This window comes from Verrucomicrobiota bacterium (genome assembly GCA_021294815.2).
Classification (GTDB): domain Bacteria; phylum Verrucomicrobiota; class Verrucomicrobiia; order Opitutales; family LL51; genus LL51.
Genome location: CP095464.1, coordinates 804,345 through 862,015, shown reverse-complemented (window position 1 = coordinate 862,015; position 57,671 = coordinate 804,345). Strand labels below are relative to the sequence as shown.

Below are 57,671 nucleotides of genomic sequence, written 5' to 3'. Positions count from 1 at the left end.
GAATGCAGACCACGAGGGCCTTTATAAGCTCGCCATTGAGGTTTGGAAGGATCTCGATGAATACGCTATGAGCCCGGCCTCTGACATCCTCAGCGATCAATTTGAAATTTTTCACTACTTTAAGGGCAACGCTCCGACACCCGAAACACAAAAGAGTTAAGCTTGAAAAATTTCTAGAGATTTTATCGTCGAGCGCCTGAAGTTATGATTTCATCCCTTGGAAGGATTCTACAAAAACGATGGCTATTTGGCCTTCTTCTCGTCGCCGTCGTCGTTAGTTTCGTTTTTACGGTTGGTTCGTCGCCCGGTATCGGTCGTGGGCGACAATGGCACCAAAAATTTTGCGGCATTGACCTCGGATCTCGGCAAACGCTTGCGCAGTGGCAACGTGAAACAGAGTTAAGTACACAGCTGCGACAGATTTTTCTTTGGCTTCCTCAGATGCGCGAATTTGCGCTATTTACACGGTTGGTTGAGCTAAAACTCGCGGATCAACTCGGCATCCCGGAGCCCAACAAAACCCAGATTGAGCAATTTGTTGAGCATTACCCCGCATTTCAAGACGCTCAGGGGAAATTTGACGTCAACCGGTACAACGACTGCATCGAAGAGTTTAGTCACGATGCATTTCAACAAGGAATTTTAGAACAAACTGTTCGCAACGATTACCGATGTGCTGCCGTCGAAAATCTCCTCCTGGGTCGTGGTGTTGCACTACCGGCAGAGGCGCGGTATCTATTATCGATCGAAGACCAACGCTACGACGGTGCTGTCGCATGTTTTCAGATTCCCGAAAATTTAGAAACCATTGCTGTCGACGAAGCGAAACTCAAGGAATACTTCGAACAACACCGTGAAGATTACAAACTCAGCGAACAGATTGTTTTGGATTATGTTGTGTTTTCTAACGAGCAGTTCCTAGCCGATTTGCCAACACCTTCAAAAGAAACGTTAAAGGCATTTTATCAGGAACACGCTTCAGAATTTACGGGCATGGAAGAGGGATCTGAGGAGCTCAAGCAGGCAATCGTCAGGTCTTACCAAAACCAAGAAACGCGTCAGCGGGCCATGCATGCGGCCGATCAATTCGTCTATGAGCTTTACGAGAAAAATATCGCGCCTCACTCACTCGAATTTACGCAATTGCTTGAACAAAATGGATTGAAAATACACAATCTCGAGCCCGTTGCGTTAGATCAACTCGGCAACCATAAACAATTTTCCGCAGCGGTCTTATCACAGTGTTCTCAGCTCAATGCTGACGATCGTTATTACTCCGATCCAGTATTGGATAACCAACAACAAGTATGCGTCCTCTTTTCCCGTGACATCATTCCGTCATTGTATTCGCCGCTCGAAAGTGTCCGTGATCGTGTCATTGACGATTATCGCTACTCAGAGGCAAAGGCACAATTATCTGAAAAAATTGAATCGCTGCACCAGTCATGGGTTGCTAACGATCTTTCGTTGGAAAAATTCCGAAACGACATTAAGGAAAACGATGGAACAATCGAAGTTTTTGAACAAAAAAAGCGTTCTGAGTTAAAGCTCTCACCGGAAGAACAAGAGGCGCTACAGTCGCTCCATAATGGCGAAGTCTCATCTATACTCAAGACTGACGATGGTGCTTATGAGGTGCTCTTTCTAGCGCAAAAATTGACACCACCGCCTGCCGATGCTAAGGCAGTTGCTGCAAAATTAACAGAACTCGAAGAAGTCGACGGTGAAAGTTATAGTGAGTGTCTTTTGGAAATCATCCTCCAAGAACTTGGTGTCAAAGGTGCTCCGTCAGTTGACGCACAGTATCGTATGATCGCCTCTCTCTACTTTTCTCAAGCGCTTCGAAAACACAACGCGCCATTCTCTTTTTAAGAGCGCTTTCAATGCCCAATTGGCGTTGACAACAAATTGATACTTCTTCAGAATCGCCGGGGTTCTGTAAAGATGAGATCAGTAAGTAGATTGGGGAAGTTGGGTGGCTGTGTGGGCGCGCTATTGCTACTTGGTGGCTGTGAATCGGTTGGTCCTAAGGTGATTCAGGAGGTCAAACCGAGTTATAACGAGAGTATCGTTAAAACCGATAACGAGCAGCTATTATTAAATCTCGTACGCTTAAAATATCGCGAGACGACCTGTTTCCTCGAGGTGAGCAACATTGTTGAAAATCGCAAATTCACGACGCGTGTCGGTCCTCAGGGCTCTAAAATTAGTAAGCACGGCAATTTCGACGTCTCGCTCGGCGTCGCCTACATGGAAAATTTCCAAAATCCCAGTATCACATTCTCTCCACTAAAAGGGGAAAAATTCACCAAAGCGATTGCGACACCCATTCCGATCCCACTCGTTCTAGGACTCATTCAAACCGGTTGGTCGCCTAAGCGCGTGTTTAACATTTGTGTCGAGCGACTTAATCGGCTCGATAATGCTTCGGAGGCCTCCGGGCCCACCCCCAAACGCCCTCCGGAATACGAGTCCTTTGAGCAATGCGTTAAATTATTGAACCATCTCTATAAAGAAGATCTGCTCATTTTCGGTGTTGGTCGTAAGGATCTTGAGGAAACTCTGGGCCCTGTCCCCGGTAATGCGTTTCTTCGGCAGTGTTCACAAATCTGGGACTATTTCGTCCATGGAGTGAGGAAAATGGTTAGTCAGGAAATTACTGGTTTGCCATCTCTATCATCCCAACAGGACACCCCTTTGGCACAGTATGTTAAAGAGTTGAAACGTCTGTATAAGGGCATAAAACTTGTTTTGGGACCGGATAAAGACCTGATTATGAGGTTTAATTCCAATGACCCCAAGCAATCCGATATCCTCGAATTAAAGAAATCTCTCGAGCTAAATCCCGAAAAATCTGAGTTTAAGCTTACTTCGAATTTTTCTCATCTCGGAAGTGGAAAAGACCTTCTTGTGCGAACACGCTCCCTCATGGAGATTTTATTCTTCCTCTCCCATGCAGTCCAAGTACCGGAGGAAGATGTCGTCAACGGTTTAGTTAGCCAAACAATCGCCAAAGATGGTAGTATTTTCGACTGGGAACATCAACTTTCTGGAAAATGGCTCCATGTACTCTGTTCGACAGAACGCCAAGCACCCAAAAATTCAGCGGTTTGTGTCCGGCATCGCGGTAAGTGGTTCTATATCGCCGATAATGATCTCGATTCAAAGACCACATTTATGCTTCTTAAGCACCTATTTGACCTTCTCTCTGGAGATCCCAATACGGCTGTTCCAAGCCTCGTGATCGCAAACTAAAGGCCCCACATTTTAAACGACGAAACGCCAATGTTAATTTGGCGTTTTTTTATTGCGAAAATTGTAAAAATCAATTTTATCTCCGTCAGGGCACAGGGAAGATGGGAAACGCGGAGGACAAAACGGAAGTCAATGGTTTACTGAGGCAACTGGGGAAAGTGCTCGATTTACCCCTTGAACTAGACGCGAATAACCGATGTTTAATCCTCTTAGATGAAAAAATTGTACTCAATCTAGAGCTCGATGAGGAGCGCCATGAACTCATCGTGTATGCGTACATCAGCGTCGTCCCATTTGCGGCTAAAGAGTTAGTTTTAGGGATTTTACTGGAAGCAAACTTCTTCTGGCGGATTTCAAACGGTTCTACCTTTGCACTCGACAAACAGACACAAACTCTGGTATTGCAGCGCAAATTTGAGTTACCGTTGCGCGAAGTCGAAAATTTCGAAGACGACATCGCGGTTTTTGTCGATGTTGCTGAGGCCTGGATGAAGCGAATTGACGACATCTGCAGCGAAGCGGAACTACTACTCGAAGAAGATTCCAAGCCTAAAACGGAAGAAAAAGAGTACGGTTCATGGAAATATTAAGGAGGACATGATGGGAAGAAGAAAAAAGATTGTCGATGAAACTAATGAATTCGAAGATGAATTTATCGTCAGGAAAAGACCCAAAATTCCGAGTGACAGTTGGCAGGTCGTTCCTCATCGCAAACTACAGCACCGTAAAGCGGCCATCTACCGCGATCGCAAAAATTCCAAGGAAACAAAAATCCCCCCGTTAACCTCGCTCCACAGTCTTTCAAAAACCGTTCCGGTTCCCAATGTACCGAAAACACAGCTTAAAAAGCGGATTGGAAAGCAGGTCAATAGCGTCGAATTGAGCGTTTCTCAACTCGTTAAAATCACGCTCGTCGATTACAACTCCGTCAGCTACTTCCAGCGCGCATCCTAATTCATTACCGAGCGAACTGATCCAGAAAGCGAAGATCGTTTTGGTAAAACAGGCGTACGTCATCAATACCGTAACGTAACATAGCGAGGCGTTCAATGCCAAATCCCGCTGCGAAACCGGTATAGCGAGTTGGATCAATCCCGACGGCCTCAAAAACATTGGGATCGACAAGGCCACATCCCAAAACTTCGATCCACTGATCACTGAGCTTACCGATATTTTGTGCGCGAAAATCCATTTCAAAACTCGGCTCGGTAAACGGGAAAAAGCTCGGACGTAACCGTGTTCGGGTATTTTTCCCAAAAAATCGCTTCAGGGCATAGTCAAGAGTTGCGTAAAGATCGCATACGGAAACGTGTTCGTCGACATAGAGGGCCTCAAACTGGTGGAAGTTTGCGCTGTGCGTGGCATCTACCGTATCGCGTCGAAAAGTCCGTCCGGGAGAAACAACACGTAACGGAGGTTTTTCTTTAAGCATCGTCCGAATCTGGACCGTTGAGGTGTGGGAACGTAAAATATAGCGCTCGTCAGCGTGCTTACTCGTCGTACGCATCGTCACATCTTCGGGTAAAAAAAAGGTATCCATGGCATCGCGGGCTGGGTGCGACGGCGGCGTATTGAGCGCATCAAAGCAAAACCACTCCGTTTCGACCTCCGGACCATCAACGGTTACAAACCCAATGTGATGAAAAATCGTCTCTAACTCTTCGCGAACCTGGGTTAATGGATGAATACTTCCACGCCACGAATCTCGCGCGTTGAGTGTGATATCAAGTGATTGCGGCAGCTGACTTAAGAGATTTCGATCGGAGAGTTCTTGCGCCTTGGAAACAAAGAGCGACTCAATCGCGTCTTTTAATGTGTTTAACTGACGTCCAAATGCTGGTCGTTCTGAGGGCGACAGCTCCCGCACAGCCTGACTCGCTTTTCGAATCACTCCATTCGGACCTAAAAACTCCGCCTTTAACGACTCCAGCGTCGATAGCGAATCAACTATGGCAATTTTTTCGCGCGCCTTCTTAACGAGATCACTCCGCAACAACTCCATGCGCTCAGCTATAGAATTTTCCCAAAAAGTTCAAGTATGTGTCGCGAAAATTTCTGTGAAACAAGCGCATGTATTGACAATTTCCTCATCCCTCCTACCCTACAGGCCAACCCATGGGAATCTCTCGATTCGGTTTTTTTTATGCAGTAGCATGCGGCTCAGTTTCACCGTTAATGGCGAGCTCCGCGGTTGTTACGGAAGACTTCGAGGTTCCCAAAGAGCTTTTACCCGAGATTCCCCCTTTGCCGATTGGAGATTATCGTGTCCCTATTTTGACAACGCTGGGTATCTTATTGGGATTATTTTTACTCGGAATATTATGGCGTTGGTACCGTCGTTCTACCGCGCGTCCTACCCTACCGCTTACCTCGTATCAACAGCTTCTGAGCGACCTCAAAAAATCTCGCCAACTGCTTGGAAAAGCGCCTCATTTTTGTAGCGCTCTGTGTTTCGCTCTAAAGTCATATCTTCAGCGCGAATATCACCTTTCTCTGACCTGCCGGACGACGGAAGAATTTCTCAACCTTTTCAGTAAATCAACACAGTTTTCATGGCAACAGGTCGCCCTACTGTCCGACGTTTTACAGTCCTCCGACGTCGCGAAATTTGCCCGAGAGGCGCTGACTGAGGATATCCAAAAGGAACTTTTTGTTAAAACCTGTCGCTTTGCGCGCTTTGTACGGATCCACCACAGCAAACCTAAATCGACTCCCGCGACATGACCCAAAGCTTTACATTTCATGACCCATATTTTTTGTGGCTGCTGTTGCTACTGCCACTGTTTTTCGCATTGAAGCGAAAATATGTCCGTTATGCCACGTTCAAATTTTCGTCGATTGATGGCATAAAAAGATGCTTTACCAAAAAACCAAAACAACGCCCGATTCTTTCTATGCTTCGCTTCGGAGCGCTTTCGGCCATTGTTATCGCTCTGGCGCGCCCTCAGTGGGTATCGAAATTCACGGAAGTTAATTCAAGCGGCGTCGATATCATGCTCGCGATCGATGTTTCGGGATCGATGATGGGTCTCGATTTTAGCGATCGGGAAAAGACGATCACGCGCCTCGACATTGCCAAAGAGGTCACAAAGGTGTTTATCGAAAATCGCCCTAATGACCGCCTCGGAATGTGTGCTTTTGCCGGAGAACCGTACCTCGTGAGCCCTCTCACACTCAACCACACCTGGCTCAAAGACAATCTACGACGGCTTCACGTGAAGTTGATCGAGGATGGCACAGCAATCGGCGACACAATCTGCATGTGTGCCAATCGTCTCAAAAATAGCCAGGCTAAAAGCAAAATTATCGTACTTGTTACCGACGGCGACAACAACTGTGGTACGCTATCGCCGGTTGTCGCGGCCGAAGCAGCGGCAGCACTTGGAATTAAAATTTATACGATTGGCGTCGGGAAATCTGGCCTCGTCCCCTTCGCTGTTACCGATGAGCAAGGACACATACAGACGGATTACGACGGGAAATACATCGCAGTTCAGTACATGACAGAGCTCGATGAAGCCCCGTTGCGCGCAATCGCCGAACAAACCCAGGGCCAGTTCTTTCGGGCCGAAAATCGCGAGGAATTTTCCCAAATTTACGAAACCATCGATCAACTTGAAAAAACAGACGTAAAATTACAGCAGTACGCGATCGTCGATGAATGGTTCCCGTGGCTTGTTGCCGTCGCGATGTTATTACTGCTCCTCGAATTTCTCCTTCGAGCGACAAAACTACAACGCATCCCATGAGCTTGAACCGTGACATTGCGCTTATCTTTTTACCACTGCTGATCTTGTTTCTCTTCTTCGGTAGCACTTACGCCGCGGCACGCCGAAAACGTCGGCTCGCTCGTTTTGCTACAGAACGGCTGGCACCAATCCTGATGGCCAACGATAGCCCTGTACGTCGAAAGTGGAAGCACTTTTTATTTGTCGCCGCGGCTTTATTGGTGGGTGTCGCGCTTTGTCGCCCTCAGTTCGGAGAGGAAGAACGCGCAACGAAACCGAGAGGCGTCGATCTGCTATTCGCTGTTGACGTTTCCAAAAGCATGTTGGCCGAGGATATGAACCCCAATCGTCTCGAACGCACGAAACTCCTGATTCTTGATTTTTTACGCCAAGTTCCTGGCCATCGCGTGGGGCTCATCGCCTTTGCCGGAGAGGCCTTTTTGCAGTGCCCGCTAACTTTAGATTATGCCACGTTTGCGCACAGTCTACAGATGCTCGACACCGATATTATTCCTGTTCTTGGAACGTCGTTGAGTACGATGTTACGTATCGCAGAAACGGTCTACGAATCCTCTCCTAATCAAAAGGTGCTTTTTGTCTTTTCCGACGGTGAAGATCTAGTCGAAGGGCAAAGTTTGAGCATCAACCTCCCCAAAGACGTTTATGTCTACAGCGTCGGTATCGGTTCAACGGAAGAAACAACCATTCCCATTACGCTAGATGACGGAAGGGTTCAAGATCTTCAGGATCGCTATGGCAATGTCGTCAAGACGGTACTCGATGAGGCGACATTAAAAAAGTTAGCCGATGAAACAGGAGGACATTATCACCCATTCACCGCCGACTTGGGTTCATTATTGCTCCAGGAACTAAAAAAACAATTTCCGCTCAACCTTACCCAAGAGGCCGATATGTCAGTTGAACACATTCCCTGCGAACGCTATCTGTGGTTCTTACTGCCAGCATTCGTGCTGTTATTAATGGAAATGCTCATTGGGACTGCTCGGCGCCCCCCCCGCTACGGAATCTCAGCCTATTATAAACTTTCGATTTTCTTGGTTTCTGGGCTTCTCTGGACATTGTCTATTTCGCAAACCTTAGCACGCGAAAGTATTGGAGAAAAGCTTTTCCAGCGGGGACAATACGAGGATGCGCTCCATTTTTATGAGCAAACTAGTACGGATACTAAAGAAAAAACCTTTAACCAGGCCACGACACTTACCGCATTACAGAGATATCCTGAGGCTATTGAAACGTTTCAGAAAGCGCTCCAAGAAGCTCCCATTAATCTTCAGGAAAAAATTTATTACAACCTCGGGAACGCGCTCTTCAAGTACGGAGAAACTCTTCCAACTGCCCAAGAAAAGCGCGCACAATGGGAGGCAAGCCGCGACGCATTTTCTAATGCTATCGGATTAAATCAAAACTTTGATGACGCGAAAAAGAATTGGAAATACGTTGACGATTGCATCAAAAAATTAGAGGACCTGACGCCCCCAAAGGATCCCGACCAGAACGACCAGAACGACCAGAACGACCAGAACGACCAGAACGACCAGAACGACCAGAACGACCAGAACGACCAGAACGACCAGAACGACCAGAATCCGTCAGAATCTGACGAGAATAACAAAGACTCCGAACAAAAGGAAGATCCAGAAAATAACGCTGACAAAGAGGCAAATTCGGATAAGGAGGCACCGGAGGACAAGGACAAGGACAAGGACAAGGACAAGGACAAGGACAAGGACAAGGACAAGGACAAGGACAAGGACAAGGACAAGGACAAGGACAAGGACAAGGACAAGGACAAGGACAAGGACAAGGACAAGGACAAGGACAAGGACAAGGACAAGGACAAGGACAAGGACAAGGACAAGGACAAGGACAAGGACAAGGACAAGGACAAGGACAAGGACAAGGACAAGGACAAGGACAAGGACAAGGACAAGGACAAGGACAAGGACAAGGACAAGGACAAGGACCAAGGACAGCCTAAAAATCCTGACCCACAACAAGGAGAGCCCCAGCAAAATCCCGCTCAACCACAACCTTCTCCTTCAGGTTTATCCGCGGCGGAAGCGAAACAACTTCTCGATGGCCTTGAGGGCGATGAAAAAATTCTACCGCTTTATGCAGCACCGGAACAAATTACCACTCGCCAAATCGAAAAATTTTGGTAATAATATAGAAAATTAAGAGAGATGAGGTGTTTGTCGTCATTGATCGTTTTTTTGTGGACATGGCTTGTAATCAGCACTTCGGCCATAGCAGGGGCATCTAAAACATTAGCCGAAGGTAGCGTCGAAGCACGTTTTGAACCTAATCGGATCACACTCTCCGATGAAGCCCGTTATGTTATCGCGTTTACCAATATCGTTCCCTCGTCTTTCCGCTTACCCAACGTTCCTGGACTCCAACAGTTTGGCGAAAATACACAACAATCGGTCTTTAGTGCCAATGGCCGCGTAGTGCGTAAAACGCATATCATCTATTCCTTCGTCGCCGAACATACCGGAACGTTTACAATGCCCGCTTTCGATATCGCAGCCGAGGACGAGGTTATCACCATTCCGCCTTCCACATTGACGGTTACGGAGGATGCTCATGGGCACCAGACACGTCAAGAAATGGCCGGTGGTATCGAAGCAACGTTGAATGTCGCAACCACAGAAGCGTATGTTGGTCAACGCATTCCGATACAGATTGCACTTCGGATAACGGGAGATGACACCCAACTTCTACGTTGCATTCCTCCAGAAACCGTTAATGGCCATTGTATTTTGGGGCCTTTAGGCAAAGAACCTAAGGAAGGGTATCAAAACGGTGCGGAAGTCTTTACCTGGACGACTTGGGTTACTCCGATTAAGAGTGGGGATCTTTCTCTCGCCTTCAAAACAACCTGTTTATGCAAGGTTGTACAACCTCTCGGCTTATTTGCGATGGCCAGCCAGGTGCAGCGTGAGCTCGAGACCAACATCATTCCTCTAAAAGTTGCTGCATTGCCATCACCAGCACCCGAATCTTTTAGCGGCGCTATCGGTGATTTTTCATTCCAAAATTTCCATCTATCGTCAGATCGTACGCTCGCAGGTGAGCCGATTACCCTTTCGATTGATCTTTGCGGAGAAGGCAACTTTGATCGCATTCAAGCGCCCGCACTTCTTGCCGACGAGACTTGGAAATGCTTCGAACCTAAAACGAAGTTTAAAGAAATGGGACCGTCGAATGGTCAAAAAACATTCGAATACGTCATTATTCCGCAAAAGACCGGTGAGCTCGTACTGCCGACAATCAAGTTTGGCTACTTCTCCCCAACCGAACATGCCTACCGTGAGTTGGAGGTTGCCGATACCACGAAAATTCTCGTCTCACGCTCAACTAACGCATTGGTCGCACCACCGGCTCCGGTTGCGGGTTCTGTGTCGTCTTCCTCTGCCGCTCCGGCGCTCCATTTACTCACGCAAGATACATGGCCCTATCGCTCACTCTCCCCTTGGATCTTGCAATCTTGCATCCAACGTTGGTTGATAGCGATCATTGCCGCATTCCTACTCATCACAACGCTGAGCCTTTGGAAAAAGCATTCACAAGTAGCGCCTCAGAAATCTAAAAAATTGCCTCGACTCAATTTAAAGAAGGAACGCCAACAGTTGGTTAAAATGCTCCATAACAATGATGTCGATAGCGGTTACAAAGCGGCGCTCCAATTGCTCAATCGCACCGTCACGGGCAATGACTTCGAAAAAGAAATTTCGCGTGCGAAAATCCTCGATCGATGCCAAGCGGTCGCACCAGAGCAGCGTAAGTGGCTTGAAGAATTTTTAAACGAGGCAGACGACGTCGTTTTTGGCCAAAAACACGTACTCAAGTTATACGCGACGCGGCAAATCGATACCCTTCTTCGCATCATCCCACTCCTTAAAAAATCCTCATGAAACGTCTCATTTTTAGTCTTTTTCTGTCGCTTTCATCACTCTACGGCGACGATTTTTTCGATGCCAATGACGCGATTGAGCGCCAGGAGTATGCAGAGGCGATTGAGCATCTCAACGCCATCCCGACGCATTCATTCGCGAAATATTTTAACTTGGGCAGCGCGTATCTGCAGCAGGGAGATGAAGTCAACGCCCGGATTTCATTTGAGCGGGCACGCGATCTCGCGCCTTATCGCTCGGCCCTCGACGCCGCATATCAGGCCCTTCCTAGGGCTTCGGAACAGGGCCCACTAACGCCCCTTCTGGCTACCAAGTTTTATGCCGATGTGGCAGTTGGCGTTTTACTAATCCTGTTTGTTTTGCTTGGTTTCCTTGTCCTTCGGCGTCGATCAAAGTTTTATTACGTATTGTTGTGGCTGCTAAGTACTTCTTTTATCAGCTACGGTTACTATCTCAAACAGGCTCAACGCCAATGCGTTATCATTCGTAATGAGGCGCCGTTGCGTGTATCGCCGACATCGCAGGCAAGTGTTCTTATGTTTCTTGAACGAGGGAAACCCATTACGGCTTTAGAGCGCCATGGCGATTTTTTACTAGCGAAATTGCCGCAAGGGAAAAATGGCTGGATCGCTGTTAACGACGTCGCTTTTATTCTGCCTCCCCAGGAGTAAGACGTGATCCGGGCGTTTTACGATGGAGAATTGGAAGTTGGAAAATGTTGCCACTTGGAACGTAACGAGGCGCATCATGTATTTCGAGTTTTGCGGGCTCAACCGTCAGAAACCATTCAGCTTCTAGATGGCCATGGCACCATTGCAACAGGCTTAGTGGAGCCGGACCAAACGGTTCACATTCAAAAAATTCAGCACGCAACGGCATCACGCATCAACTTTTATCCTGCGCTGCTCAAAAGTAAGGCGATGGATTTTCTGATCCGAGAGGCGACAGCAATTGGTGTCCGAAAAATTTCCCCACTCATTACCGATCACAGCGAGGTCAAAATTCACGATTTGGAGAATAAACTACGGCATTGGAACGACATTGCTCGCGAGGCCTGCAAACAGTCGGGGAATGCTTTCCTTCCCGCGATTGAACCACCTCAAAAATCGTCAAAAATTATCCTTCCTTCACTGACGTTTGTTGCCGCACTTCACCCGTCTGCGCGTCCAATTTTGGATTATTACCAAGAACTAAGACAATTCCAAACGGATACAGAAATCGGAGTCGTCATCGGTCCAGAAGGTGATTTTTCGGAGCGTGAATATAAGGATTTTGAGGCGCCAAAACTTCGATTTGTCACCCTCAGCCGACAACACATCCTACGCTCTGAAACGGCAGCGCTCTATTTATTAAGCCTTGTCGACCAGCTGCAAATGTTACCTTCGTCAAGGTATGAAGCTTGCCGATGACGCAGCTCGTCAGCAGTTTATTCACGACCATCACACGAATTTTTCTGTCATCGCCCCCGCCGGTGTTGGAAAAACGACAGCAATCGTGGCGCGTATTGTTGCGATCATCCAGCAACGTTTCATACCATTTGACCAACTCTACGTAGTCACCTACACCAAGAAAGCCGCACAAGAACTCTACAATCGGACTCTTTCGAGACTTTTCACGCAAGGGGATAATCCCGAAACATCCATACAAAAAATCTTTTTCGGGACAATTCACGCCTTAGCCGATCGCATTTTACGCCAATATGGATCCCTTATCGACCTGCCTTCGGACTTCCAAATTGAGACACAAATGGATTCCCTATGGCAGGATTTTTTATACCAGGACAAACAGGAAATATCCATTCTTCCTCCCTATACCGCCTTTATCGAACTTGAAGATATCGAGCGCCTCGTACAAATGCATTCCGAAGACCAGTCGTCCGCACTAACGCCCACGGATCCGATTCCATTTCCAACAATTAATTGGAACCTCCTTTTGGATTTTCCTGCTAAAAACAACCGAACGATCGCAGAATTTCAAAATAATCTACGTCGCTGGATTCAGGAACCGACGCTTCCCTTTCCTTCGATGTCGTCAATGGCAAAGGATTTTGTTGAACTTTATCGCTCTGTAATGGAACCTGTTGAGGCGTCTTGTGCGCGCTATTTTCAACAACAATACGAAGCAGTTCGGGAGCAATTTTCCCGATTTCGCCTTCAAAATGGCCGACTCACATACTCGGATCTCATTGTTTTTGCCCAACAAGCACTTGCGATGCAGTCGCGCCGATCGGGAGCCTACGTTCTTCTCGATGAAGCACAGGACACAGATCCAGAACAATTTCAGTTATTGCTACAAATTGCAAGTGATTCGCCTCTAAGCAAGCCGAAATCTGGACACTTTTGTATGGTTGGTGATCCGCAGCAGTCGATCTACGAATCCCGTGCCAACGTTAGATTTTACCAAAATCTCTGCCATCGCTTGACTCAAGAAAATGCGCTGAAAACGCTCGAGTTTTCCGTAACGATGCGTTTTTCTGAAGCCATCGCAATTCATGTGAACCGGGTTTTTCAGCCGTTATTCGAACACTCCGGGCAACAAGTTGATTTTGTGCCCATAACCGCCATTAAAAAAGACGCCAATGCCTTGTGGCAATGCCTTCGCACAACGCAATCCGATGAAGAGGCACTCGTAACACTCTTCCAAAATAAAACCCCAAAAGATTTTGGCGTCACACATTGGAGTGAAATAGCGATTTTGGCTCCCCGGCGGACCTGGTTACAAGAACTTCAGCAAGCTTTTGCACGACCTGGTCTGCCAGAAATGCAAATCCATTCGAAGACAACAACATACCGCGAATTTCGCGAGTTTGCATGGATCGAAGCGTTGGTTGAGTTTTTATGGGATCCACAAAACACCTTTGAACTGGCAGGCATTTTACGAGAGATTTTTGGCTGTTCTGATGATGCGATCGCCTCTTACCTGACCACTCCATCCCCAGATCCTACTAGTCCTGTGCATTCTTGCTACATACAGCTCCATCATCTTGCCAAGGAACTGAACGAAAATATGCCACTGGCGATTATCGATACGTTACTTGAAAAATTAGAATTACGTAGTCGTATTTTAGCTGTCCAGCCGTGCTACCATGGCGACATTGAGCGAACCGTCATCCGGCTTGCGGCCCAATGTCCAACGCTTTTCGAGTTTAAATGCCAGCTCCATCAGCTTGTCTCAATGAGTCATGAGCCCGAGAGCATTAACGAAAACGCGCTCCAACTTTACACCTTTCACAAAGCCAAAGGGCTGGAGTGGCCCGTCGTTTTTATTCCCTTTATCAACCGCGAACCTTATCCGGCACCATCCATATTCCCTAATCTTATTCACGGACAAGTCGTGCTCAATAAGGCCCAACAGGAACGTATGTTTCCAAATCTTTCTGTCGAGACCCGCAACAACGCTCAGCGCCTACTCTATGTTGCTCTCACACGCCAACAGCAGCGGACAATCTTTATCGATGACGGCACAACACCTAAATCAAACTCGCTCAAAAACATCTTAGAGGGTGGCGTTCCATTTTTCGACAGGCTCCCAGCCCTCAACTACCACAGCTAAACGCCTATCCTGGCTTAGTGGTGGGAGATACTGGGCTCGAACCAGTGACCTCTTGCGTGTCATGCAAACGCTCTAACCAACTGAGCTAATCCCCCGTTGGCCGCAGCTAAACGATCCCCTGAAGCCGTGCAAGAAAAATTCGCCGATGCGCAAAAATTGTTGTACCTAGCGCGCATACTGGCTATCGTCGTCGCTATGTTTGCGGCATTATCGCTTCCGAAAAGAATATTTTTTGCGCTTATTTTTGCACTCGCCGCCACATTTATCACACTCGCGATCTTCGACTACACCCCGCAACAATCGCACTATATTACTACGCATTGCGATGCAAATGGCAATTTAGCGGGTACCCTCGGCTCATCGCTCGCGTTTTGGTCTCTGCGTTTCGTGGGATTATCGAGCTACCTATTGCCACTGATTCCTCTAGTTTTAGCAATTTCCTGCATCCGACCTACGCGATGTCCGACCTGGCACGTTTTTCTCGTAAGTGGCGTTGTTTTTCTATCCATGCTTCTATCCGCTTGGATACAGCATTATCGGCCACTTCCAATCTCGACGCTACGTCTCTCCGCGGGTTCCGGCGGAATTTTAGGAACCATCGTCGTTGAACGTTTTTGTCTCCCCGTTATAGGAAAAATTGGCACACTTCTGCTTCTCCTCGGGACCTTGATTTTCTTATTGGGTCTCTATTTTGCGCTATTATTCCAACATCCTCTTTTGCGCAAAATCGCTGAACTCCTGAAAAATTTGTGTTCCTTTGTAATCCGAAGTATCCGCGGGCTTCCGATCAACAAACTTTTGAAAAAACAAAAACGAACAGAGGAAGCGTCTTCTGAACTCCTTCCAACGCCCCTCCAGCCCATTAATGAGCCGGAAGAAATACCGTTAGTGCCAGAGGTCCCAGTAGCCATAGATGAGCCACTTATTCCAACCTCAGAAAAGAATTTTCCACAAAAAACAAATCTCCAGATTTTCGAAGAAAAGCCTATCGATAAAACAGGTGCACCGCTTAAAAAACGTGATACTAACTACTTTTTCCCACCAATTGATCTCTTGGAAGCTTCACCGAAAACGAGCAGTAGCACGGAAAATTGTGGCCAAATTATGCAGCGCCTCATCGAAGTGTTATCGCAATTTGGCATCGCGGTTAAGCCGGGAGAAATTCACCGTGGCCCTGTAATTACGCGCTATGAAGTTACGCCTGAAAGCGGAATCCGTGTCGAAAAAATTGTCAGCCTCGATAAAAATATCGCGATGGGGCTTGCGGCACGCTCCGTCCGCATCATGGCTCCGGTGCCCGGTAAAAACTGTGTCGGCATTGAATTGCCTAACCAAAATCCAGCAAGTGTTCATCTCCGCGAAATCCTCGAATCCAAAAGTTGGGCTGATATCCAAGCCGCAATTCCGATGGTCCTTGGACGCGGTGTAACCGGCGAACCGATGATCTACGACTTAGCTAAAATGCCGCACCTACTCATTGCAGGTGCCACTGGTGCAGGAAAAACCGTCTGTATTAATGCCATTATCGCATCACTGCTCTACCATGCCTCCCCCGAGGATCTACGGTTTATCATGGTTGACCCCAAAATCGTCGAAATGCAAAATTACAACCAGTTGCCCCACATGTTAGTTCCCGTCGTAACGGATCCGAAAAAGGTCCCAAGTGCCCTCAAATGGCTGATCGCGGAAATGGAGTGGCGCTATCAGATTTTCGCCAAAGTAGGTGTACGTAATATCGCGAACTATCGTGAAAAGTTCCCAAAACTACCGCCAACCAACCCCGACGGTTCTGAAAACAAGAAATTGCCCTATATTGTTTGCATCATCGATGAGCTCGCAGACCTCATGATGGTTGCCCTTGGGGATATTGAAACGTATATCGCACGCCTCGCCCAACTCGCGCGAGCCGCGGGAATTCACCTCATTCTCGCGACACAACGTCCTTCCGTCAATGTTATTACCGGAATCATTAAGGCCAATCTTCCAAGCCGGATCGCTTTTAAAGTGTCCTCGAAAGTCGATAGTCGGACTATTCTCGATACAGGCGGTGCTGAGACACTGCTCGGCCAAGGGGATATGTTATTTTCCCCACCAGGGGCATCGGGATTACTGCGCGCACAAGGAGCATTGGTCTCGGACGCAGAAATTAATGGGATCGTCGACTTTCTCTACCAGAAAAATGGTGGACCAAAGTTTGAGACTTCCGTTCAAGAACAAATCGAAAACGACGGTGTTGGCAGCGACAACGACTGGGACGACGAAATGATCCCTAAAGCCTTAGAGATTATCCGCAGCAATGATCGAGCCTCTACTTCTTTCCTGCAACGTAAACTGAAAATCGGTTACAATCGCGCCGCCCGGATTATGGATACACTTCGGGAGCAGGGCCTTGTAGGCTCCGATCCCGAACAAGATTCTTTCTAAATTACTTTTGCGGAACAACTGTTGTGATATGAACTTCGCGTAATTGTTTTTCGGAAGCATAAGACGGACTCTTGGCCATCAAATCTTGTCCCTTTTGTGTTTTTGGAAATGCGATTACATCGCGAATTGAGTCCGCACCACAAAGAATCGCAGCTAATCGATCGAGCCCGATTGCAATACCTCCATGCGGTGGCGCACCAAATTTAAAGGCCTGCAACATATACCCAAAGCGATCCTGAATCGTCTTTTCATCGAGCTTCAAAAGATCGCGCATTACAAAAGACTGCATATCGGATTGATGAATCCGGATACTGCCCCCACCAATTTCAAATCCATTGAGAACAATGTCATAGTGCTGGGCTTTCACATGTTGTGGATCTGTTTTTAGCTTTGCAATATCCTCTTCAACGGGTGCCGTAAACGGATGGTGTGTCGCTACAAAGCGTCCCTGTTCGTCATCAAAAGTAATTAACGGGAAATCGATAATCCATAAAAAGTTAAACTGGTTTTTTGATATTGTTAGGTGACCGCGCTGCACTAAGAGCTTTGAAACTTCGAGACGAATACGCCCTAAAATGGTACATGCATGGCTCCAATCCGTTGCTGCGAAAAAGATGAGATCGCCTTCTTCGATGTTTAACTGCTCTTGTAAGGCCTTTTGTTCCGCCTCGGAAAGAAATTTTAAAATCGGTGATTTCCAAGCCCCTTGCTCGCACTTGATATAGGCAAGACCCTTTGCACCCAACATTTTAGCGGTATCTTCTAATTGCTTGAGTTCCCCTTGGGTGATGTCCGCTAACTTTTTGGCGTTTAAGGCCTTGATAACGCCTTTCCCATCAAGACAACTCCTAAACACCTTGAACTCGGATTCTCTAAAAACATCCGACACATCTACGAGCTCCAAACCAAAGCGTGTATCCGGTTTATCGGAACCATAACGATCCATAGCCTCTTGAAACGGCATCCGCAAAAATGGTGTTTTTAGCTCCATACCCCGAGTCGCTTGGAAGACTTCTTTGAGCATCCCTTCAATCAGAGCATAAATATCTTCACGCTCAATAAAGGACATTTCGATATCGATCTGCGTAAATTCCTGTTGGCGATCCATCCGAAGGTCTTCATCGCGGAAACAACGCGCAATCGAATAATACCGCTCGATCCCCGCAACCATCAGCATCTGTTTATATTGCTGCGGCGATTGGCTTAAGGCATAAAAACTACCCGGGTTTTGCCGACTCGGAACGAGAAACTCACGTGCACCTTCCGGTGTGGTCTTAAAGAGATAGGGTAACTCAACCTCTACAAAATCTTGACGATCAAGATACCCCCGGACCGTTCGTGCAATATTATGGCGTAAACGTAGGGCCCGTAAATTTTTCCGCCGACGAAGATCCAGATAACGATAGGTCAATCGTAGGTCCTCGTTGACCTTATCCGCATTGGCATCATCGAGCGGAAACGGTAGCGTCTCTGCGATATTGTGAATCGTTAGATGCTCGGCAATTACTTCAATGTCACCTGTCATAATGTGGCTATTAACGGTATCGCCGGGACGCGCACGAACGATCCCCGTCACCTCAATCACCGATTCGTCTTTGAGCGATGCGAGCTCCGTAAATGACTTGGGATCAAAAACAATCTGCGTAATGCCTTCGCGATCGCGTAGGTCGACAAAAACTAGCCCACCATGGTCGCGTATAGAGGCAATCCAACCGATGAGCTGAACATTCTGTCCCTCGTTCTTTTTCGATAATTCGTTACAGTGATGTGTCCGCTTCACCGCTCGGAGCGAAGTAAAAGCACTCAAACATTCAAGCTAAATTCTTTTACAACAGTATCTACGCTTCTGATTGTTCGGAAAGCTCAATCCAGCTCGCCTCTAGTTGCTCAATATGCTGTGAAAGCTTCGTAAGTTCTTGAAATGTTGCTTCGGAATACTGTTCATTCAAACGCTGTTCCAGTTCTATTTTTTGCTGCTGCTTTTCAAGTAATTGCTGTTCAAGTGTTACGAGCTGTTTTTCTAGATTTTGGCGTTGTTTATTATTTTGTCCGGAGGTGTTTTTGGATTTTGCACTACCCTTAGTCTGGCGTTTTTCATTCAAAACATCCTGAACATAGTGTTCAAGATCACCGTCGTACGGCACACACTTCTGGTCTTTGACGAGCCATAGCTGTTCACAAACTGACTCTACGATAAAAAAGTCATGTGAGACTAGAACAACAGCGCCTTCATACGCATTCAAGGCATCGACGAGCGCCTCTTTAGCTTCGATATCGAGATGGTTTGTGGGTTCATCGAGAATTAAGACATGAGGGCCATGACGTGTGGTAATCGCCAGTAACAGACGTGTCTTTTCGCCTCCGGAAAGGTTTCGAATGAGGGTATCTGCCTTTTGTTGTGTGAGTCCAAAGCGTGCTAGTTGGCTACGAACAGCGGTTTCATTCATCCCGATACAAAAAGAGGACAAAAATTCATAGGGCGTTTTATCGATATCGAGCTGATCCGTAAGCTGTTGTGAAAAATAAGCACGATTGAGCTTTTTCGAAACCGTCATCGTCCCCTCGAGTAACGGCAGACGATCCGCAAGTACCTTGACGAGCGTCGACTTCCCATTCCCATTGGCTCCCAAAAGCGCAATACGGTCCCCCATATCAATTTTCAGATTGAGGTTTTTCAAAACGACGCGCTCACCATACCCTGCAGAACCATTTTTAATGCGAATTAATTCCCGATCGACAGCCACGGTTGGATTAGGAAAGGAAAACTTGACGCTATAGTCGCGGTCGAGGCGTGGCAGTTGCTCCATCTTCTCGAGCATTTTGAGCCGACTTTGCGCCTGTTTGGCTTTCGTCGCTTTGTAGCGAAACCGATCGACAAATGATTGGAGGTGTTGGCGTGCCGCAGTTTGTTTTTCGATGCGCCGTTCCAATGCGGCCTGCTGATTCGCCCGCGTAACAACAAAAGTGTCGTAATTGCCGCTATAAAGTGTTCCCGAAGGAAGATGCAGAATTTTATCGCACAATGTATTGAGGAACATCCGATCATGGCTAACAATCAGGATCGTTTTATCGGGCTTGATTTTCTTTAAATAACTACGGAGCCACAGGGTCGTTTCAAAATCCAGATGGTTTGTCGGTTCATCCAAGAGCAAAATATCGGATGGCGCAAAAAGCGTCGCCGCAATAGCCGCTCGGATTTGCCACCCACCAGAAAATGCACTTAGCGGATTTCCTAAAACATCATTCGAAAAGCCCAAACCCGATAAAATAGTCGCCGCTCGGACTTCCGCATTATAGCCGTCAATCCCCTCGATGGCCTCAAAAATTTCTGCCAACCGCGTTCCATCATGCTCAATTTCTGCGCGTTGACGTAGCTGCATCAATGCAACATCTGCCTCTAAAACGAAATCCAACAGTTTTGTTGAAAAATTACGAATCTCTTGACGAATCGTAACAATCTTTGCGTCACTCGACTTTAAAATTTCTCCCTTCTCTGCGGAAATATCGCCTAAAATCAGCCGAAATAAGGTACTTTTCCCACAGCCATTGACACCGACAACGCCGATCGTCTGACAAGTCGGTAAACAAAACGACACGTCATCTAACAAGATACGCCCTCCAATCGCGTAGGTTAAATGTCGCACGTCAATCACAATCTTTTGGGAGCATGCGCCTTCTTAAGTAGATTTCAAGCCGTAAAATGGGATTGTCACGGTGACGAAAATTCTTTAGAAAAATGTTCCATGGAACAACTTCAGACGATTGTTGACTACTGCAATCAACGCCTACAGATCGCGACAATTCAGGACTACGATGGAGCCGTCAATGGGCTACAATTTCAAAACAGCGGTACCGTAACGCGCATCGCATCAGCTGTTGACGCTTCTCTCGAAAGCATTCAGCAAGCGGTTACTATAGGTGCCAATTTACTCTTTGTACATCATGGTCTATTCTGGGGATCACATGCACCAATTATCGATACGATTTATCAGAAATATTGTCTTTTAATCGAGCACGATATCGCGGTTTATTCCTGCCATCTTCCCTTAGATGCGCACCCCGAGATTGGCAATAACGCGCAGCTCGCTAAGCTGCTACAACTCCACAATACACAGCCAGCTTTTCCTTTTATCGAGACAAACGTCGGCGTAATCGGAGAACGTGCAATGGAACGTACAGCATTCAAAGCACAACTTGCGCAGCATTTTCCACATGTTGTTCCGATGGAATTCGGTCCCGAAAGAATTTGCAAAGTGGGAATTTCTTCCGGCGGCAGTGGAAATATGATTTTAAAAGCACACGACTACGGCATCGACACGATGATCATCGGCGAGTGTAGCCAGTACCACTACAATATAGCCCGTGAACGAGGGCTCAATGTCTACCTCTGTGGCCACTATGCGACTGAAACATTTGGAGTTGATGTTCTCGGGAAAGAAATCGCGGAGAAATTTCACCTTCCCTATTCCTTTCTCCCTTCGGAATGCCCGTTATAATAAAAAAGCCCTCTTTGAGGGCCTTTTAACAACTATTCGAGTGCGGCTTGTGCGGCAGCGATTTTCGCGACGGGGACGCGATTGGGGGCACAGCTCACATAAGTGAGGCCGAGCCTGTGACAGAACTTAATAGAATCTGGTTCTCCACCGTGTTCACCACAGATTCCAAGCTTGATATCAGGACGTGTTTTGTGTGCATTTTGGACTGCAATCTGCATGAGCTGTCCAACTCCTTCGACATCAATCGATGCAAACGGATTCCGTCGGATCACCTCATCGCGGATATACTCGGGTAAAAAGGTCCCGGAATCATCGCGACTCATTCCAAGTGTCGTTTGCGTCAAATCATTGGTTCCGAAGCTGAAGAACTGTGCTGTTTCCGCTAATTGATCCGCAATGAGAGCTGCACGCGGCAACTCGAGCATCGTACCGACTTTGTAATGAATATCGGCTTTTTGTTCCATCATCACCTTCTGCGCAGCTTCATGAATGAGTGCCGCCTGGTGTTTTAATTCTCCCACAAAGCCAATCAATGGAATCATTACCTCAACTTCGACAGGAATCCCTTCGGATTGTACCTGCGCTACCGCTTCAAAAATCGCCGAAGCCTGCATCGTTGTGATCTCCGGATACGTGATTCCGAGACGACAGCCACGATGTCCCAGCATCGGGTTCTGCTCGTGGAGAGACTGCACGCGCTGTTGAATTGCCTCGGCCGGAATATGGATTTTTTTCGACAGTGCTTCAATTGCATCCGCGGTGTTTGGTAAAAACTCGTGGAGCGGCGGATCCAGCAAGCGGATCGTCACCGGTAGGCCCTTCATTTCGCGGAAAATGGCTTCAAAATCTCCGCGTTGTAGCGGTTTAAGATGTGCCAAAGCCGCAATGCGATCCTCAACCGTCGTCGCCAAAATCATCTGACGGACAAAATCAATGCGATCACTCTCAAAGAACATATGTTCCGTACGGCAAAGCCCAATACCTTCTGCTCCAAGTAATAATGCCTGATGCGCCTGTTTTGGAGAATCAGAATTTGTCCGGATGCCTAGCTTGCGGAAGTGATCGGCCCAACCCATTATCGTCGAAAATAAACGATAGACATCGCTATCTTTAGCTTCGATTTCACCAGCAAGTACACGGTTTACTTCGGAAGGAACGGTGGCGATTTCCCCTAAAAAAACCTCTCCGGTTGTTCCATCGATGGAAATGTAATCGCTCTCTTTAATCGTCGTATCTGCGACCTGGACCGTTTTAGAGGTGTAATCAATATGGAGGCTTCCCGCGCCACAGACACAAACTTTCCCCATTTGACGTGCGACAAGTGCGGCGTGGGAACTTACCCCACCACGACTGGTTAAAATGCCTTCAGAGGCTAACATACCGCGGATATCTTCCGGAGATGTCTCAATACGGCAGAGCACTACTTTTTCGCCTCGCGCATGCGCCGATTCAGCTGCTTTTGCTGAAAAAACAACTTTCCCACAGGCCGCTCCCGGTCCTGCGGCTAGCCCGACGGCTAATTTCTTCAAGTCCTTCTTACGGGACTCATCAAAGACGGGGACAAGTAATGACGAAATTGAATCCGCCGGAATGCGCTTAATGGCTTCTTCTTGGGTAATGCGTTTTTCCTCAACCATTTCAGCCGCAATACGCACAGCAGCTAGGCCTGTCCGCTTGCCATTACGGGTTTGCAACATATAGAGCTTCTCCTGCTCAATCGTAAACTCAAAGTCTTGCATATCACAGAAGTGGTCTTCTAAAATCCGACATACTTCGACGAGTTGCCGATAAGCATCAGGCATATCTTGCTCGAGTGCTTTAATGGGTTGTGGCGTCCGAATACCGGCAACAACATCTTCACCTTGGGCATTAATGAGGTATTCTCCGTAGAACTCGTGCTTACCGTTGGCTGGATTGCGCGTAAAGGCGACGCCTGTTGCGCAATTATTCCCCATATTACCGAAGACCATCGATTGGACGTTTACCGCCGTCCCCCATTCGGAGGGAATGTTGTATTTTTGGCGATAAATCACTGCACGTTCGTTGTTCCAGGATTTAAAGACCGCGCCAATCGCACCCTCGAGCTGCGCGTATACATCTTGGGGAAATTCACGCCCTACGGATTTTTTAATGAGTTCCTTGTAGCGTCCAATGAGCTTTTGGAGTGCTTCGGCGGAAAGATCGACATCATTCGCGGCACCTTCTTCTTTTTTCAGTTGATTGAGGAGAACGTCAAAGGGCTCTTCTTCGTGCTCGTCCTTTGCTTGGACCCCCATTACAACATCGCCATACATCTGGATGAACCGGCGATAACAGTCGTAGGCAAAACGTGGATTACCGGTTTTTTCCGCAAATCCCTGTACACTCTGATCATTGAGCCCGAGGTTTAAAATGGTATCCATCATGCCCGGCATCGATTCCCGTGCACCAGAGCGTACGGAAAAAAGTAAAGGGTTATGCAGGTCGCCAAAACGCTTATTCTGTTGCTGTTCAACCTTCTGTATCGCCGCTTTAACGAGGTCCATGAGCCCATCCGGTAAACGTTCGCCATTTGCTTTAAACGCACTACATACTTCCGTCGTAATCGTAAAGCCCGGGGGAACTGGTAAACCTATCCGCGCCATCTCCGCTAAGTTTGCGCCTTTACCGCCGAGGAGGTCGCGCATTTTCGCATTTCCATCGGTTTTTGCGCCAAACTCGTAGATCTTACTGTGATCAGACATGTCTAGGATAGAGCATTTTACCGGAATTGCGTCAACGTTTTTCGGCATGAACTCGACTCCATTGGCGAAACTGTGCATACCAGGAAATCCAAAAACCGATGACGAGAAAACACAAAAACATTAAAAGTCCTAAAAATTTCGGTTTCGTAGCCCATTCGATATGCCAGGGCATCCATTGTTCAACGATATTTAAAAACAGCTCTAAAATTTTCGTCAGACATCGGGCAATACCGAAGCAGATATCCGAGAGTCTATTTTCTCCACATAAACTCCCCAACAAAAATAAAAAACCACTCGCAACTGCCGGCATCGCTAGTTGAACTACCAACGGGTTAATAAAAATACCTACCAGACTGAACATACTGAAATACTCAAACGTCAATGGAGCGCTCGCTAGCGTTGCAGCTATAGAAACCGATAAGAGGGATAGAATTTTCTTCTTTCGTCGGCATAATACCTCGCTACATAAGAGGATCATCGCCACCACTCCGTAAGAGAGCTGAAAACCAATATCAAACAACGTCATGGGGTTGTGGATCAGCGCCAATAAGGCCGAACATAATAGCGACGACATACCCGAACTTTTCCGATCCAAAATCGGCGCCATCCAAAAACAGACAAGCATCATCCAGGCACGAACAGCAGACGGGGGAAATCCAATGGCCCCGATATAGAAAAATAAAATGCAGGCAATCAACGAACGTCGCCCGGTCTTTTTTAAGAAACAGCACTTACACAAAAATTCCAGTGCCAGCGCAATCATTCCAATGTGTAGACCGCTGACGGCGAGAAGGTGCGCGACACCGGTATTATGAAACTGTTCCTTTTGAAATGCCGTGAGTTCCTTCTTCTCACTCAACAGCATCCCGTAAAGAATGCCATCCGATGAATCGACGCCTAGGCGTTGAGACGCAGCCCCAAGCGAAGCATGGAATGTCGTTCGGATTCGATCGAAAAAATCTGCAATCCATGAGGCGGGCTGTTCAACCGTTAGTACTTCTCCGCGGTAGGCATAGAGGTTGATATTTTTCTGTACGAGATATTGGAAAAAATGCTCATCAGCACTGGGCTTTGTTTTGTCAGATTTCAGAATCCGAATATCGGAACGTAATTTGAGAACTTGTGACGGAACATAGTGCTCTGAACCATTGAGATAAAAATAAACACGATGCCCAACGAGTTTATGGACATTTTTCGCTTCTATGATACGCCCGTAACCGTAGGCTTTTCCGCGCCCGGGCTTTTGATCGATTTTCTCAATTTCTACCGCATAACACACACGCCATAGCTGTTGGCGATCCATATCGAGCGGCGGTTCCATACGCCAAGCCGTGTAAAGCATTGTTCCTAAGAAAATACCGACATGAAGCAGAATTTTTTGGAATCGTAAAAAGCAGAAAAGCAAAAGCGTTAAAAAACCTCCGAGGTACCAGACGTTGAAATATCGGCTACAAATAATCCCAAATACCACCTCGATAAAAATCGGAAGTAGTGGAATCCAAAAAAGAAAGATTTTCGGACGTGATTCAATAATGCCGCCCTTCTAGAGCCGGTTTTTTTAAGAATCAAGTTCTAAAAACAATCCCATTAAAAAATTTTCACATATAAGTCTTGCTTCTTCATGGAAATCTACTTCGCTGCCCTCTAGGTTTCGCGCCACGGTGGCGTTCGATCCCTATTAACCCTTAACCTCCCAAGCGGAGTTCAATTCATGTCAAATATTATGGAACAACTGCTGGAGGCAAAGCCTATTAAGGAACTGCTTCCAGGGACCGTCATTCCTGCGGTCATTACAAAAATTGGTGCTGATGCCGTTACAGTCGATATCGGTACGAAAACAGAAGGTAAAATCCCTGTTATCGAGTTTAACGATATTAATGAGTTTTCTGTCGGCCAAACCATCGGCGTTTTTTTAGAAAAACTCGAAGATCGCGAAGGTAATCCCGTCGTCTCGTTCGATAAAGCCGAACAAAAGAAAAACTGGGCACGTATTGTTGAAGAGTGCCCCGAAGGAACCGTTATTCGCGGTAAGGTGAAAGCCAAAACAAAGGGTGGCCTCATTGTGAATATCGGCGTCGATGCCTTCCTACCCGGTTCGCAAATCGATACCCAGGCGCCTAAAAATCTCGATCAATACATCGGCCAGACCTACGACTTCAAGATCGTCAAAATTAATCTCGATCGGAAAAATATTGTCGTATCGCGCCGCGAGCTCATTGAGGAAGAACGCAAAGAGAAGCGCCAAAAAGCCCTTTCCAATATTCAAGTCGGCAAAACATGTCGCGGTGTTGTTAAAAACATCACAGATTACGGAGTCTTTGTTGACCTCGATGGACTCGACGGACTCTTACATATCACCGATATGTCTTGGGGCCGGATTTCACATCCAAGTGAGCTGGTTAGCCCAGGCGAAGAAATCGAAGTCATGGTGCTCGAGATCGATCCCGACAAAGAACGGGTCGCGCTTGGTATGAAACAGACCCAAAATAACCCCTGGGATAATATCGAGCATCGCTATCCGATGGGCAGCCAGGTTACCGGTAAGGTCGTCAACCTTGTTCCCTACGGTGCATTTGTCGAACTCGAACCCGGCGTTGAAGGTCTCATCCATGTCGCGGAAATGTCCTGGACGAAGCGAATCAATAAGCCGAGCGAAATCCTCAAAGTCGGCGATGAAGTTAAAGCAGTCGTTATTGGTATTGAAAAATCAAACCAAAAGATCGCCCTCGGGATCAAACAACTCGAAGAAAATCCGTGGGAGATGGTTAAACACAACTATCCAGTTGGCGCCCATGTTCGTGGAACAGTTCGCAATCTTACCAACTACGGTGCATTCGTCGAACTCGAGGACGGCATTGACGGTATGATCCATGTTTCCGATATCAGCTGGACGAAAAAGATTAACCACCCGAGCGAGGTCCTCAAAAAGGGCGATGTCGTTGATGCAATGGTAATCGATATCGATCCGTCGCAGCAGCGGATTGCTTTGGGTCTCAAACAACTCACCGGCGACCCGTGGGAGAATATCGAATCCCTCTTCCAAATCGGCAGTCTTGTAACGGGTACGGTCAACAAAATCACCTCTTACGGTGCCTTTATTGAACTACCCAACGGTATCGACGGTATGGTCCACATCAGCCAAATTGCCGAAGGCCGTATTGAGAAAATTAAAGATGTTCTCAATGTCGGAAGTGAAGTTACGGCCCGGGTCGTGAAGATTGACCGCAACGAGCGCCGAATCGGGTTATCAATTAAAGCTGCTAACTACGATGCCAGTGCATTAGAAGCGGAAATTCGCGCTTACGATAAGCTCAAAAGCGATCAGGAGATGACCAACCTCGGTGATATTTTCGATAAGATTGAGATCGAGCACTCCTAACAAAAAATCCGATACGCAATGGATAATTCAAACAGAGGCCTCATTGAGACCTCTGCTTTTATCTATGACGCTAAACAGCGAAAAAATATTACGGCCGATCCTTGCGGTAGTTCCAAGCCAAGGCATTACGCATCAAGTACGCCTTCTTGTACTGATCCCAATCGCGGACTTTTAAAACATTACCCTTAAAATCGCATTGAACGATTCCATCCGCGGGGAACGTTACCGGCGATCGCATCTGAGCGATATACGCAGCGAGTGCTGTGCTTCGGTTGCGCAAAGCCTTACACTGACCCTCAATTTTTTGAATATGTCGCACCGAACAGAGTGTTAATTCTCGAAGGTACAATATTCCGAGAATAGAGGTTAGAACAAATACCGCGCAACACCCGCTCCAAAGCGCTACGGAAGATTGCGGCAAGGATAATCGATGAATCGAAAAAGCTAGTTTCATTGAAATTTCTCCAAAATACGTAGTTTTGCGGAACGGCTCCGCGGGTTCATTTGTACCTCCTCAGACAAAGGAAGCATCGGCTTTAGCGTTAATGATTTTGCGCGTGAAGATGCCTCCATTTGCCGCCAGAACTGCTTTACAATGCGATCCTCTAAGGAGTGAAAACTCAATACGACGAGGCGCCCACCCGGTTGAAGCCGTTCAAACGCTTTCGGTAGCGCTTGTCGAATTTCCTCGAGTTCGTGATTTACCGCAATACGGATCCCCTGAAATGTTTTTGTCGCCGGATGAATTTTCCCTGAACGCGGACAATGTTGCGCAATGAGATCCGCAAAAGTATCGGCAAATTCTAAAACCTCACTTCCGCGGTTCTTGAGGATCAAATCGACGATGCGGCGCCCCTGTACTTCTTCACCAAAATCACAAATCGCCTCTATTAACTGTTCACGCGACGCGGTTTTAAGAAATTCTTGGGCACTCATTCCCTGCTTCGGATTCATTCGCATATCAAGTGGCGTATGGTAGCGGAATGAAAACCCGCGTTCGGCGTCATCAAGCTGGATTGATGAAATGCCAAAGTCGAACAAAACTCCTGAGAACACCTTGACACCTAGACGATCAAGTGTCGAAAACGGCATGCACTCAAAAAAGAAATTCTCAGGAAACGCTCTTTTCAACTCCTCTGCTCTCTCCCATGCATCAGGATCGCGATCGATGCCATAAAGCTGGATGTTTGGAAACTCTTCGAGAAAATGTCGACTGTGTCCCCCTGCTCCAAAGGTGCAGTCTAAATACGTTCCCGCCGGATTGTTTATCAACACCTGCGTGACCTCGTAAAGCATAACGGGGTAGTGCTGTAATTTGGTTGCCGTCGTCATAAACCTAAGCCTTTCAGCACCCCGGTCACGTCATCGAGCGATTCATTAGCAATGTATTCCTTAAAACGCTCCGGCGACCAAATGTTAAAAACAGCACCACCACCAACAAAAACCGCTTCCGTCGCGATTTGTGCAAACCGCAAAAGACGTTCTTCTAATTTGACACGCCCCTTGCTGTCACACGAAAAAATATCGGCCTTTGAAAATAACTTTGCGAGCGCCATCTGCCCCGCGGTATCACCAAGACTTACCTGTGCGACCTTTTCTTCAAGCCGCGTGACCATTTTTGGGGGATAAACCGTCAGACAACCGAGAGGATTCGGTAGCGCCAAAAAGGCCGCCTCACCATCTTCCGGTCGCCACTTTGAGGGCATCGCAACACGCATCTTTTCGTCCATTTGACGCGTATACTCACCCACATAAAAACTGTTAATCCACGAATCCACAGGGCTTCCACTAGCTACTCTTGAGTCCCAATATCTCCCACTTCATCCCCCCAGTCAACAGTTTTTAATTAAAAGATTTCCTTTTCGTGTCAAATTTACTTTAACATTTTTTGATATTTTCCCAATTAGGCTCAAATGGGGCACAGCTGTGCCCCTCAAAATGACGACTAAAACGACTTTGAAATTGTCAGGCCAACACCTTCATCTGCGGCACTCACGGTAATGCCGTTCTTCGCGTAGGGTTTCGTAAAGATAAGATTCACCAAAAATCCCATTGCGGCACCTACACCAATATCGCGCCAATGATGGTATTTTCCTTTCACACGACTATAGGCTGTAAGGCAGGCTAATCCAAGCGCTGGAACACCGTACGACCAACCGTAGCGCCGTTGCAGAAAAAACGCTCCCTGAAAAGCTGAAGATGTGTGTCCCGAAGGGAACGAACCTTTGCCGCCATTCGGGCGCCGCCCAATCGACGAATGCTTTGTTGCCTGTTTAATGCCGAGCGTCAGTAACGCTGATGTCCCGCAAGAAAGCGCCCACTCCTTCATACCTTCTGTGTCTTTCTTTACAAGGGTCGTCCCAAAAGCAAACGCTGGAATCGCAAACTGCAAAGCATCTCCCAAACTTGTCAGAGCAGTTTTTGCATCAAGCGAAGAACTTAAAAAAGTAATAAAAACAAAAATTTTACTAAACGTTGCTTTCGATTTCATAAACAGCAACGTAGTTTAGGAAAAACAACCCTGTCAAGAAAAAATTTTTACATTTTACGAAATATTAACAAAGTCATGGCGGGATGGACGGGACTCGAACCCGCGACCTCCTGCGTGACAGGCAGGCGCTCTAACCAACTGAGCTACCACCCCCCGACAAGGCCTCGTACCGTATCGGGCGCCCAGCGCTTGTCAAGACGTTATTTAAAACGGAAAAACTGATGATTCAAAAGGTTTCATCGGGCTATGATTTTTAACACAACCCGCATTCAAGAATCCACGATTGCCCTGAAGAAATCGCTTGGTCGGCATTTTCTTTCCACCTGGTTTCTGGATGAGATCGATGACCAGTGCTTCACGGGAACCACAGGCAACACATAGATTCTCCTTATCTAAAAAGATCATTCCTGAGCTATATGCCGTCTGGGAAACGGTGCGCGTACTTTCGATTTTGTAACATTCATTTCCGACCTCGATGATACATCCGAGATGTGGCGACAAGGCACGAATACGGTTCAACAACACTTTGGCCGGTTGCGTGAAATCCAAGAAACGATCCTCCTTCTCAAGTTTCCGGCAGTACGTTATTTTTGATGGATCTTGAGCCTGGCGCGACAATGTCCCGCGGCAAAGCGATAAAAATTGATCTCGGACGATATCTCGCGCTGCTAAAGAAAGTTTTTGTGTCAAACTCTCAGCATTGTCTTCCGGTGAAATCGCTACCGGTTGTGTTGCAAAGACATCTCCCGCATCCATGCCTTGTGCCACTTCCATCAAAGAAATCCCCGTCTCGGTTATTCCTGAAGCCAGCGCAGCCTCGATCGGTGCGGCTCCACGAAAGCGTGGTAGCAATGAGGCATGGAGGTTGTAAATGCCCGAGGGTACCGCTTCTCGGATATTTTTCCTTAAAATATAACCGTAGGCCATCACCAAAATAATATCACATTGCCGGTTTTGGATCCATGCGACCGTCTCGTCAGAAGGTTTATCGGGACGACCCAATGGAATGGCATTTTCAAGTGCCCAGGCGGAAATCGGATTTGGCAAAAGATGTTGTCCTCGCCCTGACCGCCGATCGGGTTGCGAAATTATTCCTACCAGTGAAATCTCAGGCATTTTTTTCGATAGAAGCTCCAACATCGGGAGCGCAATGGGGTGCGACCCCATGAAGACAACGCGGTACGGCGACATATGTGGTCAAAGTGTCGCTTTTCGATCCTTATGCGACAAGTCTTTTTGTAAAAGAAACCACAAAACTTTCTTTTTTATGGAAAATCATTGCTGGCGCGTCGATTGTTTGCTAGGGAGAGGTATATGAGTTGGGTTGACGGTGTCTCTTGTGCCAGTGGGGTTATTGTGTCATCCTTTGGAGTAACCGCCGCACTTTTGGGTGTTGCATATCACTATTACAAAATGTGCCAATCCCGTACGCTTATTCATAAGCTTCAGGAAGTCGTTGAAGCACGCGGGATTTTTATGAATGTCACATCTCATGAGCTTCGTAATCCGATGACGACGATCTACGCTTCAATGGACTTACTTCAGCACTACGAACAACGTCTCGATGTTACTGAGCGACAAGAAATTTTCGAAAATATCCGAAAAAGTATCCTTCGAATGACACGCATGATGGACCGCATCGTCCTCGTTGGCCGATTGCAACATCAACAAATCACCTATCATCCACAGTCAACAGACATCTTGGCGCTTTGTTCTTCGATCATCGAGGGACTCGCCGATAAAGATGCAAAACAGCGTATTCAGGTGGTTTGCGAAAAAGAGCAGCCGCCTATAATTGCAGTCGATCCGTCCCTTGTGGAATATATTTTAGGTAATCTCTTGGGGAACGCCCTGAAATACTCCAAAGAGGATGTCATTTTAGCCATTAAAACGGAAAATAACACGGTTCAGTTTGATATTCTTGATCGCGGGATCGGCATTCCTCGCGAAGAGGTCCCTAAATTGACACAGCTTTTTGGGCGCTGCTCTAATACCTACCACTGTCAAGGAATTGGTATCGGCATGTATCTCGCCGTTCGTTGCGTTGCGCTCCATCAGGGTACGTTATTGGTCGCAACAGAGCTTGGGAAGGGTACCCATTTTCGGCTCATATTACCGCTTATGGAAGATATCGATGAAACAATTGCTGCTCATTGAGCCGGATTTTTCCGTCGCCCGGGTTCTCAAACAGTTGCTGCGATTTTTAGGATTTCAGGTAACGGTCGCCGCTAATGTTTCTGCAGTCCTGTTGAATATGCATTTCGATTTTGTAATTTGTGATCTTGATTCTCAAAATTGTTTGAGTGATCAAGACGTACTTCGTCACCTTCATCAATTATATATTCCTGTTCTGATCCTGCTTACGGCGTCTACCGATCCAATAAAACTCACTCAGGCGGAATCCCTCGGCGCGGCTTGTATTTTAAGAAAGCCCGTCAGTCAAGAGGTGCTACACGCAGCACTTTTAGCATCTGAGCAACTTATTCAAAACGGCGCCCGACCGGATATAAGCCGGATTCTGTAAGTGTTACGAAAAAACACTCGGAATTCATTTCTCTCAGGGCAACGCCCCGCTCCTCTTGGAGTGCGACCAACCCGGAACCATTGAGCGAGTCACTCGGCTCCATATTTGGCCTTGCACCGGACAGGGTTTTCAGTGCGAATCGCATTACTACGACTCCGGTGAGCTCTTACCTCGCCTTTTCACCCTTACCTTGCGGCGGTATTCTTTCTGTTGCACTTTCCGTCACAGCCCTTTACAAACTGTGCCCGCGCTTTCACACGGTGTCCTACTCTGCGGTGTCCGGACTTTCCTGTAAGTAACCACATGTTCTTGTAGCCTCACCGAATTCCCTCCGCATCGAGCGCCTCCCATCAGGGAAAAATGAAACATTTAGAATACAAGCTTTTTCATTTTAAACCACATGTCTTTTGGTCCTTTAATCCTTGAAAGATTTCCTGAGCGTATATGATAACAGTCGATGTGCACATGTTCAACCTCCTCGTCCTCACCGTCCTGCTAACATTATGCATTTCAGCAACAGCTTCTGTTCTAGAGGCTATCCTTCTGAGTGCCAACGATATTGAGCTCGAAGACCTTCGTGTGCATCACCGCCACACCGCCAACTACATCGAAAAGTGCAAAAAAAACATCAACGAGACGTCTGCGGCGATTCTTGTACTCAATACGATTGCAAGTACATTTGGTCCCATTGTCGCCGGTGGAATTGTTGCTAAAAACTTTAGCGAAGGCAGCCTGGTTTATTTCTCTGCCCTTATGACCGTTTGTCTCTTAGTTTTTTCGGAAATTCTACCTAAAAACCTCGGGCTTGTCTATCGCCAGAAGCTCTACGTACCGGCGGCATTTTTACTACGCATTGTCGTTTGGACCATGTACCCATTTTCCAAGGCTTGTAGCCTGATTCTAAACCTCGTGATCGGTAAGAAACGTCTCAATGAGGCGCGTTATTCTGAGCGCGATATTGTCCTGCTAGCCCAAAAAAGTGTCCGTGACGGAACGCTTACCAACCAAGAGCGGAAGATGATCGAAAATACGCTTAAAATGGACAATACCATTATTGCGGAAATCATGACGCCGCTCGATCACCTCAGCGCCTATAGCAAAAACGCGACTGCCCGTGATGTTTTCTTAGCCAATAACGAGAATATTCCTTCTGGGCGCATCCCGGTTTACGCTAATAATCCCGAGAATTTAGTTGGCATTGTCCATCGACGGAAAATTCTTCACGCCTTTGCAACCAACGGCGCCAATACGCAACTCGGCCGCCTCATGGAAAAACCCAAGGCGCTCCCAGATAACATGTTTGTCAACAACGCACTCGATGCCCTTCTTAAGAGTCTTACGCAGCTCGCATTCGTCAAAAAGGACGATAAAGTCATTGGCGTTCTGACGCTCGATGATATTTTCGAACACATTATTGGTGTTGAGATCGCGGAAAATGACGATATTGCTATTAAAGAAGGTATTCAAAATATCGCCAAACGGAAGGTCCGTTTTAAACAAGATGCGACATGAAATGGCGCCTGTGGTTTCGTGGTTTCTTGCAAAAACATCAGAGGAATCTCGAAAGGAGTTGGTCCTCAAACACTGAGAATGCTGCAGTTAGCCCCGAGGAAGAGGTTGTCGATTTCGCCTCCGAACTGCGCAAACTAGAGGAACTCGCTCGGGGAAAACGCCCCATACGGTCAACGCCAGAATTAGTGGTCAATCACGAGGAGAAACCTCTAAATACTGGCAATACTGTGCATAAAAAAACTCTCAGAGACATCTCTTCGACGGAAAGCTATAAACCTCGATTGCGGCAATCATCGTCGCCTCAAAAAATCACGTTGAAGCTCGAAAAAAAGGCACATATTGTCCGTCAGCTTTCCACTTTGCTAGGCGCGGGAATGGATCTTCGTTCTTCGTTAACATTACTTGTCGAACAGGAAAATGGCCATGCACGCGTATTTTTGGAAAATATCTTGGCGCACATCGAGGGCGGTAGTCAGCTGTCGGAAGCCATCGCTCACTCCGGTGTTAATTTTGATGCATCCGAAATCGCAATAATTCGCGCCGGTGAAGCCAGGGGACAACAAAGTGAAACACTCGCCAAAATGGCAGATCTGGCAGAACGGAAAGTTTTTTTAAAGAAAAAAGTTCTGTCAGCGCTCTTTTACCCCGCAACGGTGTTATTAGTTTCAAGTGCAATTATCTTACTGCTAACGACTTTTGTGATTCCGAAATTCGAAACGGTTATCGTAGACCAGGTTGGCCCCGAGGCGATTCCGGTATTAACTGCCTGGATTCTCGCCGGTAGCCGCTTTATTACCAATCACCTATTGATCGTCATTGTAGCAATTGCGGTAGGAATGCTTGCCGTCGTGGCTATGCGGAAAAACACGACCCTTCAACGGATACTCTATGACCTTCTGCGCCATCTCCCTATTTTTGGACGTTGCCTCCAAAAGTGGTATATCGTGTTGTTTGCCCGTGTATTTGGGGACTTACTGCTCTGTGGATGCTCGGTCGTTGAATCGTTAAAAATGGCACGTGCCAGTGTCAGCGATACGGCGATGCAACACCAGCTTTCATTGGCGATTCGCGATGTACAACAGGGAATTTCATTAGCGGAAGCATTACACCGGCGACACGTTTTACCGGAAGTCGCAGAAGGGCTAATTAAAGTTGGTGAAGAGTCCGGAAACCTCGGTGAAATGATGCAAAAGATCGCCACGACCTACGAGGCAGAGCTCAATGAACTCATGACACGGGCAACGGTCCTAATCGAGCCACTACTCATTGTCATGCTCGCGTTTTTCATCGGGACCATCGTTATTGGATTATTTTTGCCGCTGGTTTCTCTGATTCAAAATATCGCTGCCTGATTTAAAAAATTTTCCGATCCAGTGAACGGTAATGGATGGCCTCTAGAAGATGCTCTTCGCGGATCGTTTCGGCAGCCTCAAGATCGGCAATCGTACGTGCGACTTTAAGAATACGGTCATGCGCACGCGCAGAAAGACCCAGACGTTCAATCGCCGAAGTAAGAAGCTGATCGCCCGCATGATCAAGTTCACAAAATTGCTGAAGGGCCGCGGTATTGAGTTTAGCATTCGTTGACATCGTAGCAGGGTTACGGGCACATTGACGTTCCCGAGCGCGCACAATACGTTCCCGGATAGTTACAGAAAGTTCCCCCAAATTTTTGTCGCGAAACTCCTCTGTCGAAACCGGCCGAACTTCGGTGTGGATATCGATACGATCAAGCAGTGGTCCGCTGATTCGCGAACGGTAACGCTGAATCTGATGCGGTGAACAGATGCATTCACGTTTGGGATCACCTAAAAAACCACACGGACAGGGATTCATCGCCGCGATGAGCATTAACGAACATGGGAATTCAACTTTGGCCATGTTACGGGAAATTGAAACAAACCCGTCTTCTAGAGGTTGACGCAAGACTTCTAAAGTGGCACGTTGAAATTCAGGAAGTTCATCCAAAAATAAGACACCATTATGGGCCAATGAAACTTCCCCGGGCGTGGGATATTTTCCTCCCCCTAAAAGACCAATATCGCTGATTGTGTGGTGCGGTGCGCGAAATGGTCGCTTGATATCTTTCGGCGAATGAACGTGTCCGCAGGTCGAATAAACAGCGAGAATTTCTAAAAATTCTTCTACTGTTGGCGGCGGCATGATCGTTGGAATACGGCGCGCGATCATTGATTTTCCCGATCCTGGCGTTCCAACCATTAGGAGATTATGTCCTCCCGCGACAGCCACTTCGACGGCTCGTTTTAGGGCCTGTTGTCCTTTCACTTCGGAGAAGTCCACATCAAACGACACCGACTCCGGAATCCAGTGGGTTTTCACCTGGGGTAGTTCTTCCTCACGCGATAAAAATCGAACAACCTCTGGAAGATTATGGGCACCATAAATCTCTAAATTATTTACAAAGGCCGCGGTTTCTGCAGAGGCAAGGGGTAAAATGAGCTTCTTATGGTATTTCCGTGCCTGCATTGCAAGAGCAATACTCCCTGGAATCGGTAAAATCTCGCCCGACAGGCTGAGCTCACCCGCAATAATGTAGTCTTCTAAGTGATGTAAAAGTGCCTGTCCCGTACTTCTCAAAACGCCAAGCGCGATAGGTAGGTCGTAGAGCGCCCCCTCTTTCCGCAGATTCCCCGGGGACAAATTGACAACTGTTCGCGTTTTCGGCATCGAAAATCCACTACTTTGGAGCGCCGAATGAACCCGTTCTTGAGACTCTCTAACCGCCGCATCCGGCAAACCAACTGTCAAAAATTTGGGATCGCCTGGAAGGTTGGTATTGACCTCAACAACAATCGGAATGCTTTCAATTCCCATTAATGCTCCCGAATGAACCCGCGATAACATGGCTCGTGCCTCTTATTTTATCAAAATTTTGTCAAGAAAATAATTGCTCGAATTTTCGTAAATTGTCTTTGCAAAATCGTGAAAAAATTTTCATTGTGACCATCCAATGAGATTGGGCGCTAAGTTAAAGAATTCGGCGAGCCGGGCGTTAGGATTTTTGTCGCACGATATTGGAATCGATCTCGGAACGGCCAATACGTTGGTTTTTTCTAAAGACCGCGGAATTATTATGAATGAACCGAGCGTCGTCGCCATTTATGCCAACTCCAAAAAGGTCCGCGCGGTAGGCTTGGAAGCGAAAAAAATGCTCGGTCGCACCCCTGCCAATATCATTGCTGTTCGCCCTATGAAGGATGGTGTGATCGCCGATTTTGAAATTACCGAGGACATGTTGCGGTATTTTATCAACAAAGCTTCACGTCCTATGAATTTTATCCCGCCACGGGTCGTCATTGCGGTTCCGTCCGGCATTACCGAAGTCGAGCGCCGAGCTGTCCGGGAGTCTGCAATCCACGCGGGGGCGCGCGATGTCTTGCTGTTGCAAGAGCCCATGGCTGCTGCGATTGGCGTAGGCCTCCCCATTGATGAACCAACGGCCAGTATGATTGTCGATATTGGAGGGGGTACCACTGAGGTAGCGATTTTATCCCTTAATGGTGTGGTTTTCTCGCAGAGTATTCGGATTGGCGGCGATGCGATCGATCAGTCGATCATTGCTTACGTCAAAAAAATGTACAACCTCATTATTGGCGAGCGGACGGCGGAAGAGATCAAGATCCGTATCGGCTCGGCAGCACCTCTCGATAATGAATTAGAACTTACCGTCAAAGGACGCGACGCGATTATTGGACTTCCCCGAACCATCAAAATTACATCAACCGAGGTCCGAGAAGCTCTACGTGAAGCAGTCTCAGGGATTGTCGAGGTCATCAAAATCGCCCTCGAAAAGTGCCCACCAGAGTTATCGTCTGATCTCGTCGATCGTGGTGTCGTCCTTGCCGGTGGTGGATCAATGATTCGCAAGCTCGATCGAGCCATTAGTGAAGCGACTGGGCTTCCAGCCATTGTTGCTGATAATCCGCTTTACGCCGTCGCTAATGGAACGGGTATGGTTCTCCAAGACCTCGGCGCGCTCCTTGCAGATGATTAATCATGGTGCCTTTCCGATGGTTTGGATGGTTGTTTCTGATCATCGCCGCCCTTGTTTGTTGGGTTAAGTCATTTTCGCCACGCATATTTTTACAATCAACAACACTCCCTTTCTATGAATTAGTAGACAGTACTCATCGAAAGCTTGATGCCTTACGTTTCAAAGCGTGTTCTCAAAATGAACTTGTTGCCCTTTGTACACAATTATGGAACGAAAATACGGAGCTCCATCGGCAACATCACGAGGATCAGCATCGATTAGAGCGCATCCAACAACTGGAACAATTAATGCATCTGGGTGATCAATTGAAATTAAAAAAATGTTACGCACGTGTCATTAAGCGCGAAGTCTCCGCGTGGTGGGACCAATTTATTATTAATAAAGGCTCTGCGGACAGCATTGGCGAAAATGATCTCGTGGTCGCTGCCATTTCCCCAAACAGTTCTAATACGCCCCCTGAGATTAGTGTCATTGGCAAAATTGCTTCTGTTCAAGAGCACCACGCAACTGTTATTTTAACAACAAGTCCCAAATTTCATCTCGCGGTTACGTTAGAATCTGCGCCAAACCCTACCCCTATGATTTTTCATGGCGGTCAGTCTTCGTCTCTCAAAAATTCTATGGAGCGCCGCGGACGTGTCACAAATATACCAACATCGCTAAAAACTCTCAAACCCGGAACGACCGTTCTTCCCATTTCTTTACAAAAAGGAGTCGCTTCGCTGGCGTTAGGAACAGTCCTCTCTCTTGAGCCCCAAGGAGATGGATTTTTCTTGCAGGCTACAGTTGCATTGCCTTCAATGAGCAACATTTGCGAGGTCGCCGTCATTCAAACACATGATCTCTAGCTCCATTCCCTATGCTGCCAAAGTCACCGCTGTTCAACGGTTAGTCGTTATTCTCCTTCTTGAGCTTTTATTGAACCATTTCTTTTATCCAATACGTCTATCGCTCACCATTTTCCCCGTCGCACTCTTTCTTTTCTTAAGAAAATATTGTTCCTTCCTAGAAGGTTTACTACTGCTTATTTGCATATTGAGCGTCTACGAACCCATTCTAAATAGCGGTGCTTTTTTTTGCATTTCTACAGCAACTGCTTTCTACATTGGTAATCTTTTTGACTTCGATAAAGTCGCCGCGCTCGCACTTTGGAGCACGCAAAACTTTTTCTATCTCTGCTTTAATCGGGACTTTATCCTCTCCGTATTGATCGCCAATGGACTCTTGCACATAGTCATCATTGTATGCTTCAACCTCAATGCTTTGCCCAAAAAAGATTTTGGAAAAGAAACAATTTTTCTCTAAAAACACTCACACACAACAGTAGCTCACCGGAATGCTTGTGTCCTCGGGATCGATCACGGTAATGTTGTAGCGCTGGAGCATTGCGGGGCCAAATAATGAGGTCAGGAGCCGCGAATCATTACAATCCCGGCTAAGATGCGCCAAAAAAATTTTTTGCCATGAGGGATTTTCTGTACGCGCGACGAGATCGAAAGCCGATTCATTCGATAAATGTCCAAAGCGGCTCCGGATTCTTGCCTTGATCGCAAATGGACGCTTGATATCATTTTCGAGCATTCCGTTGTCGTAGTTCGCTTCCAACACCAAGATATCGGAATGCGCGACGTGCTCGCGGACTTTTTGCGGAATATACCCCAAATCTGTCATCCAACACAGGCTCTTTCCTCCGTCACGACTGCGAAAGATGTACCCAACGGGATCAGCGGCGTCATGGGGGATGGAAAATGTCTCGACCTCAAACTCGCCATACGTTAGTACGGTACCGGTTTGAAAATAATCCCATTGGAACGCACGCTCGAGCTTGCGTTCAATTGCTTCCGCAGTTGGCCGATTGGCAAAATGGCGGATATGACCATATTTATGGAGCCCCCTCAAACCCTGCGAATGATCGGCATGCTCATGTGTAATAAAAACCGCGCCAATATCATCGATCGTGATGCCAAAATTTGGAAGGCGTAGAACGATTTGTCGTCCTGTCAACCCGGCATCGATCAAAAAATTCCCCGTTGTTGACCGCACCAACAAACAGTTTCCGTGGCTACTGCTTCCTAAAAAATGGCAGCTCGTGATCACAGTCTTAACCTAACTACCGACTTTTGACAAATCAATGCTTTTCGATCACCTCTTGGTAACGTTGCGCCACCCGGTTCCAGTCAACGATATCCCAATACGCCTCGAAATACTTGAGTTTCTGATTCTTGTACTTGAGGTAATACGCATGCTCCCAAAGATCGAGTGTAAGGATCGGTATTCCGGCTTTGGAAGTTCCTTTAAACTGCGGCATTTGCGGATGATCATGATTGAGTGTGGTCATCATCACAAGCTCTTTGTCGAGAGAAACACAAAGCCATGCCCAACCGCTTCCGAGGTGCTGAGCCGCAATATGTTCGAACTCCTTTTTAAAATTCTCGAGCGACTGAAATGATTGCTTTAGTGCCGCTTCGAGGGCTGACGATATCGTAACTTTCGATTGATAAGGCCTCAAAATATCCCAAAAGAAGCAGTGGTTGGCATGTCCCCCGGCATTAAACTGGATCGCATCTCGATAGGGCGGCGGAATTTTAGAAAAATCCATCGTCGCAATGAACTCATCGATATCCTTGGGCGCCGGATAGTGGATCTGCTGCAGCAAATCGTTAAGCTTTTGAATATACCCTGCGTGATGCTTAGTGTAATGCAACTCGAGCATCTCCGCCGTTAGAACGGGCTCGAGCGCATCGTAGGCAAATTTCAAATCCGGCAACTGATACATGGATTTTTTCTACCCAACAAAACCGAGGCGTCAAAGATTTATCCCGAAAAATTTATTTTTTTAATTTTTTCAGCAACTCGGAGCGCACTTTCGCCGACAATTGGTCGAGCGCGTTTTGATCGAGATTTCCCCGCGTGACCACTCCCTGTAACGCCTTTTGCGCCAACATTTTGGCATCTTCCAGCTCCTGTACCTCTAAGTGATGGACATCAACGGCTTCCTCGACGACAAGTACCGCGGCATCGTTTTCGAGATGAAGGATCCCCGAAGAGGTCGCAATGATCTCCGTATGACCATCCGCGAACTGAAGGCGGGCACTTCCTGTTTCTAATAACGTCATCAGCGGGCGATGCCCAGGCAAAATCTCAATCTCGCCCATTGTCGTATCGACAGCAAGCGACGCGACTTCTTTCGCGGTAATCGTCCGCGCGGGGGTTACGACTTCGATCTGTAGCGACACCGTTTAGGCCTCCGCGCTCAGGACCTCGTCAATAGAGCCCTTCATATAAAAATTATTCTCAGGAATGTGATCGAGTTCACCATTCAAAATCATCTCGAAACCACTTACCGTTTCCTGCGCCGAAACATATTTTCCTTCGCGCCCTGTAAATGCCTCCGCGGTCCGGAATGGCTGCGATAGAAATTTCTGAATTTTACGCGCGCGGCCAACGGTAAGCTTGTCCTCCTCAGAAAGCTCATCCATACCGAGAATGGCAATAATATCCTGGAGTTCTTTGTATTTTTGTAAAATTGACTGCACCTGCCGTGCAACATCGAAGTGTTTCTGGCCGACAACTTTTGGATCGAGTGCCTTCGAAGTTGAGGCTAACGGATCGACTGCCGGGAACAATGCCAATGCAGCAATCTTGCGGTCGAGTACGAGCGTCGAATCGAGGTGCGCAAAGGTATTTGCGGGCGCCGGATCCGTTAAGTCATCAGCCGGCACATACACCGCTTGAAATGAAGTAATCGAGCCATTTTTAGTCGAGGTAATGCGCTCTTGGAGCTGTCCCATCTCCTGGCTAAGCGTTGGCTGGTAACCTACTGCGGACGGCGAACGCCCTAATAGTGCCGAAACTTCAGAACCTGCTTGTGAAAACCGGAAGATATTATCGATAAACAGCAATACATCCTGATGCCGCTCATCACGGAAAAATTCGGCAATTGTCAGTCCGGTGAGACCAATCCGCATACGCGCCCCCGGGGGCTCATTCATCTGACCAAAAACGAGGGTCACCTTCGACTTCGCAGGATCCTCTTCGTTGATGACACCCGAGGCTGACATTTCGTGAAAAAGATCATTCCCTTCGCGTGAACGCTCACCAACACCAGCAAATACCGAAAAACCACCGTGACCCGTCGCGATATTGTTAATGAGCTCTGTGATGATAACCGTCTTGCCAACACCTGCTCCTCCAAATGCCCCAATCTTGCCGCCTTTGACGAAGGGACAAATCAAATCAATGACCTTAATCCCAGTCTCCAAGATCTCCGATGAAATATCCTGGTCTAAGAGGCTTGGCGCCGGACGGTGAATCGGTAGACGCTTTTCATAAATCACCTCTCCTCGCTCGTCAATCGGATCTCCCGTGACGTTTAAAATCCGTCCCAAGACGCCGTCCCCAACGGGTACCGAGATTGAATGCCCCGTATCGATGACGGCTGTCCCCCGACGGAGTCCATCAGTTGCCGACATTGCGACAGTCCGCACGACGCCTTCACCGAGGTGTTGCTGGACCTCTAAGACGAGTTTTTCTCCTGAGTCGCGCACAACCTCAAGCGCATTATAAATGCCCGGAATCTGCGTATCGGGAAACTTTACATCAACGACCGCACCTAAAATTTGGATAATTTTTCCTGAATTGTTTTCCATTATGACTCACGTTCGCCCGACGCCACCGCGAGTTCGATAATCTCATTCGTAATCGCGTATTGTCGAGCTTTGTTATACTCCAATCGCAGCTCTTGTCCCAGGGCCTCAGCGTTATCCGTCGCGCTCTTCATCGCCACCATGCGCGCGCTATGTTCCGAAGCCTTTGCCTCAAGCAATACTTGATGGAGGTTATACTTTAAAAAGATACTAGCGATGTGATCGACGATCTCTCGAACACTGGGTTCAAAAATGAGGGGCCGGGGATCAAATGAAGGCGCTTCAAAATCTAACTGGGCTGCCGCTAACATTCCTGAAAATTCCTCATAAAAGTTGCTCATTGGAAGTATTTTTTGCAGCACTGGAACGTATTTGAGTGTATTGACAAATCGCTGATACAATACCTCCACGGTATCGATTTCGCCGGCCAAGAACTTTTGGCTAACAAACTCCCCAATTCCCTGCACTTCGTGATATTGGACCTTATCGTTAACAGAAAAACTCGCAATGAGGTCATAACCACTACGACTTAGGAACTGCATTGCCTTCTTCCCAATGGAAATGTAGCTGCACTTGCCTTCAGAATCTTCCCCTTTTAAGAGCTGCCGAAAGAGATTATTATTCAATACACCACAAAGACCACGATCCGTACCCACAACGATCACGCAACGATGTTGCACGGGCGTACGATCAACAAAAAAAGGGTGAATATTTTTATCGACCTTTTTCTTTGGTAGGCGCGCGATGACCTCTGCGAGGCTCAATAAATAAGGACGGCCACCGATCGCAAAATCTTGGGAACGCTTCATCTTCGACGCCGCAACGAGCTGCATCGCAAGCGTGATCTTCGCAACGCTATCTACCGCGCGAATCCGCCCCTTGATCTCCTTGACGCCTTTCATCCGCCATCGAAAGTGTAAAAAATTAAGCCCGAGGCGTCAACTCCGATTGTTTCAATTTTTCGATTGCACGCCTTGGACCAGTGAGGATCAAAATGTCGTCTTTTTCGAGTACGAGCGAAGGCTTTGGCATTGTAATTTTTTCTCCCATACGCTGGATCCCCGCGATGTTGACACCATACTGACTGCGAATACCCGTCGCGGCAATCGCCTTCCCTAAAAATGGGCTCGTCGGAGTGATGCAGTAATTATCGATCGCGAACTCAACACGATTAGCTGAAACAACACTGTCGGCCGCTTCTTCATTAAAGAAATCGATCGCAGATTGGATCTGGGACTCCTCCCCCATCAACAACAACTGATCATCCGGGAAAAGAATCGCATCGGGAGACGGCGAATAACAGGTATATCCGCTGCGCGAAACCGCGACAATCGTTGTCCCCGTATTTTCTCTTAATTGAAGGCTCGAAATCTTATGGCCCACTGCGATACTATTTTTCGGGAGGCGGTAATTTTTGATCTGCGCCGTCCATGGATATTTTTCACGTGCACGCTGCATAATCGCATCACGATACTCGTCATCCTTTTCCTGTACTTCAGCGATAAAGGTTTCACGGAAAGACTTTTCAAACCGGCTATTGGACTTAAGAAGTTCACGCCATCCAAATGCTGCCTGGCCAATTGAACAGAGTGCGAAAACAGTTAACGGGTATCCTGTCGGTAGATAAGCTGATGAAACGGAAACAAAAATAATCCCAATAAAAAGTAGAACAATCGACAAAACGACGTGCCGGATGACGCCAATGCTACGGCTATTTTCCTGTTGTTGTGCCTGCTGCTCTGAGTGAAAAATGTGATTAAGGACAATATTGATAATCTCGTTGATATTTTTGACGACACCAGCGAAAATCGGCATAATGATGAACGCGGCACAAATCCAAATCACCGCCATAGCAATCATCTCATGCTGCGCGATGAACGGCCACGATTTATTTTCGACGCCTTGGGAGAAAAATCCCGCCAAAATCATCAATCCTACGAGCATTAAAAAGTACCAAACAAGGCTCAAAATATACTCTTTCGCCTCGTGTAAAAAGGTCATTTTTTCGACCTCTAGTTTTGCTGCCTGCTGAAAACGACGGTAAAACTGATCAAAATTAACGAGCGATTTCGGTATACACCGGCCAATGACACCGTAGAGCGGCTCGATGTACTTTCTGAGCAATGAACTCAATACAATCGTACAAAGCGAAAGCCCAACAGCGATCGACATTAACGCCGGATCGGTTACCCCTAATGAAGCACCAAGTCCCGCAATAACAAAGCTAAACTCCCCCTTTTGCGATTTGTAAACCGAGGTATAAAACGATACCTTTGAATCTTCTCCCGCCAAATAAAGCCCGAACCAACAAACAAAAATCTGAGCAATCGTCGCGACCACCGAAATTACCAGAATTGCAACCCAGTGTTGCGCAATCTGCACCGGATCAATGGCCATCCCAATCGTAACGAAAAAGATCGCACAAAACATATTGCGCAACGGCTCTGTGATGGCATCAATTTTATGCGCAAACGCCGTCTGCGACAGAACCGATCCCGCTAAAAATGCCCCCAACTCCGTCGAAAAATGCACCTCATTAGCGAGCTCTCCAATTCCTAATGCAAACCCAATGGGGATCAAAACCAACAAATCCGGCGAGGTAATTTTGCTCAACCAGGCCGAAATACGGGCACCACAAAAACGGCCAAGAACAAAGACCATGACAACAAAAACACCCAACAAGAATGTAACCTGCTCAACTGCTTTCCATTCGAAATGGCCCTTCATCGAGATACCGGAAAGGATAACGAGTAGCAAAATCGCAACAAAGTCCTCGAGAACTAAAATTCCAATGGCTAACTGGGCATAGTGCGTATCGAGTGCCTTTTCTTCTTTGAGCACCGGGATCGTCATCATCGTCGAACTGATCGCCATGAGTGCCCCGAGAAATAACCCGTTAACGCCTTGCCATCCAAGACATCGCGCCGACAAAATTCCAACAAACATCATGATGACTGTTTGGAATAAAACGGCTAAAAACGAAGGCCCCATCGTCCGCCGCAGCTTGTCGAGGTCAAACTCCAAGCCGATATAGAACATCAGGAAAATGACGCCAAGATCGCCAAACTGCTGCAATACCTCGTAGTTCTGGATGTACGGTGCGAGCGCAAAATGAGGTCCGATAATAAACCCACTTAAGATGTACCCGAGCAAAAGCGGGAGCCGCAAAAAATGGAAAATCAAACCTGCAGTCCCAGCCGCTCCGATCAGGACCGCAAAGTCACGTATCAAACCGCCCTCTTCCATGATGTTAAGATTGTATCTTTTCTATCCCAAGGGTAAACAATAGAAAAGACAAGCTCTTTTGTTTTTTAATTTGGCATCAGCTGATAACCGTCCTTTTGATCGGTGATAGACCAACCTTTGGCGTTAATTTGCGCCCGCAATCGATCCGCCTCCGCGTACTGTTTCTGCGCCTTTGCACGCTTTCGCTCCTCTGCAAGTGCCGTAATTTCTAACGGAATCTCTTGGTCTCGTTCTTGCCGCTCCAACAGTGGTTCATAGAGACCCAAAATCCATAAAACTGTTAGCAATTCATTGATAAAATCAGCTTGAATGGTCGGATGCTGATTGAGAACGGAAAACAATTCTCCGAGGCATTTGGGCGTATTGAGATCCTGCTGAAGTGCTTCCATCGCTTTGTTGAAAAAACGCCATTCTGATACCGGCTGCTTTTCAATTGCTTCAGAAATTCCCATCGCTGTGATATGTGCACGGAGTTTTTTAAGTGCGCTTTGTGCGGCCTCGAGACTCGCCTGTGTAAAATTGAGCGTCTGGCGATAATGGGCGCTGATCAAGGCATACCGAACCGTTGCCGCATCGTAGCCTTTTCCCAAAAGGTCTTCAAGCGTGTAAATATTGCCCAAGCTTTTGGACATTTTCTGCCCCTCGATCAATAAATGCGCAGAGTGGAACCAATGGCGCACAAAGGGCACTTTTGTCGCGCACTCTGACTGCGCGACCTCGTTTTCATGGTGCGGGAAGCACAGGTCGATTCCTCCGCCATGAATATCGATCGTCGGTCCGAGGTATTTCTGGGCCATCGCACTGCACTCAATATGCCATCCCGGACGCCCGCGCCCCCAGGGGCTTTCCCAAAAAACGTCGCCATCTTCGGGTTTATAAGCCTTCCAAAGCGCAAAGTCGCAAACATGATCGCGCGAATACTCATCTGACTGATTACGCTGTCCGGCGCTGTTAGTTTCCTGCGATTCAAGTTGCGCTAAAGCGATCCCGGAAACCTTTCCATAGTCGGGGAAGCTGGCGATCCGAAAATATACGGAACCATCCCCCGTAGCGTAAGCATGTCCCTCATCGACAAGCCGCTGGATCATTGCAATCTGTTCCGCGATATGCTCTGTCGCCCTCGACTCCACATCGGGAGCCAAAATGTTTAATTTTTGGGAATCACGATGAAAACAGTCAATCCAGTGTTGCGTAAAATTGTTAAGCGAAATCCCTGCCTGTTGTGACCCGCTGATCGTCTTATCGTCCACATCCGTGATATTGCGCACGAACTTCACCTTGTATCCAGAGGTCAACAGCAGACGCTGTAGTACATCTTGAAGCAAAAAGGTACGGAAATTACCGATATGTGCTAAATTATACACCGTGGGACCGCAGCAATAGATACGCAGCACTTGGTCCGGTTGGCTCGGTTGAATTTCCTCTAAAGCATGCCGCCGCAAATTGTACAAAAAGACCACGCTTCGGGAGCTAGTTTTTCCCATAAAAAGCGCAATATTGTTTTAAATTTGTCCTTTTATGAAAATTTTACAAAATATCTCCGTGTCACAATACGCCAATCGAAAGAGTTTTTCGCTTTTAGAACTTACCGTTGTCATTGGAATTCTGGCAATTCTGATTTGTCTCGCGATCCCCAATCTACGTGCACTGACTGAACGCTCACAGCGCGCCACTGCAGCTGCCAATTTAAGGACAATTGCCCTCGCCCATATCAATTTTATTCGTGATCATGGCCACGCTATCCGCCCCTCTGATTTGTATGAATTGAGTGCCCAGGCCTCTGGTGACGGCGATGCTAACCTTGTCGCCGCACTTTTGGCAAAATACGGCTACATCAGCGATGTTTCGGTTTGGATGTGGGATTTCGATCCTTTGACGAAAAAAAATATGGTCGCAACCATGTATGATGCGTCCTCCGATCGTATCGTCGAAAAATTCCGAGGGAAGCAAAGTGGCGGGAATACACCCTTGAGCGTCGTCTGCTGCATCGCCAAAGATTCATTCCAAAGTGATGATGAATTACTGTCATCGAAAATCCCCTGTTGTTATAGCCGCGGTCTTTCTCCTCAAGGTCAATGGAACTCATCTTCTGATACCAATAGCGGTATTTGGGGCGATCGAGGTGGTCTTATCGCGTTTTTTGACGGCCACGTTGAATGGTTTCCAACAATTTCAGGACGTTTCCAGCAATATGGCACCAATCTTTCGACTGACAACTTAAATCAAGCCTTCCCCGAAGGCGCCTATTTTGTCAGCTGGCAAGGGAAAGAACTCTAAAGCTAAATTTTTAATTTAAGTTCACAATAACCAAAATTAATTTGCAGTTTTTTCTTAAAATTATAACATTCATCTATGATGCCGTTTGCAAATTATGAGGCCCCTCAGTATGCGTACCACAATGCTGCCGATGCGGATTTAGATCCTTTCTTACAAGTCGACACACAAGAAACACCGCCTATTCAACCTAATTTTGGACGTCAACATTACCCCAATAAAAGTGAAAATTGGCATGAAAAAACCACAACTTTACCCCAACAAAATCGATTTTGGAGTCGCTTAAGGAATCGTTGGTATAGCGGAAGGGAAACTACTGCGGCAGAAAACCTTGCTGCCGAAAATGGAAGTCAAAACAGAGGCACTCAGAATTATTTTAAGGACGCCCAATATCCCCAGTCAAATCGCGCGTTCATGCAATCCGAAACCACCAAAAGTTCGCAAGTTGCAAAACCTTCAGGATTCTGGAATCGCTTCAGAAACAACACAAAACCTCCACAAAACAAAATTTCAGACACGCCGTTTACGTCCAATGAACCAAACAATCCCTTATCTGTCCCGGAGCATAACAACCTTCAAGCAGCCGCCCCCTCTCTAGAGGTCTCGACCGAGCAATCTCCAAATCTCTGGAACCGCTTTAAAAACGGTATAACTTCTCGATACTATAGGACCAGTACACCAGATATTTCCGATCGACACCGTGATTCCGTAGCGGATGTAACTCAAAACAGTTCTCAATTATCCACTCCTCAAAAAGTACAATCAAAGGGATTTTTCGGCCTTTGGAATCGCCATAAAAGTAGGGAACCACATGCACGCGACGAAGCTTCCGATACGTCCGTTGCCACAAACCCACAAAGAACCTCTATACCAAACTCTACTCAGAGTAATTCGCAGCTCACAGGCATCACCTGGCGTTTATCCAAGGATGGCACACTCACACCGATCAATGGTGCCCATAATACACACTCCGTAGTTCTTCAATCCGATAATCCTGCATCAAACCTTGGCCAAAACAGCCTTCATAAACAATCTTTTTCCGAGGTAAATAACCCTACCGATTTCTATTTCGACGCCAAAAATCCTGCTGACGCCAGTAAAAATCTTTTCTTACAGGTCAGTGATTATGTCGACCAAATGGATTTTCGCCACGGTCTCCAAATGGGCGAATTAGATAAGCTCGAAGGACTTCTTGAACAAGCCGCCTCTTCTGCAAAGACATTATATCCGTCGCTTTCTTTTTTCAGAAAAGATTTTCAAACATATCACGGCCAACAATTTGCAGGTCCCTACTGGATGTCATGCAACCTCGCCATTCGCACCGTTCAATCCATGAAGCGTGACCTCGGAATGATTAATAAAAGTCTCTCACGAATCACTCGAAATGGCATTTTCAACTACAATCCCAATACTGATCGGAGTAATAAAGAGATCAAAAAGGCAAGGAAAGCAGTTTGCAAAAGTATTCGAAGGGGTTTAAAGGACTACAACTACTCCAAGCAAGAAAATGGGACTTTTGCCGTCCAAGACGTTCGTAAATTTATCATTAAGCAAATACTACAGTTTGCGCTGCTACATTTAACAAGTGACAAAACCTTTTACGAACAGATGATTATAAATAACCCTGTACAGCTCGTGCAATGGATGGTATCAGTCCTTCAGCAAGGGATACTGCTACATAAAGGGCACATTTTAGGAAACTTCTCTTGGCATATGCATGGTATCTTAATGCAGGCTTATGGCGTAGGAAATAATGAGCCATTTACAGGTTCTAGCAAGCCAATATATAGTCAGTGGTCTGCTCCAGACGCAATAGACGCTGCGGCCTTTGGCCCTTATGTTACCTGGAGGCAGGGTACCGCATGGGGAAATGAGCTCGATCCTCGGTTACTATTGATGAAATTTGCGTCACTATCTCCTAGTTTCCCTCAAGAAAAGGGTTTTTCAGAACTTACCATAAAACCTGAAGACCTTGATGTGATTGCTAATAATACGAAATATAATGATATTGAAGTAATCGCGGAAAATGTTCGAAAAGGTCTCATTTTGTGTATCACTCAAGTTCTTAATGCGTTTATCGATCAGGCACAAACGCAGGATGCATTGAGACATTATGAGCCCTGTTGCGTTCTAGTCGATGATGGTTGTTACGAACGATTTGCACAGAACTCGTCCCAATCTTTTTCAAAAAACGGCTTCAAGGAATCGATCCTCTATCGTGATTCACCTAATTTAATGCAACTTCGTTTGATCATTCCAGAATGTCTACAACAAGTCCTACGGCAAAAAATTGATGAGTTGAGATTTTCCACACCGGCATATTTTGACTATGCAGAAGTTTTACAAATCCTTGATCAACAGACAAAACCGATAAGTATTGCACGTCTTTTGCGCCCATCAACTCGAGAGATTGCTTTTTATCCAAAAGCAATGAAATCCCTTCCGGGAATCTACGACTATAACGCATTAATTGAAAAAAATACCGATAATAATATGGATCCAGATTCATTTGAGAGAAGTAAAAGATATGCTCAAGAAATATGGAACAAACTCTGGAATTGTATGATCACTCGAGACGCAAATGGTATAGGCAGTCTCCGCATTATTATGCCGGATCCGTCATTGGCAAAACTCTTTGGTTTCATTCGGAAACGCGACGATCTACAACCGAGCGCCACACCCGGAATTTGGGGACGCATTCGCGGAAGTTTTCAACGAGGCGATCGCACTCTAGACTTGCTCTAAAAATCTACAAGTTTTACCCTTGACGCCAAAAACCTGCTTCATCCAGGGCGAGTAATTGCTGGCGCTGAAGTTGGGTTTTAGCGTCTTGTTCACCCAAAATGCGGTGGACGTCGAAAACACTGATATAGAGCACGAAGCCCAGCAGAATTAACGCGAAAATGGACTGTATGGCACCTAGTGTATGTGCTGGAAATTTTCGCCGAAAAACAGCCTCTAAAAGCGCTAAAAGAATGATGCCGCCGTCGAGGATCGGAAGTGGAAGAATATTGAGAAAGGCGAGGTTGACATTGAGTAAAATTACAAACCAGAGCAACAATCGAAAATCCGTGACGGCAAAGGTGTGAAGTGTTTTTACAATTCCAGTGGGTCCCATGAGATTTTTGAAGTGTACGTCGGCTGATGGCGTCAGTAGACTTATCAACGTTTGAGCGGTCATTTGTATGCTGTCTGAAATTTGCGTCAACGGATGGATATGCATCTGAACTGTCGTTTCTTGGAGCTCGAATCCTAAAGATTCGTGGCCCACTTCCTTGTCAATGGTAGCCGTCGTCACTACAAAAGTATATTTCTGCTCGCCGATTTGTAGTTCCAAGCGTTGGCCTATACGGCTTTTAAAAAAATCGCAGTACGCTTTAAGCGTCTGAGGCGCGTCGGACGCCTGAACCGAAAGTGTTTCTCCTAAAAGTGTAAGGTCGCTGTCACCGGAATCCAGATCTTTAATCCATGACAAACATCGTAGCGTACAGGGTTGCTCACAAAGGTCTTTGGATGTCAGTGGCTCTGTGAACTCAGGGCAAAGTTCCAGTGTCCCCTCGAAATCCAACGCAAGGCGTAACATCGGCTTCTGATGCGGGACCTCCGCACACGGAATTGTAACGGAATACCGATCTCCTTCTTTTCGTTCAAACTCGCACAATACCTCTTCCTGCCCTCGTAATAGGTCTAGAAATAGTCGATAGGAAGTCACCGGAATACTGTCAATTGCTATCAACTGGTCCCCTCGTCGAATGCCCTTAGCTGCTGCAGGAGAATTGGCATACACGTGGCTCACACTTAACTTTTCCTCCGAAAGCAGCCCTGCGATCCGCGAGGTTTCACCCGTTCGGGCATTCTGTTCACAAATGACGGGATGAACCGTCACTTCCAAGGGTTGATTATCGCGGACAATTGAAAATTGCGCTATGGGCCCCTTAGCATCACGGTGTTTTCCCAGTGTGATTCCATAAAGCACATCGCTAAAATTTTTCGTTGCATGGCCGTCAATCGCAACGATACGGTCACCGATCTTGAGACCCGCGCGTTTTGCAGGTCCCGGGACTTTTTTCGCCGCATTAATCGGGACCTCATGGCAAATATATCCAATTGTTGTGTTGGTACTGCTATAGCGCTGTTCAATTCCCAGATAATACAAGCCAACGGCAATAACAAACGCAAAAAGTAGGTTAAAAACGACACCCATGGAGGCAACAATTATCTTATCGCGTGACGAAATCGGCGGTAGGCTCTGGGGTAGTGCATACTTACCTTCGACACTCTGTACATCCATCAACTGAGGAAGCGTGACATATCCTCCTAACGGTAACAGTGAGATGCAAAACTCCGTTTCGCCGATTTTTTTCCTAAAAATTTTAGGGCCGAACCCGATGGAAAAACACGGAATGTAGAGTTTACGCCACTTTGCGGCGAGCAAATGCCCGAGCTCGTGGACAAAAATTGAGCCCCCGAAAAAAATCAAAACCCACAAAATGGCCTCGAACTGCGAAAATCCCGCCTCCATAAAACACGACGCTCAGCGTAGCATCCCGCCTCATTGCCGCAACACAAAATTGGTTTGCGTACGACGCCACTACCGATAGAAAGACCATGTGGGGATCGAAGGACGTAACACATTTTTTCAGGATTTTCGGAATCTACGGCAAGATCCGAATTTTTACCAGAAGGTTTTGGCGCTCTCACTCGGTTTCGCGACCTATATCCTCAGTTTTTTTGTTTTTCTCTATCTTTTTCTCTTTATTGAAGATTCCTTAACCAATCGCCGCGCAAAACTCCCCGCTCTTGGTGTAATTACTGGGCACAATTTGAGTCGTCATCCTGTTCCTGTTTTAGCGACGCTCGTTCATCTCGTCCTACTTTTGATTTTCCGCATGAGTTATAGTGGCTTACTGGTCGATCTCGCAACTTTCTTTTGGGTACCGTCCGCGCTGTTTACACTCGTGTTGTACGCCTACAGCTACGACGATCGTAGTTTTTTCAACCTCCACAAGACACTTATGTTTTGGAAGATCAATTTTGATGCGCTCTGGATTCCTGCGGGCCTCATGCTTCTCGCCATCTTACTCATGGGCGAAAATCCGTTTGCGGCCCCTGCGGTCGTTTTAGCGCTCATCTATCTCGTCAATTTTATCGTCAATCACTTCGATGAAAAGTTGTACGACGGAGCGTAATTCTCCGCGAAATTTTTCCTCAACAAATCACGCACGATCCACACTGGACAAAAGCTCAAAGCGTTTTTACATCAAGATCGTATTATGGAAGACCTTGTTCAATCCATTTATCAATTCATCTGGGGTCTCCCTCTATTACTTACAATTTTCGGGATTGGTTTCTATTTTTCCATAAAACTTAACTTCATCCAACTTCGCGGCCTTGGAAAAGCATTTCGATATCTTTTGCCCTCCCGTAAAAGGAAAGATTCTAGTGTCGGCGTTCTTATTGGAGATATTTCCAGTTTTGCTTCGTTATGTACCGCATTATCTGCAACTCTTGGAACGGGAAACATTGTCGGTATCGCGGTTGCCGTCTCCGTCGGTGGCCCCGGAACACTGTTTTGGATCGTCCTTTCCTCGTTTTTTAGCCTCGCGATTAAGTACTGTGAAGGATTTTTAGCGATTAAATACCGTGAAGTCGGCAGTGATGGCAAAATCGCCGGTGGTCCTATGTACTACATTGAAAAGGGACTTCATAGTCGATTTCTGGCGAAATTTTTTGCCCTTTCTGGGATGGGCGTTGCACTTATTGGGATTGGGACATTAGCGCAAACCAACTCAATTGCGGCAGCTGCAACATCGTTTGGTGTACCCATAGGGCTTACAACGGTTCTTCTCGGAATCATCGTTGCCCTCGTTATTTTCGGCGGTATTCACCGTATTGCCGATGTCGCAGAAAAAGTGGTTCCTTTCATGACAATACTTTATCTTGGCACGGCGTTGATTGTATTGATTTTGAAAGTCGATATGATTTTCCCGGCACTTAAATTAATTATTTCGAATGCATTTTCCCCAAAATCTTTTGTTGGTGGAACATTTGGAAGCGCCCTCATAGCCTCCATTCAAACGGGCATAAGTCGCGGTATTTTTTGTCACGAAGCCGGTCTCGGTAGTGCAGCAATTGCCGCCGCGGCTGCTAAAACAAAATCGCCTTTCCAACAGGGGCTGATCTGTATGGTTGGCGCCTTTTTGTCGATCATTGTTTGTATCATTACAGGTCTGGTGCTCGTCACAGCAGATCCAACGGGAGTCATTGAGACTTCTATGACCGCGTCAGCTTTTGAACATGGGTTAGGTGTCCCACATCTTGGGAACTCTATCGTTAGTTTGAGCATTATATTTTTTGCCTTTACAACGATTATCGGCTGGAACTACTATGGCGAAAAATGCGTGCAGTATTTTTTCAGCACGCGAGCCATTTTAGCCTATCGCGCCCTGTTTCTCTTTTTCGTCATCGCCGGCCCATTTTTGCAAATTAAGACTGCTTTTGTTATTGCCGATGTCGTCATCGGTCTGATGGCCATCCCCAATATCATCAGTCTCGTCGCGTTGAGGAAGGAAATTATTACAGAAACGAAACGATTTTGGAAAAGAAATGCTAGCAAAACGAACGTTTGAGGAAACGCAAAGCCTCTAGATAATTCGATGGCGCATCCAGCGCCCACTGCGGTAACGTTTGAAAAAAAGTAGCGAGCGGACAGAACCATCGAGGAGCGTTGAATACCAAAAGAGAATCGAAGTCATGCCGAAATAAACGATACCAATATAGGTCGGGAAAACAGAAAGGCAAAAGAAGGAAGCTGTATTGACGAACATCGTAAACCGCGTATCGCCCGACGCAATCAGCATGCTCATCATGTTCATAAAGGTAAATTCCAGGGCAAACGCAATCCAAGCCCACCGCAACATGGCAGAGGTATGGGTGATTTCCAATATCGTATCATTGGGGCCTAAAAAACTTCGGATTAGCGGCTCAGGACAGAAAATCATTCCAATCGCCGTTATACTCATCACCATGAGAATCAGCGAAACCCAAGCACGGCAATTTTTCCGAACGACGTGATACTGATGCGCGCCCATTGCATTCGAGCAAATCGTTCGTGTTCCCACAGAAAACCCTTCATTGAAAAACATGAATAGTATATAAATCGAGTGCGAAATCCCATAGGCTTGGAAGTCGTCCGTTGAGACGTTGGCCGCAATTACCTGAGTTAAAATCGCCCAACCAAATGAATTGATGAAACGTGCAAATGAGGCCGGCATCCCGACTTTCAGATAATGTCCTAGCGTTTTCGGTCTGAATGCAATCTTCGTTGTTCCGTAGCGTTCACGATACGATTTTCGGAAAAATAGCCATAAAAGCAACAACGCCGAAAGTGTCTGTGTGGCAACCGTCGCGATCGCCGCACCGATGATTCCCCCTTCGGGAATGATAACCGTTTCGCCCCATTTGAGGCCAAAAATAAAGGGCATATCGAGAATAACGTTAAATAAATTAGCAACTATCGTCACCCTCGGAATGATTTTAGTTTCGCCACGACCCACAAAAAACGCACCCAGCGCACAATATCCAATACAGTCGATGGGAATAAAAAGCGTCAAAATGCGTAAATAAGGCACTCCTAGCTCGGCAACACTATCGGCCACCAGAAACGGCGCACCCCAAATCGCGATGGGGATAAAAATCACGTATAAAAGCAGACAAAACCAAATCATCTGCCAAACGGCAGGGCCAATTTCTCGAAAACGCTTGGCACCGTTAAATTGGCCGACAAAGACCTCCGCGATAAGGACCATCTCTGCCGTCGTACAGAAAAAATTCCAATACCACTGCGTCGCCGCAAAACACGCATTAAACGCCGCCTCGTTGTAATGACTCAAAAAAAGGCGATCGATGACAGCCATAAGGTACCCCGCAGCTGAAGACAGGACAATAGGCCAGGAAATGGTACATAACTCACGGATACTTCCCGCAGGATATCGCGTCAAATTGGTGGTTTGGATCGCACTCATAAAGTTCGTGTTCGGCAACTCAAAGCCACAGAACACTTTTCGCCAGTGTGACACCTGACTCTAATGAAAATCATCCAAGTGCAAACTTATTATGTTTCTGGTTTTATAAAATATTGTTTTTATTTACAATAAAATTCGGGTTAGGCTGTTAAAAACGCCTAAAGATACCACGGCATCACGCGTGTCATTCGGACCCCATTCTTGCGCAAAAAATCGCGCCGTGCATCATCATTGGAGCATTTCTTGTACTCGGCCTGCTGTGCATTGGCTAATGCGATCACCGTTACCTCACTCAAACCTAAATTCCGAGTGTTGGAAATTTCTTGTCCCTCGCTCCCAATCACCCCGCGATCAACCGTAAAACTTTTTGTTGTGAGAGGAATCCATTTCTGGTCGTCCGGATCGAATTCCATTGGAATTACCGTCAAATCTACAATATTTTCCGAAATCAAGTTAGAGAATGTAAAAATTTCATCATCCGAAAAATAGTTTTCCTCCCCTACTTCGATACGCTCCGACGTATCCCTAAAAATTACTTTCGATTCTTCTACTGATTTTGTCGCTTGCAAAAGACCCTCTCCAGATAAACCAATATTTTGATTTTTAGGCAATGTTCCTATCGCATAACATACCAATTGCGGTCCTTCGGGAGTATCCCTAAAAAACATCAATTTCGGCTTTGAACGAGTGTATATCACCGGATAAGAGGGCTCACGAAGCAAAAAATTCCCAACAGAAATCGTCTTTTGTTCCCAATCGCGCTCCAGGAGATTTAAAATTTGGTAACACTCCTCCAAAAGATCGCACTTAAAATTCTCTCGCTGTTTTTGGTCGAGGATCTTTTGCACCGCAAACATCATAAAAATGAGCAACAACGCCGACGATGCACTGGAAATAAGTAGCTCGACGATCGTAAATGCCGACTTTTGAATGCACCGCATCGAATGAAAACCCGTTGTACCGAGATCTCCTGCCAAGTCGAAAGAAAAATTATCCTTGAATTTTGAAGACTTTGATTCAGCGTGATGCCGTATGTTGCAGCGGGCATTTTCACATGTTGTTCATGTTTTGAGAGCCTTACGCGTGCTGCCGCGATTTCCTAAAAAGATTTCCAAAGAGGCGATCTCGCGACTCCCCATAAGCTCATACCAAGGTGAAATTGTTTTTGTGGACACGGTCGAGTTGGCACAACAATCGGTACGGGAAATCCAAAAAGAAACACTTGTCGGCTTCGACACCGAGAGTCGCCCCGCATTCTCTAAAGGTGAAAAATACCCACCCTCAATCGTCCAGGTCGCAACAGAAGATAAGGTGTACATTTTTCAACTCCCTAAAATCGGTCAACTGTGCCATCTCAAACCTTTTTTAGAAAACCCTAAAATCGAAAAAGTCGGTATCGCGATCCATGATGACGTTCTTAAGCTCTGCGATATAGAACCCTTTC

The 57,671-nt window shown here is 46.8% G+C and carries 47 protein-coding genes, 2 tRNA genes and 1 other RNA gene (2 of these 50 cut by a window edge); 25 read left to right on the top strand and 25 right to left on the bottom strand.

Going from position 1 to position 57,671, the window contains the following annotated elements; all coding sequences use genetic code 11:
* From LW808_004055 to LW808_004035, 5 genes are all read left to right on the top strand, one after another.
* Positions 1 to 160, top strand: partial view of a hypothetical protein gene (locus LW808_004055; GenBank protein ID UPA28440.1) — the 3' end only. 314 nt of this gene lie to the left of the window's left edge; the window shows 160 of its 474 coding nt (coding positions 315-474); its start codon lies beyond the left edge, outside the window; the stop codon is at positions 158 to 160.
* 44 nt (positions 161 to 204) lie between these two features.
* Positions 205 to 1,872, top strand: coding sequence for a hypothetical protein (locus LW808_004050; protein ID UPA28439.1), 1,668 nt, complete (start codon positions 205 to 207; stop codon positions 1,870 to 1,872).
* 72 nt (positions 1,873 to 1,944) lie between these two features.
* Positions 1,945 to 3,255, top strand: coding sequence for a hypothetical protein (locus LW808_004045; GenBank protein UPA28438.1), 1,311 nt, complete (start codon positions 1,945 to 1,947; stop codon positions 3,253 to 3,255).
* A gap of 101 nt (positions 3,256 to 3,356) precedes the next feature.
* Positions 3,357 to 3,845, top strand: coding sequence for a type III secretion system chaperone (locus LW808_004040; GenBank protein ID UPA28437.1), 489 nt, complete (start codon positions 3,357 to 3,359; stop codon positions 3,843 to 3,845).
* A gap of 7 nt (positions 3,846 to 3,852) precedes the next feature.
* Complete coding sequence (locus LW808_004035; protein ID UPA28436.1) at positions 3,853 to 4,209, top strand: hypothetical protein; 357 nt, start codon at positions 3,853 to 3,855, stop codon at positions 4,207 to 4,209.
* A gap of 4 nt (positions 4,210 to 4,213) precedes the next feature.
* Here LW808_004035 and pheS read toward each other — a convergent pair whose 3' ends face one another.
* Positions 4,214 to 5,257 (bottom strand): phenylalanine--tRNA ligase subunit alpha, encoded by a 1,044-nt coding sequence (gene pheS, locus LW808_004030; protein ID UPA28435.1) that lies wholly within the window; start codon positions 5,255 to 5,257, stop codon positions 4,214 to 4,216.
* Between the two features lie 173 nt (positions 5,258 to 5,430).
* On the opposite strand from pheS, the gene LW808_004025 reads away from it, so the two are divergent.
* The 7 genes from LW808_004025 to LW808_003995 all read left to right on the top strand — a co-directional run bounded on the left by LW808_004025 (position 5,431) and on the right by LW808_003995 (position 14,473).
* Positions 5,431 to 5,979 (top strand): hypothetical protein, encoded by a 549-nt coding sequence (locus LW808_004025; protein ID UPA28434.1) that lies wholly within the window; start codon positions 5,431 to 5,433, stop codon positions 5,977 to 5,979.
* A 170-nt stretch (positions 5,980 to 6,149) separates the two neighbouring features.
* Positions 6,150 to 7,004, top strand: coding sequence for a VWA domain-containing protein (locus LW808_004020; GenBank protein ID UPA28433.1), 855 nt, complete (start codon positions 6,150 to 6,152; stop codon positions 7,002 to 7,004).
* Positions 7,001 to 9,166: a VWA domain-containing protein gene (locus LW808_004015; protein UPA28432.1), complete on the top strand. Its 2,166-nt coding sequence runs from the start codon at positions 7,001 to 7,003 to the stop codon at positions 9,164 to 9,166. Before LW808_004020 ends, LW808_004015 begins: the two co-directional genes overlap by 4 nt.
* A gap of 21 nt (positions 9,167 to 9,187) precedes the next feature.
* Complete coding sequence (locus LW808_004010; protein UPA28431.1) at positions 9,188 to 10,921, top strand: BatD family protein; 1,734 nt, start codon at positions 9,188 to 9,190, stop codon at positions 10,919 to 10,921.
* A complete protein-coding gene (locus tag LW808_004005; GenBank protein ID UPA28430.1) occupies positions 10,918 to 11,592 on the top strand; it encodes a hypothetical protein in 675 nt (224 codons plus the stop codon). The genes LW808_004010 and LW808_004005 overlap by 4 nt, the downstream gene beginning before the upstream one ends.
* A 3-nt stretch (positions 11,593 to 11,595) precedes the next feature.
* A complete protein-coding gene (locus LW808_004000; protein ID UPA28429.1) occupies positions 11,596 to 12,330 on the top strand; it encodes a 16S rRNA (uracil(1498)-N(3))-methyltransferase in 735 nt (244 codons plus the stop codon).
* Complete coding sequence (locus LW808_003995; protein ID UPA28428.1) at positions 12,314 to 14,473, top strand: ATP-dependent helicase; 2,160 nt, start codon at positions 12,314 to 12,316, stop codon at positions 14,471 to 14,473. The genes LW808_004000 and LW808_003995 overlap by 17 nt, the downstream gene beginning before the upstream one ends.
* A gap of 18 nt (positions 14,474 to 14,491) precedes the next feature.
* Here the strand turns inward: LW808_003995 and LW808_003990 are convergent.
* Positions 14,492 to 14,568: transfer RNA gene (locus LW808_003990), tRNA-Val, on the bottom strand.
* A 31-nt stretch (positions 14,569 to 14,599) separates the two neighbouring features.
* On the opposite strand from LW808_003990, the gene LW808_003985 reads away from it, so the two are divergent.
* Positions 14,600 to 16,897: a DNA translocase FtsK 4TM domain-containing protein gene (locus LW808_003985; protein ID UPA28427.1), complete on the top strand. Its 2,298-nt coding sequence runs from the start codon at positions 14,600 to 14,602 to the stop codon at positions 16,895 to 16,897.
* Position 16,898: 1 nt separating this feature from the next.
* On the opposite strand, the gene aspS is transcribed toward LW808_003985, so the two are convergent.
* Both aspS and LW808_003975 read right to left on the bottom strand, forming a co-directional pair.
* Positions 16,899 to 18,677 (bottom strand): aspartate--tRNA ligase, encoded by a 1,779-nt coding sequence (gene aspS, locus LW808_003980; GenBank protein UPA28426.1) that lies wholly within the window; start codon positions 18,675 to 18,677, stop codon positions 16,899 to 16,901.
* A 58-nt stretch (positions 18,678 to 18,735) separates the two neighbouring features.
* Entirely contained in the window at positions 18,736 to 20,550 is a 1,815-nt protein-coding gene (locus tag LW808_003975; protein UPA28425.1) for an ATP-binding cassette domain-containing protein, read from the bottom strand.
* 90 nt (positions 20,551 to 20,640) lie between these two features.
* Between LW808_003975 and LW808_003970 the strand changes: the two genes are divergently transcribed.
* Complete coding sequence (locus tag LW808_003970; GenBank protein ID UPA28424.1) at positions 20,641 to 21,393, top strand: Nif3-like dinuclear metal center hexameric protein; 753 nt, start codon at positions 20,641 to 20,643, stop codon at positions 21,391 to 21,393.
* A gap of 32 nt (positions 21,394 to 21,425) precedes the next feature.
* Here LW808_003970 and ppdK read toward each other — a convergent pair whose 3' ends face one another.
* Positions 21,426 to 24,116 carry a pyruvate, phosphate dikinase gene (gene ppdK, locus LW808_003965; protein ID UPA28423.1) on the bottom strand — a complete coding sequence of 897 codons (2,691 nt, stop codon included), beginning with the start codon at positions 24,114 to 24,116 and terminating at the stop codon, positions 21,426 to 21,428.
* A 31-nt stretch (positions 24,117 to 24,147) separates the two neighbouring features.
* Complete coding sequence (locus LW808_003960; protein UPA28422.1) at positions 24,148 to 25,587, bottom strand: ComEC/Rec2 family competence protein; 1,440 nt, start codon at positions 25,585 to 25,587, stop codon at positions 24,148 to 24,150.
* A 240-nt stretch (positions 25,588 to 25,827) separates the two neighbouring features.
* On the opposite strand from LW808_003960, the gene LW808_003955 reads away from it, so the two are divergent.
* A complete protein-coding gene (locus LW808_003955) occupies positions 25,828 to 27,495 on the top strand; it encodes a 30S ribosomal protein S1 (GenBank protein UPA28421.1) in 1,668 nt (555 codons plus the stop codon).
* A gap of 88 nt (positions 27,496 to 27,583) precedes the next feature.
* Here the strand turns inward: LW808_003955 and LW808_003950 are convergent, their stop codons facing one another.
* The 6 genes from LW808_003950 to fmt all read right to left on the bottom strand — a co-directional run bounded on the left by LW808_003950 (position 27,584) and on the right by fmt (position 31,153).
* Positions 27,584 to 27,949, bottom strand: coding sequence for a hypothetical protein (locus LW808_003950; GenBank protein ID UPA28420.1), 366 nt, complete (start codon positions 27,947 to 27,949; stop codon positions 27,584 to 27,586).
* Positions 27,946 to 28,827, bottom strand: coding sequence for a 16S rRNA (cytosine(1402)-N(4))-methyltransferase RsmH (gene rsmH / locus LW808_003945; protein ID UPA28419.1), 882 nt, complete (start codon positions 28,825 to 28,827; stop codon positions 27,946 to 27,948). The genes LW808_003950 and rsmH overlap by 4 nt, the downstream gene beginning before the upstream one ends.
* On the bottom strand, positions 28,824 to 29,273 hold the full coding sequence (locus LW808_003940; GenBank protein ID UPA28418.1) for a hypothetical protein: 450 nt from the start codon (positions 29,271 to 29,273) through the stop codon (positions 28,824 to 28,826). The genes rsmH and LW808_003940 overlap by 4 nt, the downstream gene beginning before the upstream one ends.
* 167 nt (positions 29,274 to 29,440) lie before the next feature.
* Positions 29,441 to 29,986, bottom strand: a complete 546-nt coding sequence (locus LW808_003935; protein UPA28417.1) for a phosphatase PAP2 family protein — start codon at positions 29,984 to 29,986, stop codon at positions 29,441 to 29,443.
* A gap of 76 nt (positions 29,987 to 30,062) precedes the next feature.
* Positions 30,063 to 30,139 (bottom strand) — tRNA-Asp (locus LW808_003930).
* A gap of 51 nt (positions 30,140 to 30,190) precedes the next feature.
* Complete coding sequence (fmt, locus tag LW808_003925) at positions 30,191 to 31,153, bottom strand: methionyl-tRNA formyltransferase (protein ID UPA28416.1); 963 nt, start codon at positions 31,151 to 31,153, stop codon at positions 30,191 to 30,193.
* A 147-nt stretch (positions 31,154 to 31,300) separates the two neighbouring features.
* Between fmt and LW808_003920 the strand changes: the two genes are divergently transcribed.
* Positions 31,301 to 32,143 (top strand): HAMP domain-containing histidine kinase, encoded by an 843-nt coding sequence (locus LW808_003920; GenBank protein UPA28415.1) that lies wholly within the window; start codon positions 31,301 to 31,303, stop codon positions 32,141 to 32,143.
* A gap of 334 nt (positions 32,144 to 32,477) precedes the next feature.
* On the opposite strand, the gene rnpB is transcribed toward LW808_003920, so the two are convergent.
* Positions 32,478 to 32,851, bottom strand: an RNA gene (gene rnpB, locus LW808_003915) — RNase P RNA component class A.
* Positions 32,852 to 32,975: 124 nt separating this feature from the next.
* Here rnpB and LW808_003910 point away from each other — a divergent pair.
* Positions 32,976 to 34,022, top strand: a complete 1,047-nt coding sequence (locus LW808_003910) for a CNNM domain-containing protein (protein UPA28844.1) — start codon at positions 32,976 to 32,978, stop codon at positions 34,020 to 34,022.
* Positions 34,019 to 35,374: a type II secretion system F family protein gene (locus LW808_003905; GenBank protein UPA28414.1), complete on the top strand. Its 1,356-nt coding sequence runs from the start codon at positions 34,019 to 34,021 to the stop codon at positions 35,372 to 35,374. Before LW808_003910 ends, LW808_003905 begins: the two co-directional genes overlap by 4 nt.
* A 1-nt stretch (position 35,375) precedes the next feature.
* Here LW808_003905 and LW808_003900 read toward each other — a convergent pair whose 3' ends face one another.
* A complete protein-coding gene (locus LW808_003900; protein UPA28413.1) occupies positions 35,376 to 36,887 on the bottom strand; it encodes a YifB family Mg chelatase-like AAA ATPase in 1,512 nt (503 codons plus the stop codon).
* Positions 36,888 to 36,993: 106 nt separating this feature from the next.
* Between LW808_003900 and LW808_003895 the strand changes: the two genes are divergently transcribed.
* A complete protein-coding gene (locus tag LW808_003895) occupies positions 36,994 to 38,037 on the top strand; it encodes a rod shape-determining protein (GenBank protein ID UPA28412.1) in 1,044 nt (347 codons plus the stop codon).
* A 2-nt stretch (positions 38,038 to 38,039) separates the two neighbouring features.
* Positions 38,040 to 38,885, top strand: coding sequence for a rod shape-determining protein MreC (locus LW808_003890; protein ID UPA28411.1), 846 nt, complete (start codon positions 38,040 to 38,042; stop codon positions 38,883 to 38,885).
* A 208-nt stretch (positions 38,886 to 39,093) separates the two neighbouring features.
* Here the strand turns inward: LW808_003890 and LW808_003885 are convergent, their stop codons facing one another.
* The 8 genes from LW808_003885 to cysS all read right to left on the bottom strand — a co-directional run bounded on the left by LW808_003885 (position 39,094) and on the right by cysS (position 47,413).
* Positions 39,094 to 39,348, bottom strand: coding sequence for a hypothetical protein (locus LW808_003885; protein ID UPA28410.1), 255 nt, complete (start codon positions 39,346 to 39,348; stop codon positions 39,094 to 39,096).
* Complete coding sequence (locus tag LW808_003880; GenBank protein UPA28409.1) at positions 39,349 to 40,080, bottom strand: MBL fold metallo-hydrolase; 732 nt, start codon at positions 40,078 to 40,080, stop codon at positions 39,349 to 39,351.
* 85 nt (positions 40,081 to 40,165) lie between these two features.
* Positions 40,166 to 40,813 (bottom strand): superoxide dismutase, encoded by a 648-nt coding sequence (locus LW808_003875; GenBank protein ID UPA28408.1) that lies wholly within the window; start codon positions 40,811 to 40,813, stop codon positions 40,166 to 40,168.
* Positions 40,814 to 40,865: 52 nt separating this feature from the next.
* Positions 40,866 to 41,273 carry an ATP synthase F1 subunit epsilon gene (gene atpC, locus LW808_003870; protein ID UPA28407.1) on the bottom strand — a complete coding sequence of 136 codons (408 nt, stop codon included), beginning with the start codon at positions 41,271 to 41,273 and terminating at the stop codon, positions 40,866 to 40,868.
* 3 nt (positions 41,274 to 41,276) lie between these two features.
* On the bottom strand, positions 41,277 to 42,686 hold the full coding sequence (gene atpD / locus LW808_003865) for a F0F1 ATP synthase subunit beta (GenBank protein ID UPA28406.1): 1,410 nt from the start codon (positions 42,684 to 42,686) through the stop codon (positions 41,277 to 41,279).
* Positions 42,686 to 43,585 carry an ATP synthase F1 subunit gamma gene (atpG, locus tag LW808_003860; protein ID UPA28405.1) on the bottom strand — a complete coding sequence of 300 codons (900 nt, stop codon included), beginning with the start codon at positions 43,583 to 43,585 and terminating at the stop codon, positions 42,686 to 42,688. Before atpG ends, atpD begins: the two co-directional genes overlap by 1 nt.
* Positions 43,586 to 43,607: 22 nt before the next feature.
* Complete coding sequence (locus LW808_003855; GenBank protein ID UPA28404.1) at positions 43,608 to 45,929, bottom strand: cation:proton antiporter; 2,322 nt, start codon at positions 45,927 to 45,929, stop codon at positions 43,608 to 43,610.
* A gap of 65 nt (positions 45,930 to 45,994) precedes the next feature.
* The gene (gene cysS / locus LW808_003850) at positions 45,995 to 47,413 is read right to left on the bottom strand and encodes a cysteine--tRNA ligase (GenBank protein UPA28403.1); all 1,419 of its coding nucleotides are present in this window, start codon (positions 47,411 to 47,413) and stop codon (positions 45,995 to 45,997) included.
* Between the two features lie 34 nt (positions 47,414 to 47,447).
* Here cysS and LW808_003845 point away from each other — a divergent pair, with 34 nt between their 5' ends.
* Positions 47,448 to 48,206: a type II secretion system GspH family protein gene (locus LW808_003845; protein ID UPA28402.1), complete on the top strand. Its 759-nt coding sequence runs from the start codon at positions 47,448 to 47,450 to the stop codon at positions 48,204 to 48,206.
* Between the two features lie 75 nt (positions 48,207 to 48,281).
* On the top strand, positions 48,282 to 50,948 hold the full coding sequence (locus LW808_003840) for a hypothetical protein (GenBank protein ID UPA28401.1): 2,667 nt from the start codon (positions 48,282 to 48,284) through the stop codon (positions 50,946 to 50,948).
* A 13-nt stretch (positions 50,949 to 50,961) separates the two neighbouring features.
* Here LW808_003840 and LW808_003835 read toward each other — a convergent pair whose 3' ends face one another.
* Positions 50,962 to 52,725, bottom strand: coding sequence for a site-2 protease family protein (locus tag LW808_003835; GenBank protein UPA28400.1), 1,764 nt, complete (start codon positions 52,723 to 52,725; stop codon positions 50,962 to 50,964).
* Positions 52,726 to 52,813: 88 nt separating this feature from the next.
* Between LW808_003835 and LW808_003830 the strand changes: the two genes are divergently transcribed.
* Together LW808_003830 and LW808_003825 are read left to right on the top strand one after the other, a co-directional pair.
* On the top strand, positions 52,814 to 53,392 hold the full coding sequence (locus LW808_003830) for a hypothetical protein (GenBank protein UPA28399.1): 579 nt from the start codon (positions 52,814 to 52,816) through the stop codon (positions 53,390 to 53,392).
* Between the two features lie 84 nt (positions 53,393 to 53,476).
* The gene (locus tag LW808_003825; GenBank protein UPA28398.1) at positions 53,477 to 54,832 is read left to right on the top strand and encodes a sodium:alanine symporter family protein; all 1,356 of its coding nucleotides are present in this window, start codon (positions 53,477 to 53,479) and stop codon (positions 54,830 to 54,832) included.
* A 15-nt stretch (positions 54,833 to 54,847) separates the two neighbouring features.
* Here LW808_003825 and LW808_003820 read toward each other — a convergent pair whose 3' ends face one another.
* Together LW808_003820 and LW808_003815 are read right to left on the bottom strand one after the other, a co-directional pair.
* Positions 54,848 to 56,227, bottom strand: a complete 1,380-nt coding sequence (locus tag LW808_003820; GenBank protein ID UPA28397.1) for an MATE family efflux transporter — start codon at positions 56,225 to 56,227, stop codon at positions 54,848 to 54,850.
* A 158-nt stretch (positions 56,228 to 56,385) separates the two neighbouring features.
* A complete protein-coding gene (locus LW808_003815; protein UPA28396.1) occupies positions 56,386 to 57,168 on the bottom strand; it encodes a hypothetical protein in 783 nt (260 codons plus the stop codon).
* 91 nt (positions 57,169 to 57,259) lie between these two features.
* Between LW808_003815 and LW808_003810 the strand changes: the two genes are divergently transcribed.
* Positions 57,260 to 57,671: the 5' portion of a 3'-5' exonuclease domain-containing protein 2 gene (locus tag LW808_003810; protein ID UPA28395.1), read on the top strand. 227 nt of this gene lie beyond the right edge of the window; only the first 412 of its 639 coding nucleotides appear in the window; it begins with the start codon at positions 57,260 to 57,262; its stop codon lies beyond the right edge, outside the window.

Excerpts from the sequence above, each read along its gene's own strand:
- LW808_003840 (UPA28401.1), top strand. The coding sequence starts at position 48,282 with ATGATGCCGTTTGCAAATTATGAGGCCCCTCAGTATGCGTACCACAAT.
- LW808_003995 (UPA28428.1), top strand. The coding sequence starts at position 12,314 with ATGAAGCTTGCCGATGACGCAGCTCGTCAGCAGTTTATTCACGACCAT.
- LW808_003855 (UPA28404.1), bottom strand. The coding sequence starts at position 45,929 with ATGGAAGAGGGCGGTTTGATACGTGACTTTGCGGTCCTGATCGGAGCG.
- LW808_003920 (UPA28415.1), top strand. The coding sequence starts at position 31,301 with ATGAGTTGGGTTGACGGTGTCTCTTGTGCCAGTGGGGTTATTGTGTCA.
- LW808_003890 (UPA28411.1), top strand. The coding sequence starts at position 38,040 with ATGGTGCCTTTCCGATGGTTTGGATGGTTGTTTCTGATCATCGCCGCC.
- LW808_003825 (UPA28398.1), top strand. The coding sequence starts at position 53,477 with ATGGAAGACCTTGTTCAATCCATTTATCAATTCATCTGGGGTCTCCCT.
- LW808_003820 (UPA28397.1), bottom strand. The coding sequence starts at position 56,227 with ATGAGTGCGATCCAAACCACCAATTTGACGCGATATCCTGCGGGAAGT.
- LW808_003950 (UPA28420.1), bottom strand. The coding sequence starts at position 27,949 with ATGAAACTAGCTTTTTCGATTCATCGATTATCCTTGCCGCAATCTTCC.
- LW808_003905 (UPA28414.1), top strand. The coding sequence starts at position 34,019 with ATGAAATGGCGCCTGTGGTTTCGTGGTTTCTTGCAAAAACATCAGAGG.
- LW808_004025 (UPA28434.1), top strand. The coding sequence starts at position 5,431 with ATGGCGAGCTCCGCGGTTGTTACGGAAGACTTCGAGGTTCCCAAAGAG.
- ppdK (UPA28423.1), bottom strand. The coding sequence starts at position 24,116 with ATGTCTGATCACAGTAAGATCTACGAGTTTGGCGCAAAAACCGATGGA.
- LW808_003835 (UPA28400.1), bottom strand. The coding sequence starts at position 52,725 with ATGGAGGCGGGATTTTCGCAGTTCGAGGCCATTTTGTGGGTTTTGATT.
- LW808_003900 (UPA28413.1), bottom strand. The coding sequence starts at position 36,887 with ATGTTATCGCGGGTTCATTCGGGAGCATTAATGGGAATTGAAAGCATT.
- LW808_003895 (UPA28412.1), top strand. The coding sequence starts at position 36,994 with ATGAGATTGGGCGCTAAGTTAAAGAATTCGGCGAGCCGGGCGTTAGGA.
- LW808_003815 (UPA28396.1), bottom strand. The coding sequence starts at position 57,168 with ATGCGGTGCATTCAAAAGTCGGCATTTACGATCGTCGAGCTACTTATT.
- LW808_003875 (UPA28408.1), bottom strand. The coding sequence starts at position 40,813 with ATGTATCAGTTGCCGGATTTGAAATTTGCCTACGATGCGCTCGAGCCC.
- LW808_004050 (UPA28439.1), top strand. The coding sequence starts at position 205 with ATGATTTCATCCCTTGGAAGGATTCTACAAAAACGATGGCTATTTGGC.
- fmt (UPA28416.1), bottom strand. The coding sequence starts at position 31,153 with ATGGGGTCGCACCCCATTGCGCTCCCGATGTTGGAGCTTCTATCGAAA.
- atpG (UPA28405.1), bottom strand. The coding sequence starts at position 43,585 with ATGAAAGGCGTCAAGGAGATCAAGGGGCGGATTCGCGCGGTAGATAGC.
- LW808_004005 (UPA28430.1), top strand. The coding sequence starts at position 10,918 with ATGAAACGTCTCATTTTTAGTCTTTTTCTGTCGCTTTCATCACTCTAC.
- LW808_004040 (UPA28437.1), top strand. The coding sequence starts at position 3,357 with ATGGGAAACGCGGAGGACAAAACGGAAGTCAATGGTTTACTGAGGCAA.
- LW808_004035 (UPA28436.1), top strand. The coding sequence starts at position 3,853 with ATGATGGGAAGAAGAAAAAAGATTGTCGATGAAACTAATGAATTCGAA.
- LW808_004015 (UPA28432.1), top strand. The coding sequence starts at position 7,001 with ATGAGCTTGAACCGTGACATTGCGCTTATCTTTTTACCACTGCTGATC.
- cysS (UPA28403.1), bottom strand. The coding sequence starts at position 47,413 with ATGGGAAAAACTAGCTCCCGAAGCGTGGTCTTTTTGTACAATTTGCGG.
- rsmH (UPA28419.1), bottom strand. The coding sequence starts at position 28,827 with ATGACGACGGCAACCAAATTACAGCACTACCCCGTTATGCTTTACGAG.
- LW808_004010 (UPA28431.1), top strand. The coding sequence starts at position 9,188 with ATGAGGTGTTTGTCGTCATTGATCGTTTTTTTGTGGACATGGCTTGTA.
- LW808_003955 (UPA28421.1), top strand. The coding sequence starts at position 25,828 with ATGTCAAATATTATGGAACAACTGCTGGAGGCAAAGCCTATTAAGGAA.
- LW808_003970 (UPA28424.1), top strand. The coding sequence starts at position 20,641 with ATGGAACAACTTCAGACGATTGTTGACTACTGCAATCAACGCCTACAG.
- atpD (UPA28406.1), bottom strand. The coding sequence starts at position 42,686 with ATGGAAAACAATTCAGGAAAAATTATCCAAATTTTAGGTGCGGTCGTT.
- LW808_003935 (UPA28417.1), bottom strand. The coding sequence starts at position 29,986 with ATGAAATCGAAAGCAACGTTTAGTAAAATTTTTGTTTTTATTACTTTT.
- LW808_004020 (UPA28433.1), top strand. The coding sequence starts at position 6,150 with ATGCTTCGCTTCGGAGCGCTTTCGGCCATTGTTATCGCTCTGGCGCGC.
- LW808_004045 (UPA28438.1), top strand. The coding sequence starts at position 1,945 with ATGAGATCAGTAAGTAGATTGGGGAAGTTGGGTGGCTGTGTGGGCGCG.
- pheS (UPA28435.1), bottom strand. The coding sequence starts at position 5,257 with ATGGAGTTGTTGCGGAGTGATCTCGTTAAGAAGGCGCGCGAAAAAATT.
- LW808_003910 (UPA28844.1), top strand. The coding sequence starts at position 32,976 with ATGTTCAACCTCCTCGTCCTCACCGTCCTGCTAACATTATGCATTTCA.
- LW808_003845 (UPA28402.1), top strand. The coding sequence starts at position 47,448 with ATGAAAATTTTACAAAATATCTCCGTGTCACAATACGCCAATCGAAAG.